The following is a 57,671-nucleotide window of genomic DNA, read 5'->3' as shown; positions in this document are numbered from 1 at the left end:
ATATAGAAAACCATTTAAATTGGTTAATAAGAAATTTCACTGATTTGTTGAATGACACTAACTTTCTTGTTCTTCAAGATAAACCGACAGAAGAAACTATTAAAAAAATAGAAAACTCTCCCGTAAAGAAAATAAGTCTGGGCAGTGTGCCTCTAACATCAAAACTTCCTGAAGTTCAAATTATAGTTGAAAATAAAACCGAATCGCCGGTGACAAGCCTAAAGAAAATTAAGAAATTGAAATTTATGCCAATTGGGAAAGGTGGCGATATCATAAAAGCTGCATTTGGTGAAGCTTGGTTTGATGATTTAAAACTTGAAGATGCTCTTGATGAAGCTAACTTACAAGTAAATATTGAAATTACTTATTTTAGAAAAACGACAAGGTCAGGACAGAAAGTATTAGATGCACTTGCAACATCGCTTAGGAATTTAGATGATGATGATATTAAAATTGAATTAAATGGATTAGGAACAATTACAGGCAAAGAATTACGGTTATCATCATCTCTAAATATACAATTCAACAATGGATTGATTGATGAAAATCATTTATACTTAGAAATGCACAAGTGGCTGATTTCTAAAATTCAGGCTGGAGAAATTGAAATCAAAAATTAATATAGTTAAGAGAGGGCTATAATGAAAACAATAACTCTTATTACAACTATTATTGTTGCTTTCTTCCTAGGGTTTTTGTTGATGTATTTTTTAACTAAAATGGCTAACTTAAATTCATCATCTACCCCCTGGATTTTAGTTACATTGTTATTATTTCCATCTAATTACTGCATTCAAGCCAGATGGAAAATAACCGAATCAAATGAGTACACTGCATTAACAAGAAATGAATTAAGAAGACTTGAACGTATAATAAATATGAAGAAACTTAGACTTACAACTTTAATAGGATTTTATATATTTTCAGCAACAGTAATAGTATTTATTTTTGTATTAATAGATAATTCACCAGAGCATTTCGAATACCTCATTTCTCTTTGTTGTGGATTGGTTTTTTCTTCATTATCATCGTTCATATATATAAAATCAGTAATGGATGAAACTCAAAGATTCAAAAGCATAATGTTACACAGAGCCGAAGAAGATAAAAAAACAAATGAACTATTAGAATCGTTAAAAAAAGATTAATTCTGTTCTGAGCCGTTCAGTTTAGGGATGTCCGTATCGATTGCAATCATGATGGCAATATAGGCTCGATAGGAATGGGTAGCATACGTTACTCCTTTAACTACCCAAGGAAATGGGTAAAGAAATATTTGCTTTGGTTTCAAAGAGCAATTCATTATTAAGAGTTATTCGCTTGTTATTAGGGAAAAATAAGTTTATTTTTTGCACATCGTTAAAGCAATATTACTTAAAGATAAGTAAATGTTAAATATGGAGAATAATAAAGTGAAAAAACTCATTCTTCTTGGCCTAGTGGCGGGCATGCATGAGAGTATGCCAAATGCCTCATCTGACGATCACGCCGCCAAACTGTTTATAATAATAACATCGAGCAGGACGGCCGGAATGCGCCGTCCTCTCATCACTCACCACACTAGTTTTAGAATATGTCAATTTAGTAAATTAGGATTGTGAAATACCCGTCGTTTTAAACTCGATAGTCGTTATATGTCCGGTAGCAGGAATTTTTTCATAACGCCATTTTCTCATCGCTTTTTTTACTTCACGTTCAAAGACATTTTTCGGATTAGCAGAAATAATTTCAATATTCTTAACTCGACCGTTTTCGTCAATATCAAATTTTACCTTTACCGTTCCCTCAGTCCCCAACTGTTGTGCTCTGGATGGGTAAGCGGGATCTGGCCTATTCAATGCCTTTGGTCCGCCTTGTAACCCAACTTTTTCACTAATAGTATGATGTTCAGGTTTTTGATCATCCAAATTTTTTGCCGTCTGAGGCTCCTGATCAGAAATAGGTTTCAGCGGTTGTTCTGAAGCTTTTTCTGTCTTCTTCTCTTTTGGCTTAACTTCTTTTTTGACAATTTTTCTCTTTTCAGGTTTAGGCTTAGGCAGAGCAATTTCTGCAATAGGTTCAGGCTCAGGAAGTGATTCAGGCACGGCAGGTTTAGAAACAGGTGCCTCTTCAGCAGCCAACTGGATCATGGCAACAGACATAAGTGTAACTTCTGCCTGTTTTCCTGGTTTAATGGCATGGAAGAGTGCCGCAGCAATAGAAATATGTAAACAAATGGAAAATAGTATCGGCCAATGTATCCAACGCATAAGAGAATTCTTGCTTAACAGCATGATAGTCAGTTTTCAGATAGGTATTAGTTTAAATGCAAATGACTATCATATTCAATAAAGATTCAAAAACATCTATCTTTAACTTGTATCTGTGGCCGCGGTGTTCGTTACAGCATATTTTGAACTACCATCCAAAACAGCGCTGTTACCAACCACTGTGAACGGGTTTGCCACGGATCTATCCATCAATTTAAGGGATTAAAATTAAATCCACTCTATGTTTTGGATAAATAGAATCGATCTGCGGCGCTTATAGGCATCTGCCTTACGCAATGCATATATTCGTAAATTACGACGTGACTGCCCTTCTAACCAACGACGGCGACGACAGATACTTTGGCGGAGCATTCTCCACCGCCCGACTTCTCTTCTACTGTGTTTCATAAATATTCCAGGATAGCTCTCTCATTAAATGAATAACCATTATTCTTAATCCTCACCATTCGCGATGTCAACCAATCACCAATCTACTTCATGGTTCTGGCATAATGGTAAATTGTTCTAAATAATCAGATTAATAACCATGATCAGCCATTCATAATTTATTCGTATCAAATTGCACATATTGCATGCATTTCATGAAGTCAAAGTAGTCGTTATAAGTAGCTAAATAGTAATGGTATTTATCTAATTATCGCTTTTTTGCTAAAATTGCTCTCTGTTCAATTAATGATATTATGTTGATGGTTTGCCCAAATTTCTAAAAACTTGCGGTAATGACCACATAAAATACCTAAATAAATAGGATTGATTGCCACGTATGACAACTTTCTACTCTGTACTGAGCTGGCTGGCGATTTTCTTCTACTGGCTGGTTATTGCCGGTATCACTATTCGAGTTTTGATGAAACGTCGTCCTGTGACATCAGCAATGACGTGGTTACTCATCATTTACATTCTTCCTTTAGTCGGCATCGTTGCTTATTTATCATTCGGTGAATTGCATCTTGGTAAACGCAGGGTTGAGCAAGCCAGACAAATGCGTTCCTCTGTCGCCAAATGGTTAGCCGAGTTAAGAAATTCCCCTCAAATTTTTGCCGATGAAAACAGTGAAGTTGCTACTCCGCTGTTTCAACTGTGTGAGCATAGACAAAAAATCAAAGGTGTCAAAGGCAATAAAATGCAACTCATGACATCTTATGATAACTCACTAAAAGCGATTGTTCAGGATATTGAAAACGCCAAATATAATATCGAAATGGTGTTCTATATATGGCAATCCGGAGGGCTCGTTGATCAGGTCACAGATGCCCTGATGCAAGCTGCCAAACGCGGTGTTAAATGTCGAATCATGGTGGATTCGGCAGGAAGCTGGCAATTTTTCCGCAGCCCTTATCCTGATATTATGCGAAAGGCTGGTATTGAATTTGTCGAATCGTTAAAAGTTAATATTTTCCGTTTATTCTTGCGTCGCATGGACTTACGCCAGCATAGAAAAATTATTCTGATCGATAATCATATTTCATACACCGGCAGCATGAATATGGTTGACCCTCGTTTTTTTAAACAAGATGCTGGAGTCGGTCAATGGGTCGATATCATGGTGAGAATGGAAGGCCCTGTTACGACAACACTGGGGATCATTTACGCTTTTGACTGGGAAATGGAAACAGGACAGCGCCATCTCCCTCCTCCGCCTGACGGTGTCACCATGCCTTTTGAACAAACCAGTGGTCATATAGCTCAAGTTATTGCTTCCGGGCCAGGATTCCCTGATGAATTGATCCAACAATCCTTGATGACTGCCATTTTTGCTACCCGCAAACAACTTATTCTTACTACCCCATATTTTGTTCCCAGCGATGATTTAATGCATGCGATTTGCACTGCGGCTATGCGTGGTGTTGATGTCAGCATCATCGTGCCAAGACAAAATAACTCATTTCTTGTTCGTTGGGCCAGCCGTGCGTTTTTTTCGGAATTGCTGGAAGCCGGTGTGAAAATTTATCAATTTGAAGATGGTTTGTTACACACCAAGAGTGTTTTAGTCGATGGGCAGCTCAGTATGGTTGGTTCGGTCAATTTAGATATGCGCAGTTTGTGGCTGAATTTTGAAATTACAGTGGTCATTGATGATGAACACTTTGGTAATGATTTAACACTGGTTCAACAAGACTATATTATGCGTTCAACATTGCTTGAAAACAATAAATGGGAAAAACGTCCTGTGTGGCATCGTATCCTTGAACGGGTCTGTTACTTTTTCAGCCCTCTTTTATAATTCAGGATAGGAAACAGAGTGACCAGTCATTTTCTCAATACGAATCGTTTCATCATGAATAAAAGTATTCATTCAATACAGAACATGTTTTAATTTCATCTTGTGATTAATCTCGGATCTTGCATCATGGAAAATCAACCAACACATTCTATGCAATTAGACTTAAATAACCGCATGAGTGAAGATGAAGCGCTTGAAAAAGCTTATGATATCTTTTTGGAACAAGCGCTTTCTAATCTCGATCCGGCTGACAGCCTATTGTTTAATTTGCAATTTGAAGAACGGGGCGGTGTTGAATTAGTAGAACCTTCAGGAGTCTGGCTTGAACATGTTGATTTTGATTTGGACCCAGACTTTTTTTCAGAAGTCATTATTGGCTTGGCTGAATCAGATGATGCCGAAATTGATGATATCTTTGCCCGCGTCTTGTTTTGCCGGGAAAAATCTCACCCCATCTGCCATATCCTGTGGAAGAAATAGCGCCCCTTTCCAATCTATCTCCCTGACCGATATAAAAATGCCCTTATTGTGAGGGCATTGAGTGTAAATATGTGACAGTGTCACATGGATGAACACCATTAATTAGAGTGGATCAACCTTGAGACATGACACCGCATGTTTAAAGCTACCCTCAAGCAACGGCCGAGTCTTAGCACATTCAGCATCGGCCATTGGGCAACGAGTACGAAATACACATCCAGACGGGGGATTAATCGGTGAAGGCAGTTCTCCCTCCAGCAACTCAATATGTTTATTACGCTCTTTATCGGGATCAGGGATCGGCACCGCCGACATAAGTGCCCTCGTATATGGATGCAATGGATTATGGTAAACCTCATCATAAGTGCCTAATTCTACTGCATTGCCTAAATACATCACCAATACGCGGTCTGATATATGTTTCACTATTGATAAGTCATGAGCAATAAATATCAGGGAAAGTCCCATCTCCCGCTGTAATTCCTGCAACAAGTTAACGACCTGAGCCTGAATGGAAACATCCAGTGCTGAAACCGGCTCATCACAAATAACTAATTTCGGTTCCAGAATCAAAGCACGGGCAATGCCAATACGCTGGCACTGGCCTCCAGAGAATTCGTGAGGATAACGGTTTATCAGGTTAGGCAATAACCCTACCCGCATCATCATCTTTTGCACTTTTTCTTTTACTTCCCCGTCTTTCATTTTGGGATGATACGTTCTCAATGGCTCCGCAATAATATCACCAATCGTCATACGCGGATTCAGCGATGCCAAAGGATCCTGGAAAATCATCTGGATATCATTGCGAATATCCCGCCACTGCCTGTCATTCATATCCAGCAAATTTTGACCAAGCCAGGTGACGGCACCGCCAGACGCTTTCACCAAGCCAATAACAGCTCTGGCAAGGGTTGATTTTCCGCAGCCAGATTCTCCCACCACGCCCAGTGTTTCGCCTTCATATAACCTTAAGGTCACACCATCAACCGCTTTTAAGGTTTTTGCCGGCTGCCAGAACCACTGTTTCCCATCTTTAATATCAAAATAAACTTTGAGATCGTCAACTTCCAATAAGACACGTTTTTCAGTTATGGCGCTCATACTAATTCCTCCTGGCGTTTAAAGCAGGCACGCAAGCGCCCAAAACCAAATTTCTCTAACTGTGGATCTTCACGAGCACAACGCTCAGAAGCAAATTGACAACGTGGCCGGAATGGGCATCCTTTTGGCAAACGCAATAAGTTAGGAGGATTACCTTGAATCGTTTCCAATGACTCCTCATCACCATCCAGACGGGGAACTGCATTCAATAACCCGATAGAATATGGGTGGGTAGGCTGATAAAATACGTCACGCGCCGTACCATATTCCATCGTTCTCCCTGCATACATCACTAATACTTTGTCACAAATGCCAGCAACCACGCCCAAATCATGGGTAATCATAATGATGGCAGTGTTAAACTCTTTTTTTAGTTCGTTAAGCAACGTCATGATCTGCGCCTGAACAGTGACGTCCAATGCCGTTGTCGGTTCATCGGCAATCAACAATTTAGGCTGACACAATAACGCCATCGCAATCATGACCCGTTGACGCATACCACCAGAAAATTCATGAGGGTACATTTTCATACGCTTACGAGCCTCTGGCATCTTGACGGCATCCAGCATACGAATGGATTCCTCAAAAGCCTCGCTTTTACTCATACGCTTGTGCAGCATTAATACTTCAGTTAATTGATCACCCACTCGCATATAAGGGTTAAGCGAAGTCATGGGATCTTGAAATATCATTGAGATCTCTTCTGCCCGCATCCGGTTTAGCTCTTTTTCTTTCAGGTTGAGGATCTCTCGCCCATTGAAATTAGCAGAACCACTGACAGAGCCATTGCTAGCCAATAACCCCATTAATGCAAATGCCGTCTGCGATTTGCCAGAGCCAGATTCTCCCACAATGCCCAGTGTTTCTCCGGCTTGTAAGTCAAAATTCAATTTATTTACGGCAGTCACATTGCCGTCAGGAGTGCTGAATACGACATTTAGGTCTCTTACCGATAAGAGTGATTCAGCATTTTTCGAAGTTTCTACGCTATTCATAGGCTCTCCTTAACGGTCTTTCGGGTCGAGGGCATCTCGCAGGCCGTCACCAATAAAGTTAAAACAAAACAGGGTCATTACCAGAAAGCCCGCCGGAAATAACAACAACCACGGAGCTACTTCCATTGAGTTAGCACCATCACTTAATAAAGCGCCCCAACTACTGAGAGGTTCCTGAGTTCCCAAACCAAGGAAGCTTAAGAAGGATTCAAACAAGATCATGCTAGGTACAAGTAATGAGGCATAAACCACCACAACACCCAATACGTTTGGTACGATATGGCGCAAAACGATATTACGGGTAGAAACCCCACAAACCAACGCTGCTTCGATGAATTCCTTGCGTTTTAAACTCAATGTCTGACCACGGACGATACGTGCCATGTCCAACCACGACACCATGCCAATTGCAACGAAAATCAACAGGATGTTTTGACCAAAGAAAGTAACCAGAAGGATAACGAAGAACATGAATGGGAAAGAGTTGAGAATTTCCAACAAACGCATCATAACCATGTCAGTTTTGCCACCAAGATAGCCTGACATCGCACCATACAAAGTACCAAATAACACGGCAATTAAAGCTGCGGCAATCCCAACCATCAATGAAATACGTCCTCCAATGGCAACACGTACCAGCAGGTCACGCCCTGATGAATCGGTGCCAAGATAGTGTTTGGATTCAAAATCAGGCGGCATTGTCATCATATTCCAATCTGTATCATCGTAAGCAAATTGGGACAACATCGGGGCTAAGATCACAAATAATGTGATCAGTAATAGAATACATAAACTCGTAATCGCCGCTTTATTATGCATAAAACGGCGACGTGCATCCTGCCACAAACTGCGGCCTTCAATTTCCAGTTGCTCAGAAAAGTTTTCCAGAGCTTCGCTATTTTTTTTATTCAGTAACATTGCGTGCTCCAGTTTTAATAACGAATTTTCGGATCGATGACGGCATACAGCACATCAACGATGGCATTAAACATAATGGTCAAACTCCCCACTAGAATGGTCAAACTGAGTACCAGTGAGTAATCACGGTTTAATGCGCCATTGACAAACAATTGTCCTAAGCCAGGTAAACCGAAAATAGTTTCGATAACCATTGAACCCGTAATGATGCCTACGAACGCAGGTCCTAGGTAAGAGATAACGGGTAATAAGGCAGGTTTTAACGCATGACGGAAAATAATCTTTCGCAATGGCAAACCCTTGGCTCGTGCCGTACGAATAAAATTGGAATGCAAGACTTCTATCATGGAACCGCGGGTAATACGGGATATACTGGCAATATAAGAGAGGGAAAGTGCAACCATTGGCAAGAGCATATATTTAGGTGCTCCACCATTCCAGCCTCCTCCCGGCAACCATTTTAATGTGATGGCAAATATCAACACTAATAAAGGAGCGACCACGAAACTGGGGATCACAACCCCTGTCATGGCAAACCCCATCACCGTATAATCCCATTTGGTATTCTGATTCAATGCTGCAATAACGCCTGCACTGACCCCAAATATGACTGCCATAATAAAAGCAGCAAAGCCCAATTTAGCAGAAACAGGTAGCGCTTCTGCAACCAGATCATTGACACTGTAGTCTTTATATTTGAATGAAGGACCAAAATCCCCTTTGGAAAGCTGGATTAAGTAATTGAAATATTGTTTATAGATAGGATCATTTAGATGATATTTCGCTTCAATATTTGCCATAACCTCTGGCGGTAGCTTCCTCTCCCCTGTAAATGGGCTACCCGGAGCAAGCCGCATCATAAAAAACGAAATAGTAATAAGTATAAAAAGAGTCGGGATCGCCTCTAAGCAGCGACGTAAAATAAATTTTAACATTGCCCGTTCCTACTGTTTAGCCAAACCGTGGCTTTTAATTATTTAACAAGCAGGTGACCCTACTAGATCACCTGCTAATTCCTAATGTTTTATTATGTACAGATCTTTAGTATGCAGGTTTTCCAATGGATCTTTACCGGTATAACCACCTACATAAGGTTTCACTAAACGGGTACTCGCATAGTAAAAAAGAGGAACTATCGCAGAGTCTTTGTCCAATACAGCATTTGCCTTGGCATAGACCTCCGCACGTTCTTCATCTGTTTTGACTTGCAGCGATTGTTTCATCAAGGCATCAAATTCTTTGCTCTTATAGTGAGCGGTGTTATTGCTGCTGTTAGATAACATAGAGTTCAGGAAAGAGGACGCTTCGTTGTAATCCGCACACCACCCTGCACGGGCAATGTCGTAATTACCCTGATGGCGGGAATCAAGAAAAGTTTTCCATTCTTGGTTTTCGAGGGAAACCTCAACACCAATATTCTTTTTCCAAATGGATGCCGCGGCAATGGCTAATTTTTTATGTAGATCAGAAGTGTTATACAAAAGATTAATTTTCAGAGGATGATCTTTGGTAAAACCAGCTTCTGCCAAGAGTTTTTTCGCTTTTTCATTACGCTGCTGCTGATTCAACTTAGCATACCAGTCTGGTTTCTCATCTTTGAAGTCAGCAATAAAGGGGGGAGTATAACCATAGGCAGGTGAGTCTCCCTGATTCTTGACCTTATAAGTTATGATATCGCGATCCATACCTAATTTCAGTGCAGTGCGCACACGGGGATCATCAAATGGTGGTTTCTGGTTATTTATTTCATAATAATAAGTACATAAATATGGGTTTACACGCAACTGTTCGGGAATTTCTTTTTTTAGTTTTTGAAATAGTTCGACTGGTAAGTTGGTATAAGTCATTTCAATTTCGCCAGCGCGATAGCGATTAACATCCGTAACTTCAGACGAAATAGGCAAGAAAGTCACTTGATTAATGACTGTGTTTTTATCGTCCCAATACGTTGGACTGCGTTCGAAAACAAGGCGTTCATTGATCACCCAGCTTTTCAGTTTATAAGCGCCATTACCAACAAAATTCTGTGGTTGTGTCCATCTTTCACCATATTTTTCAATTGTTACTCGATGGACGGGAGATGTTGTCGGGTGAACAAATAATCTGACTAGATAAGGAACTGCTTCACTAAGTGTTAATTGCAATGTATGGTCATCTAATGCCTTAACGCCCAGTGCTTCCGGTTTCTGTTTACCTTTGATGACATCGTCGACATTAAGAATATGGGCATATTGAAGAAAACTTGCATAGGGGGACGCGGTATTTGGATCTGATATACGGCGCCAGCTATAGACAAAATCCTGCGCAGTGACAGGGTCACCATTTGACCATTTTGCATCTTTACGCAGATGGAATGTCCAAACTTTGAAATCCTTATTTTCCCAACTTTCTGCAACTCCCGGTATAATTTTACCATCAGGATCATTGATCACCAGAGTTTCAAACAAATCACGGGCGATGTTAGATTCCGGTACGCCTTCGATTTTATGTGGATCCAATGATTGGGGTTCCGAGCCATTGTTGCGAACCAGCACCTGTTTTGCAGCATCTGCAAGTTGCACGCCAGCAGGCACTTGCGCTGCAAAGGCCTGCCCTCCGATTATCATGCCTAGTGCTACCGTAATGCCAGTAGCCAGTTTTTTCTTTGTTGTGTTTATCATCTTATTCTCTCCAATTGATATTATTTGACCCATTAAAGTCATGTCCACGCATTGGGATGGTTAATCCGCATCCAAAAGGAACTATTTTATTTACGGTAAGATAATATTTCGTGGAAATGATTAATCATTCACCTTTTTAATATATAAATTCTTTAGATCAACATAATCCATGGGATCTTTTCCTGTCACTCCCCCAACTGTCGGGCGAATAAGGCGCACACTGACGCGGTAATAAACGGGTATCAGACCTGAATCTTTATCAAGCTGAGCTTCAGCTCGCTGATAAAACGCCTTACGTGTAGCGTCATCTTTGGCTATCAGGGCATGGTTGAGATAGTTATCAAAAGTCTTACTGTGATAAAAAACGGTATTGTTACTGCTAGTTGACAGCAACATATTCAGGAAAGAAGAAGGTTCGTTATAATCGCCACACCATGTTGCCCTCGCGACATCATAATTCCCTTGATGGCGGTTCTGGAGCGAGGTTTTCCACTCCTGATTTTGCAACATAACTTTTGCGCCAATATTTTTCTGCCACATAGAAGCCGCAGCGATGGCTTGTTGTTTGTTTTGCTCGGATGTGTTGTACAACAAGGTAAACTTAAGAGGATTACTGGCATCAAAACCTGCCTCTTTCAACAATTCCCTTGCCCGTTGATTACGCTGTTCCTGGGTCCAGCTTGCCCATGCGGGATTAATGGACAAGCCGCCGCCAATATAAGTGGGAGTAAATCCATACGCCGGAATTTGTCCCTGCGCCATAATTTTTTCAGTAATGATATCTCGATCAAGACTCAGTTTTATGGCTTCACGCACCCGTTTATCTTTAAATAGTGGCTTCTGATTATTGATTTCGTAGTAAAACGTGCACAAATAAGGTGAAACTTGCAATTGTTCTGGGATATCCCGTTTCATTTTTTGGTATAAATCAGGAGGGATTGCATTGTCAGTGATATCAACTTCCCCGCTACGATAGCGATTAACATCACTAACGCCTGAGACAATGGGCAGGAAAGTGCCTTTTTCAATGATGGTTTCTTTATTGTTCCAATACTGGGGATTACGCGTTAAAACAATTCGCTCATTGACCACCCAATCCTTCAATGTATAAGCACCATTGCCAATATGGTGTTCTGGCAAGGTCCATTTATTCCCCCATTTTTCAATGATATCCTGTCTGACGGGTTTCATCGCTGTATGACTCAACATATCCACCAGATAAGGAACTGGCTGGCTGAGTGTTATCTGGAAACGGTGATCATCCAGCGCTTTAACGCCTAATTGTTCCGGTGATTTTATTCCTTTCAGAATATCGTCAACGTTTTGAATATAAGCATATTGCAAGTAACTGGTATAAGGTGACCCTGTGCTTGGATCAGCAAGCCGACGCCAACTGTAAACAAAATCCTGTGCAGTTACAGGCTTACCATCACTCCATTTGGCGTCGTTACGTAAATAGAATGTCCATACCTTATAACCTTCATTCTCCCATCTTTCTGCCACACCAGGTACGGTTTCACCATTTGGCCCAGTCGTTACCAATCCTTCCAGCAGATTACGGATAATGGCAGTTTCTGGAGCACCTTCAACTTTATGAGGATCCAATGAAGTGACTTCGACACCATTGTTAATGGTGATTTCTTGTTTTTCGGCTAGTGTAACTCCTGCCGGAACAATTGCAGCAATGCTCTGTGTTGCGGGAAAAGATAATAAAACGATACTTGAAATCAACTGACCTAACTTTGATGTTTTTTTTCTCATATTTCGCTCCAAGTTATAAACAGTAAATGAATCGTTTTTAATCTACTAACTCCAATAATTTACTTATTTCGTTAACAAATGGTAATTAACCTACTAAAAAACCATACCCACACAATAATTGTTATTTGATTTTTATAATAAATTTATTAAATCATTAATATTATTGGTTACCCCTGTATGCAATATATTCGCAAAACTAATGTAATGTAATGATAATAATAGATTTTGTTATTTTATCCTCCGGCAACATTCATAGAATATTATCAAAAGAGAAAATAAACATTATTTTAACAAAATGCAATCATCACAGAGTAAAAGTCCATCTTCATCACAAAACAACAATACAAGGCACTGGTTAGATAAGGTGATGAATCGTAAAACAGTGTAAAAAATCACAGTATTATTTTAAGAAAATCACTGATTAAAAAAGAATAAAATATGAACAATGGTTCAAGGAAAGTTTCAAGAAAATTACGCAGAAATGAGGTTATCGGCCGATTACACTTTAATGGGTTATTTATTAGTTAATTTCTCTCTGTTTGAGAATAAAATTTCATCTTTTTTCATTAAATTTTAAATAAATACATAAGTTATTCTTGTTATATCACAGTAACCCAAGAAACAAGGCTAAGCCCTAATCTCAGGAATATTAATAATCCTCCTAATTCGAGTAATCATATTAATACTCTCTCACCGCAAGGTTAATAAATTGTATTTGTGCAATTAAATAATCAACTGATACTTCTTTCTTCAAAAAGAATAGCTGAATTGAGTCAGCTTAATGTTTTCATGATCTAAATCACAATACGAATGCCTGTAAATGGTAAGCTGTATTCAATGTAGAATTTCAAGGAAAGTCACTATTCCTATATTAATCATTTTGTTAAGTAATTTCTTAAGGCAATTAGCGGTATATAAGATTAAACGCAGACGATTAATCTCATAACATTATTTAATAAGTTAATAATCTCGCAGCTAATTTCCCTAAAAAATTTAACATCTGTCAGGAGTAATTTTTATGGCTGTAACTCACGTCGCAGAACTTAATGAATTAGTTGCTCGCGTAAAAAAAGCCCAGCATGAATTTGCTAATTTTTCTCAGGAACAAGTTGACCGAATTTTTCGGGCTGCTGCCCTGGCCGCTGCTGATGCCCGTATTCCACTGGCAAAATTAGCCGTATCTGAATCAGGCATGGGAATTGTGGAAGATAAAGTGATCAAAAATCACTTCGCTTCAGAATATATTTATAACGCTTATAAAGATGATAAAACTTGCGGCATCTTATCTGAAGATAATACTTTCGGTACTATCACTATCGCTGAACCTATTGGCCTAATTTGTGGCATTATTCCAACAACAAACCCAACATCCACTGCCATTTTCAAAGCGCTTATCAGCCTGAAAACCCGTAATGGTGTTATTTTTTCCCCTCATCCACGAGCCAAAAAAGCGACCAACAGAGCAGCAGAAATTGTCTTAAAGGCAGCCGTTGAAGCAGGCGCACCAAAGGATATCATCGGCTGGATAGATGAGCCTTCCGTTGAACTTTCAAATGCCTTAATGCACCACCCTGATATTAATCTTATTTTGGCAACAGGCGGCCCCGGCATGGTGAAAGCAGCGTATAGTTCAGGTAAACCCGCTATTGGTGTCGGTGCTAGCAATACTCCTGTCGTGATTGATGAATCAGCCGATATCAAACGTGCCGTTGCATCAATCCTGATGTCTAAGACGTTTGATAACGGCGTGATTTGTGCTTCAGAACAGTCTGTCATCGTCGTTGATTCTGTTTACGAGCAAGTCCGTGAACGTTTCTCAACTCACGGTGGCTATCTTCTTCAGGGAAAAGAGTTAAATGCCGTTCAAAATATTATCTTGAAAAACGGCAGCTTAAATTCAGCGATTGTTGGTCAGCCAGCAACAAAAATTGCAGAAATGGCCGGTATCAATGTACCTGAAAGCACCAAAATTCTTATTGGTGAAGTTACTCTGGTAGGTGAAGCTGAGCCTTTTGCCCATGAAAAGCTATCACCTTTGCTTGCCATGTACCGTGGTAAAGACTTTGAAGATGCAGTTGAAAAAGCCGAGAAATTGGTTGAGATGGGGGGGATTGGACATACGTCATGCCTCTATACCGAACAAGATAATCAGGCGGAGCGTATTAAATACTTTGGCGACAAAATGAAAACCGCACGTATTTTGATCAACACGCCTGCGTCTCAAGGTGGTATCGGAGACTTGTACAACTTTAAGCTCTCCCCTTCGTTGACGCTGGGCTGTGGTTCATGGGGAGGCAATTCTATTTCTGAAAATGTTGGGCCAAAACACCTGATCAATACAAAAACCGTCGCCAAAAGAGCCGAAAACATGTTATGGCACAAACTTCCAAAATCAATCTATTTCCGCCGCGGCTCTCTGCCCATTGCATTGGAAGAAGTCGCTACCGATGGGACTAAACGTGCTTTTATTGTGACAGACCGTTTCTTATTCAATAACGGTTATGCCGATCAGGTTATTAATGTCCTGAAATCTTATGGTATTGAAACTGAAGTGTTCTTTGAAGTTGAAGCAGATCCAACGTTAAGCATCGTTCGCAAAGGCGCTGAGCAAATGCATCTGTTTAAACCTGATGTCATTATTGCCCTTGGCGGCGGCTCTCCGATGGATGCAGCTAAAATTATGTGGGTGATGTATGAGCATCCAGAAACACATTTTGAGGAACTGGCTTTGCGCTTTATGGATATCCGTAAACGGATCTATAAGTTCCCGAAAATGGGTGTAAAAGCGAAAATGGTGGCTATTACCACCACTTCAGGCACCGGTTCAGAAGTCACCCCTTTCGCGGTGGTTACCGACGATGTAACTGGACAGAAATATCCTTTGGCAGACTATGCGCTTACCCCCGACATGGCGATTGTCGACGCAAACCTAGTCATGGATATGCCGAAATCGCTATGTGCTTTTGGTGGCTTGGATGCAGTAACCCACGCACTGGAAGCCTACGTTTCCGTTTTAGCCAATGAATATTCTGATGGGCAAGCACTGCAAGCCCTAAAACTATTGAAAGATTACCTGCCCGTTAGTTACCATGAAGGGGCAAAAAACCCCGTTGCCCGCGAACGTGTCCATAATGCAGCCACTATAGCCGGTATTGCCTTTGCTAATGCATTTCTGGGAGTATGTCACTCTATGGCCCACAAACTTGGCTCTGAGTTTCATATCCCACATGGCTTAGCTAATGCACTGTTAATTTGTAATGTAATTCGCTACAACGCCAATGATAATCCAACCAAACAGACTGCCTTTAGCCAATATGACCGCCCACAAGCGCGACGTCGCTATGCGGAAATTGCAGATCATTTGGGGTTGACCACATCAGGTGATAGGACTGCTGCCAAAATTGAAAAACTCTTGGCTTGGCTGGAAGAAATGAAATCTCAGCTAGATATCCCTGCATCAATTCGCGAAATAGGTGTACAAGAAGCTGACTTCCTGGCAAAAATCGATAAGCTTGCAGAAGACGCATTTGATGACCAATGTACCGGCGCAAATCCGCGTTACCCATTAATTTCTGAATTGAAACAACTACTGCTGGATTCTTTTTATGGCCGTAAATTCACCGAAGAGAACAAACCACAGGAGGCAGTAAAATCAAATAGAAAAAATAATAAGAAAGAATAATAAATGATAGACTGATGGCTGTAACTTAAAAGGCGCCGGGACACAACTCAGCGCCTTTTTATTATTTTATTTTCTGGCCTACCTTAATCTATATAGCTTTATGTTTCTCAATTACCACTGGCAACGTATTAAACCTTTTTGGCCTTGGCTTCACGAATAACGTCAGTATAATGCCTGCGACACACAGAGACGTATTTTTCGTTACCACCAATATCAACCTGAGCACCATCGTACATAACGTTGCCATCGCTGCCAAAACGAAGTACACGGCTGGCTTTTCTCCCGCAATGACAAATTGTTTTCAACTCGACCAATTTATCTGACCACGCGAGGAGATATTCACTACCGCTGAATAACTCACCCTGAAAATCTGTCCTTAAACCATAACAAAGAACAGGGATATCATCATAATCTACAATTTCACAAAGTTGCGCGACATGTTCTTTCGTTAAGAATTGGCATTCATCAATCAAAACGCAATGGACTTTTTCTGCCTCATTTTCTTCTCTGATAAGCTCAGCAATATTTGTTTTTGGTGAAAACAACAACGCTTCGGCCGATAAGCCAATACGGGAACTGACCTTTCCTTTACCGAATCGAGTATCGATTTCTGCCGTAAAGATCAGCGTTCTCATTCCTCTTTCGTTATAGTTATAGGAAGACTGCAATAAGGAAGTTGATTTCCCTGCATTCATGGCAGAATAATAAAAATAAAGCTGAGCCATTGGCCTGTACGTCCTCTTTCTTGTCAAATTTAATCAGGCGATATAACAGCAGCAGTTTACCATAAACTCTGGTTGAGATTATCCTTGTTATTGCCAAATGCGAGGTAACAGAAACAAATTAAAATAAATAAGAGAAAATTATTTTCATGATAATCATCACATTTGCGCATATAAAATCAGCACCACAAGTACGTTCTGCATGCCAAATGAACAAAATTAACATAAAAAGAAAATAGTTATTTTTACCCTCATCCTTTGAATATTAATAATCATAGTGGTTTACTTTTGTTCAATTAACCCACTATGATCATAACTAATGGATTACCCATAAAAAACTTTCATCTCACACTTACTCTCAACTTATTTCCAGCAAAACAGTTAATGTTTCTTACGGATCGACTATAAATTAGTTTTTTACCCTATGTTTTATCCCTTACTAAACTTTACAGTAATCCCCTTCTTTCTTATTGAAAAATGGTAAATCCAATAGCAGGATTAAAACGCAATATATCGATTACTTCAAAAATTGCATTTTAAAATGCCATATTTTAGCCTGAGAAAGTAAATTCACTATTGCAGAAAATAAAATAGCATTCTATTATTATCTCTACATCAGCTATCATCATTATAATTTGAGACCAGGACAATGAGCGAGAATTTAAAATCCTTAAATAACATCCGTACCTTGCGCGCACAAGCAAGAGAATGTGAACTAACTACTTTAGAAGAAATGTTGGAAAAACTTACGACTGTTGTTGAAGAACGTCGTGATGAAGAAAACCAGGTTCGTGTACAATTAGAAGAGCGTACACGTAAACTTCAAGAATACCGTGAAATGTTGGAAAAAGACGGCATTGAATTAAGCGATTTAGTAGATGCTTTAAGTGGTAAATCTACAGGTAAATCTAAACGTGCTGCTCGCCCAGCAAAATATTCATACGTTGATGACGGTGAAATTAAAACCTGGACTGGCCAAGGCCGTACACCAGCCGTAATCAAAAAAGCAATTGAAGAAGATGGCAAAACACTGGAAGATTTCCTTATCTAATCAGTTGCTTTGTAAACTTGATAACAAAAATACCCTCTCACGGGTATTTTTGTTTTATGCTTAATATAAAACTAACCAGGTTAATTACGGGCTGATGTAGAAACACAGAGAGTTATATTAATAGCCAAGTCGCTTTCATATTCTCAATGTGATAAAAAACAACTTAACACTAATTTAGTTTTTTATTAACATAACGTTATAAAAAAGGAGCTAATCGCTCCTTTTCCTATTTCTACTGTCATAATTTTTGATAAAAGTCTAAATACCAATCAGTAAATCGTTTCACGCCTTCCTTTACCGGAGTGTTAGGTGAAAAACCAATCTTATTGTAAAGCGCGCTTGAGTCTGCACACGTTGACAATACATCGCCATCTTGAATTTCCATAAAGTTTCTCTTCGCCTCAATCCCTAATGAGGTTTCAATGGCTTCAATAAAATCACCCAGTTTTGTCGGTTGGCCATTACCAATATTGTAAACTCGATATGGCGCAGAGCTGGCAGATATTTTCCCATCTTCAACTGACCAGTCTTTATTGAAGGTAGGAATGATACCCTGCAACCTGATTATAGATTCAACAATGTCATCAATATATGTGAAATCTCTCACCATATTGCCATGATTATAAACATCAATCGGCTTACCTTCTAACATGGCTTTAGTGAATTTAAATAAAGCCATATCAGGACGCCCCCACGGTCCATATACGGTAAAAAACCTTAATCCTGTAGTGGGAAGTTGATAAAGATGTGAATAACTGTGAGACATTAACTCATCAGCTTTTTTCGTTGCTGCATATAAAGAAACCGGATGATCAACTGAGTCATCAGTAGAAAACGGTTGCTTTTTATTTAAGCCATATACTGAACTGGAAGATGCATATAATAGATGCTCTACAGAATGATGGCGGCAACCTTCAAGTATATTAATATGACCGATGATATTGGCATCTATATATGCCATAGGGTTTTGTATTGAATAACGCACACCCGGTTGAGCGCCTAAATGGATCACTCGCTGGAATTGATGTTTTGCGAACAATTCGGGTATTGCGACTCTGTCAGCCAGGTCTAATTTTTCAAATTTAAAATTTGAATAAGGGAGTAATAAATTTAATCTCGCCTGTTTCAAATTAACATCATAATAATCGTTGAGGTTATCAATACCAACAACCTCATATCCCATATTTAATAACCGCTGACTAACATGGAAACCGATAAAACCAGCAGAACCTGTAACTAAAAATTTCATAAATTAACTCAAATGACGGGTTTGATTGAGGCTCCGCGGCCAATACCGTAATAAGTAAAACCACGCGATTGCAGGCGTTCAGGATCATAAAGATTGCGTCCATCAAAAATCACAGGGGTTTTTAATGAATCTTTAATCACATCAAAATCAGGTGCTCTGAAGTTTTGCCATTCTGTACAGATAATCAAAGCATCAGCACCTTTTAATGCCGCTTCTTTTGTGCCCATTAAAGAGAGATCATCACGCTGGCCATAAATACGCTGGGCTTCCTGCATAGCCTCAGGATCATACGCCTGAACTTTAGCGCCATATTGCCATAACGTTTCTATCAGGACACGGCTCGATGCCTCACGCATGTCATCTGTATTAGGTTTAAATGACAACCCCCAAATAGCAAACGTCTTGCCCGATAAATCATCACCAAAATGCTGTCTGACAAACGCAGGCAATTTACTTTTTTGTTTTTCGTTAACTTGTTCCACTGCCTGAAGAATTTTGGGTGTATACCCAATTTGTTCAGAAGTTCGGATCAGCGCCTGAACATCTTTAGGGAAACATGAACCGCCATATCCACATCCAGGGTAAATAAAGTGGTATCCGATGCGTGAGTCGGAACCAATTCCCTGGCGCACATTTTCAATGTCAGCGCCCAGCATTTCAGCCAAGTTAGCAATTTCATTCATGAAACTGATTTTTGTCGCCAACATACAGTTAGCTGCATATTTGGTCAACTCAGCACTGCGGATATCCATGACGATCATACGATCATGATTACGATTAAACGGCTCATACAGCTCACGCATAACATCAACCACATCATCGTTATCACAGCCAATAATAATGCGTTCAGGTCGCATGCAATCAGCAACAGCGGCACCTTCTTTCAAAAACTCAGGATTGGAAACGACATCAAATGGAAGTTCCAGATTACGCTCTGCCAATGTAGCCTGCATCACTGCCCTGACTTTATCAGCCGTACCTACTGGTACAGTTGATTTGTCAACAACAACTTTGTAACCATCCATATTTTCCGCAATAGTTCTGGCTACCGCAGTAACATACTTAAGATCAGCAGAACCATCTTCATCAGGAGGTGTGCCTACTGCAATAAACTGTAATTTGCCATGAGCAATACCGGCTTTGGCATCCGTTGTAAAATTCAGCCGTCCTTCAGCATGATTTTTCTTTACCAATGACGTCAAGCCCGGCTCAAAAATAGGAATCTGACCATTTTTCAGGTTCTCAACTTTTTTTGCATCAACATCGACACAAAGTACATCATGCCCCACTTCAGCAAATACGGTTGCTTGTACTAAGCCTACGTAGCCAATACCAAATACAGTAACTTTCATATCACACCTTAAAGTACTAGTAGATTATTTTTCAATCTGATTTTGCAAGGTCATGATCCAATCCGTGAATGGCTTGCCCAATTCTTTATGTTTCATGCCATATTCAACAAATGCCTGCATATAACCCAATTTATTACCACAATCATGACTACGGCCTTGCAAGTGATAAGCCTCAACGGACTCTTTTTCCATCAGCATGGCAATCGCATCGGTCAGTTGTATTTCATCCCCTGCCCCTGGCGCAGTTTTAGCCAATAATGGCCAGATTTTTTCGGATAATACATAACGACCAACAATAGAAAGATTCGATGGTGCTTCTTCTGGTTTGGGTTTTTCAACAACACGGGCAATAGGTTTGCTATCCCCAGGCTGCAAAGTTTCACCCAGACAATCAACAATGCCATAATCCGAAACACTTTCTACAGGTACAGGTTCAACTAGGATTTGGCTTGCACCACGGCTGTTGAAGCGTGATAACATTTCGCTCAAATTATATTTTGACAGGTCGGTGCTGTACTCATCCAAAATAACATCAGGCAGAATAACAGCAAACGGTTCATCACCAATAAGTGGCTTGGCACATAACACCGCATGTCCCAATCCTTTTGCAATTCCCTGACGGGTTTGCATAATCGTCACATGATTTGGACAGATAGACTGTACCTCGTCCAATAATTGGCGCTTAACTCTTTTCTCCAGAATCGCTTCCAATTCAAAGCTAGTATCAAAATGATTTTCTATTGAGTTTTTGGATGAATGTGTGACCAGAATGATTTCAGTAATGCCTGCTTTGATACACTCATTGACCACATACTGAATAAGCGGTTTATCCACCAAGGGGAGCATTTCTTTCGGGATGGCTTTGGTGGCTGGTAACATCCTGGTTCCCAAACCAGCAACAGGTATAACAGCTTTTTTGACCTTTTTATTTATTACTGACATTACATCATCTCCTACTGCTATGTTTTCACCGAAAAACTCCTTTACAGCTTAAACAATAGCATTAACTCTCAAAAAAATTGTATGTGTGAAGAAAATTGCACTCGCAAAAAATAACGCGCCTGAGTATACACCAGTTAATTCGACCAGATATACAGTACGCTAGCTTTTAATCACATTTCAATGATGATGTTGGCTTGTCAAACATTGCGACCTTTGCCCATCTTCGAGTATCATCAATCGGTGTTATTAACAGCAACCACTTTAAATAACTGGAGTTATTTTGACAAAAATGTGCCCCTGCAGCAGTGGCTCATCTTTCGGCCTTTGCTGTAGCCCTTATCTTGAAAGCCATCACCCCGCCCCAAATGCTGAATCCCTGATGCGTTCCAGATATAGTGCTTATGTTACCCAAAATGCAGACTATCTTATCGCCACTTGGCACCCAGATTGCCAGGCTGAAAATTGGCGAACAGAAATAGAGCAAAGTTTTACGGGTGTACAATGGCAGGGATTAAATATCCTCGAAACTCATCAGGGGAAACATAATAACGAAGCTTATGTTGAATTTTCAGCTTGCTTTATTGAACAAGGAAAGCAAGATAAGCAATTGATTCATGAGCGCTCACGTTTTTTGCGCATCGAGCAACGTTGGTTTTATATAGATGGTATTCGCCCTGAAATAGGCCGAAATAGCCCTTGCCCCTGTAGTTCAGGCAAAAAATATAAGAAATGCTGTGGTTAAATCAGTATCTAAATATCAAACATAACAACTCACACCCAGTGAAGAATATTTGAGGTTCTTGTAATTCATGCAAAACGCAAACATACAAAAAAAAATCTTGCGTACGATTTGTCCTGATTCCAAAGGATTGATCGCAAAAATCACAAACATTTGTTACAAACATCAATTAAACATTGTTCAAAACAATGAGTTTGTTGATCATCGTACTGGACGATTTTTTATGCGTACCGAGCTGGAAGGTATTTTTAATGATGAAACTCTTCTGGCTGATTTGGATGACGCCCTACCTGCGGGTTCAAACCGTGAGTTAAATACGGCAGGCCGGCGTCGTATCGTTATCATGGTGACAAAAGAAGCGCATTGCATTGGCGATATTTTAGTCAAAAGCGTTTATGGTGGATTGGATGTCGAAATTGCTGCTGTCATCGGTAACCATACTACTTTGCAAAAATTGGTTGAACAATTTGATATCCCATTCCATTACATCAGTCATGAGGGGTTAACCCGCGAACAACATGACAACGCATTAATGGGGCAGATTGATCAATATAAGCCGGATTATGTCGTGCTTGCCAAATATATGCGAGTCTTAACACCGGCATTTGTTCAGCATTACCCAAATCAAATAATCAACATTCACCATTCATTCTTACCCGCATTTATCGGTGCTCGCCCCTATCATCAAGCTTATGAACGTGGCGTGAAAATTATTGGCGCAACAGCTCATTATGTAAATGACAATTTGGATGAAGGGCCGATTATCACCCAAGATGTGATAAATGTGGATCATACCTATACAGCAGAGGAGATGATGCGGGCAGGACGGGATGTTGAAAAAAATGTATTAAGCCAAGCATTACACTGGGTATTTTCCCAACGCGTTTTTGTTTATGGTAACCGTACCGTTATTCTTTAATAAACAATATTATTTTTTGATAAACAATAAAGTATTGTACCTATAGCTGTTTGGGGAAAAAGTAAGCGTACGATACTTTATTTTCAATTATCTACTTTACAGCGGCGGTTTATCTGATATTATGCCGTTCGCTGCTAACGACAGCATACAATTCAAAAACTTGGTGGGGTTCCCGAGCGGCCAAAGGGAGCAGACTGTAAATCTGCCGTCACAGACTTCGAAGGTTCGAATCCTTCCCCCACCACCATCAAGATCTCATTTTTCATCACATAAAAGTCAAAAAACATAACCACTATCAAAAATCTGTTAAAAAACTAGGTCGCAGTAAAACGAATCAACAGAGCACATTAGATTGACGACCAAAACAACATGTTCAAAATTAATGCATTTAGGCAAACACCCATAGCGGAGCTGAGAAATCTGATAGTTCGCTCCGCTCATGCAGTCAGTTACTCCATATCACTGACGGAGTCGATAAAACGATTTAACACGCTTGAATGAGATTTTGATTTGTAGACATAACACTGATTAACTGCATCAGGCCGTGATATAGGAATGAAGCCAAGGCTTTCTCCCTCTTCCAATGCACCGGAATGGGAATCTGTAATAAAAATATAATCGGTTGACTGAATAAAATTGAGACAGCATTCTATATTATCCATCTGTCTAATATTAACTTTTTCTCCATTTTTTATCATTTCCTCTTCCAAATTCTTTATCAAATTACCTTTATAGAGCACTGGATCACATAACCACGTTCTCTTTTTCAGCAATTGAGTAAAGTCCCCATTTACTTCATCTAATAACTCTTTACGGCAGCAGATCCCCAAATTTGGTCCATCAATTTTCCGTACCAGGCTAAATCGATCACTAAGTATTTTTTCTGAACTTAAAATTATTGTATTGCCCTCATAGTCGACTATTTCATCAATGTTATCATAACTGAAGCGTAATATATTAACTTGAGCATTATTTCTGTCCGCTGCTTTATAAAGCGAAATCAGATGTTTTTTCTTACCCCAATCATGGTATATATTGACAACATTACAAATACTCCCGCTAATGTGTTTCTTTGTAATTTCTTTCTCTTTCAAATAAAGTTCTTTTAAGTCATTATATAGCTCCACTCCGTCTTTGGTCAGAATCATCCCAAACTTCTCCCTTTTGAATAAGCGCTTTCCTAACGTCGCTTCAAAGTCTTTAATTGATTTAGCGACTGGGGGAGTCGTACGGTTCATCACTCTTGCCGCCTTGCTTAAAGAACCCATTTCCACCACCGCCATGAATGCTTCTAATTTACGAGAAAAAAACATAATTCACCGTTCCTATGTAACTTGTGGCTAAAATAATTTCCTTGAAATGGCCTTCTCATCAGGTAACCGCTAAATCAAACTTGATATTATGAAGGTATAATTTTGTACAATAAAAATAAATATTTTTCAAATGGCATTTATATAAAATGCCAGTCCCTGATGCAATAATGCGGTTTAGATGGACTATATTATCCATCTATATCATGATGAATATTCCACCGTGATTGTAAGCCATTAATAAATATAACCATGGCCTACAAGTTCAAATTTCTATCAGAGATTGATTAACTCTTCTACTTTTTCATTAATTAATTTTTGTAACACACAACATAAAATAAATTTCAAGAATAAAAACCCTCACTACAATATATAATATCGGCCATTAAATATAACATATAACAATTAATGAATTATTATATATCCATTGATTTATTATTTATTGATTTGATGTCTTTTTGTTATTTAAAAATCGATTCGACACTTTAAATTCCAGGTAATGAGAACATTATATTCAGTATAACATTACATTTATGAGTAAAATAGCGAATTATCAAGGTAGTTAGGTCAAATTTATTATTTAATATATGGTTACATACTTATTTGTATCTGTTAATATTAAAAATAGGCATATTCTATAGGTGATTATAACAACATGAAATTTATATCATTCAATATTAATGGGTTAAGAGCACGCCATCATCAACTCTCTGCCATTGTTGAACAACATCAACCTGATGTTATCGGATTACAAGAAATAAAAGTCCATGATGAAATGTTTCCTCTAGAAGAAGTAGGTAAGCTGGGTTATCACGTCTTTTATCATGGTCAAAAATCACACTATGGTGTCGCCCTGCTGACTCGCCAACAACCCGTGAATATCCGTAAAGGCTTTCCTAATGATGGTGATGATGCACAGCGCCGCATTATTATGGCCGATATCGAGACACCTCTTGGTTTATTAACTGTAATCAATGGCTATTTTCCTCAAGGAGAGAGCCGTGATCATCCGATTAAATTTCCTGCAAAAGAAAAATTTTATCAGGATCTGCTGTCTTATCTGGAAACTCACCATTCGCCGCAATCACACATTCTGATTATGGGAGACATGAATATCAGTCCAACAGATTTCGATATTGGCATCGGAGAAAACAACCAGAAACGCTGGTTAAAAACAGGAAAATGTTCTTTCTTACCAGAAGAGCGAGAGTGGATGGCACGCTTGAAAAATTGGGGATTCATCGATACATTTCGGGCACAACATCCTGAAGTTAATGACCAATTTTCTTGGTTCGACTACCGTTCAAAAGGCTTTGATGATAATCGTGGGCTGCGCATTGATTTGCTGCTTGCCAGCCATCCGTTGGCAGAAAGGTGTATCTCTTCTGGTATTGATTACGCTATTCGCAGCATGGAAAAACCATCCGATCATGCCCCTGTTTGGACAGAGTTTAAAATATAAACAGCGCTCATGAAACACAGCACCACCCATTACGGTGCTGTGTCATCACTACGGATTATCCCTGATTCGCTTGGTCTTTCTTTGCCCTGCTCTTACTCGATTTTGCCTGCTTTCTTTCCCCTTTTTTGCTATTAACAGGAACAGGAGGCAAGTCTCTGAAAGCCTTCAAATTACGGTGCTGTTTTGCCTGCCAGATCAGTTGCTGCAATGTTTCCTGAAGGGGTAACATAAAATCCTGATAACGAAATTGCTTTTCGCTGATTTGTGTCAGACAAGATTCCCAATGTGCAGTCATATCCGGCAATACCGCCATATCCGGCAATACATGAATTAAAGCCCTGCCAGCCGGAGTCGCGTGAATATAGCGCCCTTTTTTGTACAGGAAATCCCGTTTGAATAGCAGCTCAATGATCCCCGCTCTGGTCGCTTCCGTACCCAAGCCATCAGTTGCACGGAGCACTTTTTTCAACGCCTTATCCTGCACAAATCGAGCTATACCCGTCATTGCAGACAATAATGTTGCATCAGTAAAAGATCGCGGAGGTTGTGTCTGCCTTTCCACCACCTCACCTTTCTCACACAATAACTTATCTCCTTTAGCAACAACAGGTAATGGCGTGCCTTCATTCTCTTCATCCCGTTCCTTGTTGCCAAGCAGAGTCCGCCAACCCGCTTCTGCCAGAAAACGCGCCTTAGCGATAAATTTCCCACCTGCGATATCAAGTTCAATCGTACATTTTCGAAATACCGCATCAGGAAAAAATTGCATCAGGTATTGTCGGGCAATCAAGCTATAAATATGGCTTTCATTTTCGGTTAAATGGATCTGGCTACTACGTGCAGTAGGAATAATGGCATGGTGAGCATCAACCTTCTTATCATCCCAACAACGGTTTTTTTGCTCTATATCTAAAGCATCTTGCGGAAGCAAATGGGCGGCATGAACCGAAATGGCATTCAGAACCGCATGACGCCCAACAAAATGTTCTTCCGGCAGGTAACGGCAGTCAGAGCGTGGATAAGTGATCAATTTATGGGTTTCATAAAGCCGCTGACAAATATCAAGTACATCCTGAGCGCTTAAGCCAAAACGCTTGGCCGCTTCAATCTGCAAAGATGAAAGGGAAAAAGGCAATGGTGCTGTTTCTGATTCACGCTTATCCTGATAGGCAGTGACATAAGCGGGTTGTCCAGTAATACGCGCAACAACATGCTCAGCTAACGGCCGATGGATAATTCTCCCTTCTTCATCCTGAAAATCAATGCAAGATTCACTTGGTTGCCATAAAGCCGTAAACCGCTCTTCATTGGGGGTAACAACATGTGCTTTGACTTCAAAGAAGTCTTTCGGCACAAAATTTTCTATCTCCTCATCGCGGCGTACAACCAAACCTAAAAGAGGAGTTTGGACACGCCCAACCGATAAGACTCCCTGATAACCTGCATTTTTGCCCAATAAGGTATAAGCACGGGTCATATTGATACCATAAAGCCAGTCCGCTCTGGCTCTGGCGAGCGCAGAAACACACAAGGGAATAAACTCCCGATTGTTCCTTAGCCGTTCGATCGCTTTTGCGACCGCCTGGGGATTTAGGTCATTGATTAGGCATCGCTGGACATTATGTTTTTTATCCGTATCCAGATCTAAAAAATCCAGCACTTCATCCACTAGCAACTGACCTTCACGATCAGGGTCACCTGCATGAACTATTTCGTTCGCTCTTTCCAACAGGGATTTAATTATATTGAGCTGTTTGGCCACGGCTGTCCGTGGCTTTAACTGCCATTTTTCAGGAATGATCGGTAAATCGGCCAAGACCCAACGCGCGTAACGACTATCGTAGGCATCGGGTTCAGCCTGTTCCAATAGATGACCAACACACCAAGTCACAAACTGGTTATTACCGCATTCAATAAACCCATCCCCACGTCGATGGGGCTTCGGTAAAACATCTGCGATAGCTCTCGCTAGGCTGGGTTTTTCTGCAATAAAAAGACGCATGGAATTATTCAAAAACTTCAATTAGTGCTCTGTCTGAGCTTGGCTCAGTCAGTTCACCAATAGCAAAAAAATCAATGTCGTGGCTTCGTGCGACGGCTTTCGCCTCTTCCACCGCATCTGGCAAAATCGCCAGCAATAAACCACCCGAAGTTTGTGGGTCACACAGAAGATGGCATTGATGAGGCGCCATCTTTCCAACTAAGTGCCCATAGCTGTCAAAGTTGCGTCCTGTGTCTCCAGGTACGCAACCTTTTTCGATATCAACATCTGGCAATCTCGGAATTTGTGAAAATTTGACCTTCGCCTGAACGCCAGAACCTTCACAAATTTCACTCAAATGCCCTAACAAATCGAAGCCTGTTACATCCGTCATCGCGGTAACACCATCAATTTCTGCAAAACCTGTCCCCGCTTTATTTAACTGGCACATAGTTTCTTTCGCAATACCTTGGTGTCCAGATTGGAGACTTTAGGCAAAATTTTGCAGTCACATCCGGCACCATGGCTGTATTGAATCAGACGGATTTCAGTTGACATTAGTCTCTCCAATTAAGAAGTTACTGACAAATTAAAAGTAACTGACAAAATTCGTTAAATCTGGTGTTGCAACTTTTGCAGGAGCCCTGAGTTCAGGGGTTCCTAAGTAAAGGAATCCAACAATCTTGTCATTTTCTTCACATCCCAAACCCGCCCTGACAATGGGATCTTCTGTCCATGAGCCTGAACGCCATATACCGCCAAAACCTTGTGCGACTGCGGCCATCTGCATCGCGTGAACAGCACATCCCGCAGCAACGACTTGTTCCCATGCCGGAACTTTTGCATGTTCAACTACCTTGGCGATAACGGTAATAATCATTGGTGCTCGGTAAGGAGCATTTCTTGCTTTCTCCTCAACTTCCTTTCCCAGCCCACCCTCAATTGCTGCTTTTTTAAGCAGGTTACTAAATTTATTCATGCCTTCTCCCTGCATCACAATAAAATGCCAAGGACGCAAAGCCCCATGGTCAGGCGCTCTCATCCCTGCGGCTAAAATATGTTGTAATTTATTTTCTTCTGGGGCTGGGGTTGTTAAACGTGAAACTGAACGACGATTTAACAAAAGTTCCAAAGCATTCATTACTTTCTCCTAAATAAGATAATCTGCCACAAACCAACATTCTCTGTTTATTCATGAATGAATGAAAGTACATAAACTGTTTTTTCAGTCAATAACATGATTTTCAGCTGACATTTCCCCACAGGCTGATTAGGATAACTCCATTTGATACCATCACCGGAGACAATATGCGCAAATTATGGCATTTCACAGCAGCATTATTTAAATGGAGTTGGAAGCTCCTAAATTTTGCTCGCCAATTTATTTTCAATCTTATTTTTATTCTGTTGATTGTTGTTGTCGTTGCTGGCGTCATCGTTTACCAACAACAATCCAAACTTAACGATAATTTTCACGGAGCATTGTATGTCAACCTATCTGGTATTGTTCTTGATCGCGTAACCGATCGCAGTCCACTTGAACAATTCGCAAAAGATCTTTTGGGGCCATCCAATAGCAATAACAAAGAAACCTCCGTATTTGACGTTGTTGACAACATTCGCCGCGCAAAAAACGATCCCAAAATTACAGGCATGGTATTAAAGCTAAACGATTTCATCGGCGCCGACCAGACTTCTATGAGGTATATTGGCAAGGCTATCAACGAATTTAAAGCAACAGGCAAACCTGTTTTTGCGATTGGTGACTCTTACAGCCAATCACAATATCTTTTAGCCAGCTATGCCGATAAAATCTATTTATCTCCACTCGGCTCGGTTGATATCCATGGTTTATCCACTAACCATTTATACTACAAATCATTGTTAGATACGTTGAAAATATCTACCCATATTTTCCGTGTAGGGACTTATAAATCAGCCGTTGAACCCATGTTACGTAATGATATGTCAAAAGAGGCTCGTGAAGCTGACAGTCTCTGGCTCAACGAATTGTGGGACGATTATTTAAATACCATTGCAGTTAACCGCCATATCCCTGCCGATCAGATCTCCCCTGGCGAAGCAAATTTCATTGAGAAATTCCGTAAAGCTGGCGGAGACGCTTCGCTGTATGCATACCAAAACAAATTGGTGGACTATATCGAGCCACGCAGTGCCGTTGAAAAGAAAATGCAGGAGAAATTCGGTTGGAATAAAGAACAAAAACATTTCAACTACATCAGTATCTATGACTACATCGGTCAAAAACCAATACAAGATACGAATAATAAAGGTAACATTGCTGTCATTGTTGCTGAAGGGGCAATCTTAGAAGGCAAACAATCATCTGGTATTGCTGGAAGTGACACCATTGTTGAGCAACTACGTGCGGCACATCATAATTCCAACATAAAAGCGATCGTTTTACGAGTAAATAGCCCAGGTGGCAGTATCAGTGCGTCTGAAATTATTCGCAATGAGTTGGTCGCTATCCGAGATGATAAAACAGGAAATGCGAAACCCATCGTAGTTTCAATGAGTGGATTGACCGCTTCAGGAGGTTACTGGATATCCACCCCAGCTAACTACATTATTGCTGATCCTAGTACATTAACAGGCTCGATTGGTGTTTTTGGTGTCATTAATACTTTTGAAAAGAGCCTCAATTATGTTGGCATAAACACCGACGGTATTTCAACAACCCCATTAGCCGATATTTCTGCCACCAAAGGCATCAACCCGACATTCTCAGATGTAGCACAGTTAGCTATTGAGAGTGGCTATAATAAGTTTATCAAGCTGGTTGCAGTTACCCGTAACAAATCGTTGGATGAAGTCGATAATATCGCTCAGGGGCGTGTTTGGAGTGGCATTGATGCCAAAAAACATGGTCTAGTCGACCAATTGGGTGATTTTGATGATGCCGTTAAAAAAGCCGCTGAACTGGCAAAGGTCAAAAATATCTCATTGGATTGGATGCAACCTGAACTTTCATTCTCAGAAAAATTCATGTCGGGACTGACCTCATCAGCACAAGCACTACTGCCAAATACTTTGCAGTCAATGTTGCCGGCTCCACTTGCTGAAGTCGCTCAAGATATGAAAAAACAAGCTGCATTTTATAACAATATGAAAGATCCGCAGAATATCTACACATACTGCTTGAATTGTGTCGATATTCGTTAAAATAACTGATTAAGTTTACAACAAATTTAAAGCCTGATTTCACCATCAGGCTTTTTTTATTCTTGATACTCCCTATAATCCGGCTAAATATTTTTATTGAGGCGTTACCATGCAGAAGAAATCGATCTACGTTGTTTACACTGGCGGGACTATAGGGATGCAACATTCTCCCAATGGATACATTCCCGTTTCCGGTCATTTACAACAACAACTCGCCAAAATGCCAGAATTTCACCGTCCAGAAATGCCGACATTCACAATCCGCGAACACCAACCCCTGATTGATTCTTCTGATATGAGTCCTGACGACTGGAGCATTATCGCAAATGATATCTATCAGAATTATCATGACTATGATGGTTTTGTGATTCTGCACGGTACAGATACCATGGCTTTCACTGCGTCAGCACTCGCCTTCATGTTCGAAAACCTTAATAAACCGATTATTGTGACAGGGTCACAAATTCCTCTGGAAGCATTGCGTTCCGATGGACAAACCAATCTCCTTAATGCGTTGTATCTCGCAGCGAATTACCCTATTAATGAAGTCAGCTTGTTTTTTAACAATAAGTTATTTCGTGGCAATAGAACAATTAAAGCTCATGCAGATGGCTTTGATGCTTTTTCATCCCCTAATTGCCCGCCACTGATGGAAGCCGGAATAAATATTCGTACCTTCAAAACAACCCCCATACCTGTTAGTCACGGCGAATTTGCTGTGAACTCAATCACATCACAACCAATTGGTGTTGTGACTATTTATCCGGGATTATCCGATCAGGTGGTAGAAAATATCCTGATGCAACCCGTCAAGGCGTTAATTTTGCGCTCATATGGTGTTGGTAATGCTCCGCAACGTGCGGATTTGTTACAAACGTTAAAAAAAGCAACTGAGCGAGGTATTATTGTGATCAATTTAACACAATGTATTTCTGGCCGAGTCAATATGGAAGGCTATGCGACTGGTCATTCTCTGGCGGCATCAGGTGTTATCAGTGGTTATGACATGACTTTCGAAGCAACTTTAACGAAATTGCACTATTTATTGAGCCAATCATATACACCAGAAGAGATCCGCTACCTGATGCAACAAAATCTACGGGGAGAATTGAGCTATTCCGATGAATAATAAATAGGTGAGTCGAGAATATGATGAAAACAGCATTATTACTTATTGATCTACAAAATGACTTTTGTACTGGGGGAGCACTGGCTGTCAAAGAGAGTGATGCAGTGATTGAGGTAGCAAATAACGTTATTGCACGATGTCAGGAAAACAATATCACGGTTATCGCCACTCAGGATTGGCATCCAGCCAACCATATGAGCTTTGCAGAAAACTCAGGACAAAAAGTAGGTGAATTAGGAGAACTCAATGGCATTCCTCAAGTGTGGTGGCCGAACCATTGTATACAAGGGGAGTTTGGTGCAGAGTTTCATCCTTTGTTAAATCAATCTGCCATTCAAGAAATTTTTCGAAAAGGTGAAAATCCTCAAATAGATAGCTATAGCGCATTCTTTGATAATGACCATAAAAGTAAAACTCGCCTGGATGCATGGTTAACAGAGCAGAATATACAACGCCTGTTTGTCATGGGCATCGCCACGGATTATTGCGTAAAATTTACTGTACTTGATGCCCTGGCGTTAGGTTATGAAACCTATGTCATTATTGATGGCTGCCGCGGTGTTAATATCCAGAACGATGATAGCCAACAAGCACTTGAAGAAATGGCCAGAAAAGGTGCTAAGTTAATCTCACAAAGTGAAATAATATCCATTTGATGACCCGATCCAAATTATCAATGCAATAGTCCTAACCATTTATAAAATTAATTGGCAGATCAAATTAATGTAATTAAAGATAGCCTCGTCCTTCAGAAATAGGACGAGGTTACCAATTCATGCCATTTCAATCTTCCGATTGGGGTCTTAATTTTGCGACCATTTTGGACTGGAATATCGCCTTTAACTCTTGTTTACTTTTTATCGCAATTTGGCCGTCGGTGCCAATCGTCATATGTTCAGGGTTATGATTATATTTCGCTTGCCAGAGCATCACTGCCTGTAAACTGTATTCTTTCTGTTCTGGCGTAAGTGGCACGCCATCCTGCCATTTTCCCAGTTCAACAGCCTGAACTAATCGCTGATAAATTTCAGGAGTCATGGCGGAAAGTAAATCATCCAACTTCATCGCAATTTCCTTAATAACAGTTAAGAATACTCAGTCAAAAAATAAGCTGAATCGTTTCTTTATTCAACTCATCAAAATAGCATTTCATTTAAATTCAGAGTATTCAGACATAACCTTAACCTTCTGTTTCTTCGTCTGTTTCTTTATCAACAAAACGTAGCGCTGCTGAGTTAATACAAAAACGCTCTCCTGTTGGTTGAGGGCCATCAGGAAAGACATGCCCCAAATGTGCCTGACATTGGCTACAACGCACCTCTATTCGATGCATATTATAAGAATGATCATCAAGATATGTGATGGAACTATCATTAATCGGCTGGTAGAAACTCGGCCATCCACATCCCGAATCAAATTTCGTCTCAGAAACAAATAGTGGCTGGCGGCAACATAAGCAATAATAAATGCCATTTTTTTTGTTATGCAATAGTTTTCCTGAAAATGGCGGCTCAGTCCCTGCTTCTTGCGTAACATAGCGCTGTGTTTCACTAAGCTGTTCTATAAAAAAGGAAATATTCTGACTTTTAGTCATAATGACCACCTTTTAAGGTCAATATTTTCAATAAAAAACCATCGGAAACAACCCAAAATTAACAACAAAACGTCAAAACGCATTCTAACCCATCTAACATAGCAATTTACTTTACTAATTGTGATAAGTCTCACATAACTAACCAATGGTAACTTTAAATATCTTCTTATACCCCGATAATGGTGTGCGTAGAGCTTGTTCCAGCTGTATAACAATCTCTGGATAATGGTTATTAAATTGATATTTTTCAATTGTTGACACGATTCCGCTTGACGGCTGGCAAGATTTTGGTAACTTTAGAAACAACTTTTAATTCACTAAAAAATAGCTGGTGGAATACTATGACTATCAAAGTAGGTATTAACGGTTTTGGTCGTATTGGCCGTATTGTTTTCCGTGCTGCTCAGGAACGCTCAGACATTGAAATCGTTGCTATCAATGATCTGTTAGATGCAGAATACATGGCGTACATGCTGAAATACGATTCAACCCACGGCCGCTTCAATGGCACTGTTGAAGTTAAAGACGGTCAGTTGGTTGTTAACGGCAAAACCATCCGTGTAACATCAGAAAGAGCCCCAGCTAACCTGAAATGGAACGAAGTGGGTGTTGATGTTGTTGCAGAAGCAACAGGTATTTTCCTGACCGACGAAACTGCACGTAAGCACATCGCTGCTGGCGCGAAAAAAGTTGTTCTGACTGGTCCATCCAAAGACGATACGCCAATGTTCGTGATGGGTGTCAACCACAATGCCTATGCAGGCCAGGATATCGTTTCCAACGCATCCTGTACCACTAACTGTCTGGCTCCACTGGCTAAAGTTATCAATGATAAATTCGGTATCATTGAAGGTCTGATGACTACCGTTCACGCAACAACCGCTACTCAGAAAACTGTTGATGGTCCTTCTGCCAAAGACTGGCGTGGTGGCCGTGGTGCAGCACAGAACATCATCCCATCTTCCACTGGTGCAGCAAAAGCAGTAGGCAAAGTTATCCCAGAACTGAACGGCAAACTGACTGGTATGTCTTTCCGTGTGCCTACTCCTAACGTATCTGTTGTTGATTTGACTGCGCGTCTGGCTAAACCAGCAACTTATGCAGAAATTTGTGATGCAATTAAAGCAGCAGCAGAAGGCGAGCTGAAAGGCATTCTGGGCTACACCGAAGATGACGTGGTTTCCACTGATTTCAACGGCGAAAAACTGACTTCTGTATTTGATGCAAAAGCAGGTATTGCGCTGAACGACAACTTTGTAAAACTGGTTTCCTGGTATGACAACGAAACGGGTTATTCCAATAAAGTCCTGGATCTGATTGCTCATATTTCCAAATAATCGAGCTTTTTTATCCACTTTTAAAAGCCATCTGTTTACAGGTGGCTTTTATATTTATATAACTAAAATATTGAGATATTCTTGTCCCTTGGTTCAGCGACTAATTTGAGTTTACATAAGGTCATGACAGATGCTTGATAAAATTTTTTCATTACCGATTGTAGAACAGCTCTCCCCTTATATCAGCCAGCGAAACATTGATGGTTTTCCGTTAATTGTTGTTTCCCATCCTAAAGCTTGCGGAGTGATCAGTATTCAAGGCGCACACCTGATTACCTGGCAACCCAATAACGAAAAACCCGTATTATGGGTAAGTGATAACACTCTTTTCAGTGCAGGCACTGCTATTCGTGGTGGTATTCCCATCTGTTGGCCTTGGTTTGGTTCGTTTGCAACTCCCAGCCATGGATTTGCACGGATACTCCCCTGGGAACTCAAAGCTCATGATGAGAATGAAAATGGCGTTATTTTGACATTCACATTACAGGATAACGCATATACCCGTAAGTTATGGCCACATGAATTCACACTGATTGCCCGCTTTAAATTAGGGGAAACTTGCGAAATAGAGTTAGAATCCCACGGTGAATATCAAGCCACTTGCGCCCTTCACTCTTACTTCAATGTTAGTGACATCAATCAAATTCGGGTTAGTGGGCTAGGTTCTCATTTTATTGATACCCTCACCGATAGCGAACAGTCTATTGATGAAGATTTGGTCTTCCACGGGAGAACTGACCGCATTTATACAGAGCCAGACGATTTTAGCCTGCTCAGAGATCCACTATGGAAACGAACAATTGAAATACATCATTATCATCATAGCGATGTAGTATGTTGGAACCCTGGTGCGGCACTTTCCAGTAGTATGAAAGATATGAGTAAAGAAGGTTATAAGAATATGGCTTGTATCGAAACTGCACGTATCAATAATCCATTGCGGCCTAAGAATGGCAACCCTGACAGACTTTCTATTACTATCCGTTGTCGTAAGTTCTCAGAGAACAATTAACCAAGTGGAACATAGAACAGGCATTTATTCCAAAACCAAGGAGAGAAATGCCTGAATTCTTAACGATAGAAAGGATTAAACCACCATGACAGGAACACGCTTCGCTAAAGCACACAAAAGCTCGTAACCAATGGTTCCTGCCGATTTTGCGACTTCATCTACGGGTAGATTTTCTCCCCACAATTCGGCAATACTGCCTATATTTGCCTGAGGGCACGGAGTCAAATCAACGGTCATCATGTCCATGGATATAGAACCCAATAACTGGGTGCGAACACCATCGACCATAACAGGAGTCCCCGTTGGAGCATGCCGCGGATATCCATCCGCATAACCACAAGCAACTGTACCGACACGCATGGGTTTCTGGGTTGTATAGCGGCTGCTATAGCCAATTTTTGCCCCCTTGGGAAGTTCATGTACTGCAATAATTTCACTTTGTAGCGTCATGGCGGGTTTCAACCCAATATCCGCAATATCCTGCCACTTCCCACTCGGAGACGCGCCATAAAGAATAATACCAGGCCGTACCCAATCTTTATGTGTTTTCGGATGCCACAACACGGCACCAGAATTCGCCAGGCACTGAGAAAGTGAATTCATTTGTAAACGTTCAACCACCGCGAATTGTTCATCAATACCAATTTCATTATCCGAATTAGCAAAATGGGTCATCAAAGTTACTGACTTAATATTTTTAACTCTGCTCACTATTGAAACTATCTGTGGATACTCTTTTGGGGTGAATCCCAATCGATTCATACCACTATTAAGTTTCAAATAAATATCAATGGGAGTATCTAATTTGGTTTTTTCTATCTCATCAAGCTGCCAATAACTATGTACAACGGTTGTCAGACGATATTTATTGATAATCTGTAAATCCACAGGCTTGAAAAAACCTTCCAATAGCAAGATTGGCCCTTGCCATCCCTGCTCCCTTAAATAAATAGCTTCATTCATGTCAAGCAGGGCAAATCCATCTGTCTGCATGAGTGATTGCCATATTCTGTCCAATCCATGCCCATACGCATTCGCTTTTACTACCGACCAAATTTTACTGTTACCCACTACTTGACGAATAACCGACAGATTATGGCGAAATGCATCGAGATGGATCGTTGCCAAAATAGGACGTGGCATGACGACTCCTTCTTATTTGTTTATTGTTTATTGTTTATGCCGTATGTAAATGAGGCTTTATTGGAAACACTTTTAGATTAAAACCATCGATGTATCTAAATACAGAGAGATCATCTGCCGCAATATCAGGCTCTTTACCAGAAATTAAATCAGCCAATAATTTCCCTGAACCACAGGCCATCGTCCAACCTAGTGTTCCATGTCCAGTATTCAAATAAAGATTGGTATATTTGGTTGCCCCCACGATAGGAGTACCATCCGGAGTCATAGGACGCAAACCTGTCCAGAATGAAGCCTCCGCGATATTGCCACCATTGTGATATAGATCCTGTACAACCATTTTTAACGTTTCACAACGATTCTGAAGCACATTCAAATTAAATCCGACTACTTCCGCCATTCCACCAACGCGAATACGATTATCAAAACGCGTAATAGCAATCTTATAGGTTTCATCCAGCACCGTTGAGACAGGTGCTTTTGATTCATCCACAATCGGCATCGTCAATGAATAGCCTTTCATTGGATAAACCGGAATTTTAACCCGTTCTTTTAAGATTTCAGTGGAATAAGACCCCATCGCTACCACATAGTGATCCGCCGTCATGATGCCATCATCACATTGAATACCCGTGACTCTATTACCATCCACCAAGATCCGTTTGACATGCTTATTGAATACAAACTGCACACCAATCTCTTCTGCCATTTTAGCCAGAGCTTTGGTAAAAAGCTGACAATCACCTGTTTCATCATTCGGTAATTGCAATCCGCCTGTCAGTTTATGAGAAATATTAGCAAGCGCTGGCTCTACAGCGGCCAATTGCTCAGCAGTCAATAACCGATAAGATACCCCTTCTTGTTCTAACACTTCGATATCATTAGCAGCATTATCAAATTGCTTGGTGGTTCTGAACAATTGCAGGGTTCCCCCCTGACGCCCTTCATATTGGATACCCGTATCGGCTCTTAATTGTTTAATACAGTCCCGACTATATTCTGCCAAACGCACCATTCTGCTTTTATTCATCGCGTAATGACTGGCATCACAATTACGCAGCATCTGCCACATCCAGCGTAACTGAAACAAAGAGCCATCAGGGCGAATAGCTAAAGGTGCGTGACGTTGAAACATCCACTTTATTGCTTTTAGTGGGATCCCTGGGGCTCCCCAAGGGGTTGCATACCCTGGTGAGATTTGACCGGCATTAGCGGCACTAGTTTCTTCCGCAACACTATTCTGGCGATCAATTACGGTAACTTCATGGCCTGCTTGTGCAAGATACCATGCGCTGGTTACGCCAATAACACCGCTGCCCAAAATAAGTACCTTCATTTTACCCCCTACTGGCAAGTGATATTTGCAAGCATAATATGCTAAATACAAAAAGCCAATACAGAATAATAGACTATAAAACAATTAATTAACTTTTAGGATTCAAGTCACATTTTCATTACAAAATAGAAAAAACCACGCCTTCAAAAAACATAGAGATTAAAAATAAATGAATTTAAATCAAATGGTTAATTAAGATAAAAATACTGTTTTCTTCTCTAATTTCTACTTATTAAAGTGATTTTTATGGCAAAAAAGAAACACTACATTCACAATGGTAATTTTTAAAAAATGCTATACAAATGTAAATTTTAAGAATTTTATATAATCTCATTATTGATTAAGTAGAATAATAAGTTAAAAAATTGCACTACACAGTTGGGCGTGTTTTTAAATAGCGTACATGTGTTAAGTGATGACCAGAGAAATGCCCCAGAAACATAGGTCATTCGGCATCATACAATTGCGCATTATATGACCTATGATATAACTACATCACTGGGGTAAATAAATGTAACCAATAGAGAGGCAAACAAAAAACGAAGAATTTAACCAACTTAAGATGTGCTTCTATTAATGCGTTGATCTTTCCGTCAATTCATTGATCATAATACTCTGCATACTATGCCAGATAACACCACTCTCTTTACCATAATTACGCACACAATCCATGATCTTGTCGTAGGCTTTTTCCCGACATAGTGAACTTAATTGCTGGTAGAAATTCAACGCCAAATTACGTGCTTCAGGACTGGAAAAATAATAACGACCAACACGGGTATACAACCCTTTCAGTCCATTAATAATCAAACCATAAATTGGGTTTCCTGATGCAAAAGCCAGACCACGAAAAATATCATAATCCACAGAGCTGAAAGCTTCAGCGGTATCTTCCACGCTTTCTTTTTCCGCCAAAACTTCCAATGATTTTTCAGGATTGTTCCTAAATGCAGTACGGATAAAAATGGCGGCAATATTGGTTCTCACTGCCAATAAGTTATCAATCAACTGGGGAACACGGTCATGATCAAGACGCGCCAAAGTTTCCAGAATATTAAGACCGGATGTTTCCCAAAAATTATTAACCTTAGTTGGTTTTCCATGCTGAATAGTCAACCAACCATCACGGGCAAGGCGCTGCAACACTTCACGCAAGGTTGTGCGGGTGACACCGATCAATTCAGATAATTCACGTTCTGCTGGCAGTATGGAACCGGGTGGGAAGCGATTATTCCAAATACTTTCAATGATATACTCTTCCGCGAAACTCGCAGGACTTTGAGCCTTAATTACCATAATTTTAATTATTCCAAAGCAGTTTTCTTGGCTAATAATAGCGGTTGATCATACCAGAATGTGCTTGATCGACATAGTTACCTGGTAAAGAAACAGTGAAAGAGTGAAAGGGTTCATAAAAAATGCAATCATTCATGGATTAATTATGTGGAAATGCCCTTAAATTGCTATCGCATTGGGCATACTATACCGATTCGATATGTTTCTATCGTGGTCGTTTGATTTATAGCCACTTAGATTTTTCCACGTATCCACAAAAGAGGAATGTTAATAATAATGGAAATCAGTATCCAACGTGCAGTGGTGAAAAACTTTCTCGGCAATTCGCCGGATTGGTACAAACTAGTTATCATTGTTTTTCTGGTTATCAACCCACTGGTCTATTTCTTTATCAGCCCCTTTGTTGCTGGCTGGATGCTCGTTGCTGAGTTTATCTTCACGCTGGCAATGGCATTAAAATGTTATCCCCTGCAACCAGGAGGATTACTCACCATTGAAGCCATCATCATTGGGATGACTTCACCAAAACAAATAGGTCATGAGATAGCCAACAATCTGGAAGTCATTTTATTGCTGATTTTCATGGTTGCGGGCATTTATTTCATGAAACAATTGCTACTGTTTGTTTTCACAAAGTTGCTGTTAAGTATCCGCTCCAAGAAAATGCTGGCACTGGCATTCTGTCTGGCGAGTGCTTTCTTATCCGCTTTCCTTGATGCCCTGACCGTCATTGCCGTTGTCATCAGTGTTTCAATCGGGTTTTACGCCATCTATCACCAATTCCTTTCCCATAGTGGCAATTCAGAACTCAGTGATGATAAATACATTGACAATGAGGATAAAAGACAGACGTTGGAACAGTTCCGGGCATTTCTGCGCAGTCTGGTGATGCATGCAGGAATTGGTACGGCACTGGGCGGTGTGATGACTATGGTCGGTGAACCCCAAAACCTGATTATTGCCAAACATGTTGGTTGGGATTTTGCCACATTCTTTATTCGTATGTCGCCAGTCACCATTCCTGTGTTTATTTGTGGTTTGTTGATCTGCTTACTGGTTGAACATTTTAAATTGTTCGGTTACGGAGCAGAGCTGCCAGAGCGTGTCCGCTCTGTCCTGGAAGATTATGACCAAAAAAACAGTGAAAAGCGCACCCGCCAAGAAAAAGCCCAGCTTGTTGTTCAGGCATTGATCGGCATCTGGCTGATTGTAGCATTGGCTTTTCATTTGGCAGAAGTCGGTTTGATTGGCCTATCCGTCATTATCTTAACGACTGCATTCTGTGGTATTACCGAAGAACACGCGTTAGGTAAAGCCTTTGAGGAAGCCTTACCATTTACTGCCCTGTTAACCGTATTCTTCTCTGTGGTTGCCGTTATTGTTGACCAACAACTGTTTACGCCATTTATTCAATTTGTTTTGCAGTCTTCACCGGCTTCACAGCTTTCCTTATTCTATTTGTTTAACGGATTACTCTCCACGGTTTCTGATAACGTTTTCGTCGGCACAGTTTACATTAATGAAGCACTGATCGCCCTGAAGAGCGGCCTGATTTCACAACAACAATATGAGTATCTGGCCGTTGCCATCAATACCGGAACTAACTTACCATCCGTAGCAACTCCCAATGGTCAAGCCGCTTTTCTGTTCCTGCTGACTTCGGCCTTGTCTCCGTTAATCCGTCTCTCTTATGGTCGCATGGTAATAATGGCCTTGCCTTATACCATTGTGATGACGCTAGTAGGTCTGTTGTGTGTTGAATTCTGGTTAGTGCCTGCCACTGAATATCTCCTCAAACTTGGTTTGATCACTCCACTATAATTGGAGACCGAATTTATCGTTATATCCTGCCGGAAAGTGTGATTTTGCACACTCTCCGGTTTTTTTGTTAATCACTTGCCTGAAAAACTGGCTCAGTTGATTTTAATTTTATTTTTTTATGGCTGATGAAACGGCACAATAGCCTAATTATTTATATTGAAAAGGTGGGAAGAAAAGAAAATGTTTCAATTTTTAAAACAGAGTTCCCAAGGGCGAGGTGCATGGTTATTGATGGCGTTAACCGCTCTTATCCTGGAAGCCGTAGCACTCTATTTTCAACATGTGATGCAGTTACAGCCCTGCGTAATGTGCATTTATGAGCGTGTTGCGTTGCTTGGTATTTTAGGGGCGGCGCTGCTTGGTGCAATCGCACCTAAAACGCCTTTGCGCTGGTTAGCTATATTGCTGTGGATTTATAGCGCATGGCAAGGATTACAACTGGCATGGGATCACACCATGATGCAGTTATACCCTTCTCCATTTAATACTTGTGAATTTTTTGTTCAATTTCCTGCTTGGTTACCATTGAATGATTGGTTACCTTCGGTATTTCAAGCGCTTGGAGATTGTTCAATGAAACAGTGGGAATTTTTAACCCTGGATATGCCGCAATGGCTGATTGGTATTTTTGCCGCTTATCTGTTGGTGAGTATATTGGTACTTGTGAGTCAGTTTTTTCGGACTCAGGGTAGATTTTAAGAGTAAACAATTGATCCAAAGGGGTCTTGTTAAGGAGATCCCAGCACTTTAGCTGGGATCTTTTCAACATTATGACAACATCAAACTTTTTCTAAAATCTTTTATGTTGAAGATAATTTATCAAACAAATAACACTACTTAGGAATTACAAACCATCCTTGAAGGTTATTTACTGTCCAGGTCTTTTGACCTATGAAATATGATCAAGAGACAGGCCAAGGCGAGGTTTATAGTTAATTTCTCTTATGTTCTTATGATAATATAATACCAATCGTCAAGGTTACGGTAACCCAAACCCCTACAAACGTTACATAGCTCATCAATCTGTTCTTCATTTTACTTTCCTTCATTACCAAACAAACATCCATAGCTGCACGGTAGTGGCTCTGACTGTCCTGACATAAAAAAATATAAACAGCATTTAATATATATTTGGTATGCAGCATAAGTTCCATTCTAATATTTATTACAATGGGTATTAAATTAGACAGATTGTTATAGTAATAAGACAATGCTTAGGTAATAAAACTGACCAGAATAAGAGAGTTAACTTATAAAAAATCACAACGCGAGATTTCTTAATAAATTATTCACCTGAACCGGATTCAGTATGTGGTTTTTCGGGATATAACGATGCACTCCAGTTACTGTAAGTACAAACAAATATCGAAGGATCTTTGTTTGAAAATGGCGTAGCCATAGATTTGATTTTTTCCGCCAACTGCATGGACTCCATCGTCGAATTACCAATATAAGTTCCACCAGGCAAGCGATGCCATTTTCCATTAGGAAAACGGATAGATTGGCTGAATTGATTCGCCGTCATCCTTTTATGTAATTTTTCATAACCCTCAATACCCGTGCCATAAAGCTCTACACGAATCAAATAACTTGCCATTTCTCTTTCCTTGTTTTTAACTTTTGACCAAACAAGTTATCAGTTTTTCTTTACTGTTTAAAGCCGGAAAAACGGGAGAAAAATCCGATATTAATGCCAATTCCGGTACTTACATTATATGTATTTGATATAAAATCCCTTGTTTGTGATTAAGGATGAGCGTTGTTATCAAATTTCCAGATAACTTACGGGTGCATCATGCCGAAACAGTGATGAGTTGGTTAGAAAAAGCATCAGATCCGGATTGTGGTGTTTTAGGAAGCGCCAGAGAAGAAAGGCGCATGTTACCCATTTTTTCCACCATCCTAAAATTCGTTATGCGGCATGATAAAAATATAGATATTTAAACACTGGATTAATAAGCCCATTGCTCTGCGTGAGTTTGAAACATTTTACTGTACCTCAATGAAATCGTTATGCCACATACGAAATTTCTACTGACTTTCTGCGGTGATATTTTCTTTCAGTAATATGTGATTCACGGCATATTTTGCCTGCCATGCTTTAGGGTTGATTAAATAGTGTTGCCGGAAACGTTTCGAAAAATGGCTTGGGCTGGAATAACCCACTGCGGTAGCAACCTCAATAACACTCATCCCTTTCTTCAATAAGTCTTCCGCTGTGGTCATACGCACATTTTCCAGATATTGATGGAAAGTACGGAAAACAACCGCACGGAATCCTTCTTTTAATTTCCGCTCATTCAACCCCACTGCTCTTGATAACGATTTTATTGTCCAGGGGTAATGATAATCGTTATTAATTATTTTTATCGCATTGTAAACAGCACGACGTTGCAATCCGCTAATAACATTATATTGGCAATCATAAATTTGAGCGGTCACACAAGCGAGTATTTCTAACGCCTTGGCCTTTAAATAGACCTTTCTGACACTACCATGTAATTGACATTCTTCTATTTGATTTACTATCTGCATAAAAGGTGGATAGATAGGGCAAGCCATCATCAAGGCATCACTATAACTCGCATTTTTTTCAAAACCAGCCGTTAACCTGGTAAAAGATGGCAACTCCTGAGCTTCAATTTCGTTCAAAGAAAAACGGATATCGAGAATACGCCAGGTTCCGCAACCAAAGAAATTCATACCCCGCGTTATCGTAGGCGAATAGAAAAATACCATCGTCCCCGGATTAATATCTAAAATCTCGCCATTTTCAATTGCCATTTTCCCCTTCCCGCTGAGAACAAAGGCTATTGACACTGTTGGTGGCCCTTCACAATATTCGGTAACATCTTGACTTAACTCAAGATGGATACGGTTGATGTGAATTCCATCAGATAGCTCCTCTGTTAGCAATGAAGGCGTTATATTCTTTTCCTCTACTGATGAATGCATGTTATTGCAATGGCTTGCAGCGAAAATCCCCAATGTCTCGCTATAGATCGTCTTCATGAAATCCCCTGTAAAATTAGCATCAGACACCAACCATTTCAAAAAAACGCTTTCCACAATAAAAACAGCATGTTGTGCGCACCTAAGATATTATTCTTTTATTTTATATATTTATATACAAATGTGAATATCACGCAATTTATCATTAATGATAATCATTATCAATAGTACGTATCGCGCTACTTTTGTCCCTATCCCGTTAGCTCTTCTTTTTTATTCCAGTTAATTTCACCAAATATGTTTTCGGGTTTACCACGCTTGCTTGGTTTACCACATTTGATCTTTTTAAAACATGATTTGAAAAGGCATAAAGAGCACTTATGAAAAAAAAATATGCTAAAGCGTCTGTCTTATGTTGTCTGATTTCACCTGTTGTGGCTTGGGCGGAGCATTCACCTGAAACCACAGAAGATGTTTTGATTGTGACAGCTAACAAACGGGCAGAAGCATTAAATAAAGTTAATGGCAGCATTTTAGTTAAAACTGGCGAGGAACTTGAGCAAGCGGGTATCACTCAGGTACAGGATCTTGAGCGTGCTTTCCCTGGTTTACAAATCCGCTCCCGCGGTAACCGAACCTACTCGGCAACCACCATTCGGGGGATCAGTTCACCCGATTACTATTCACCTTCCATTCGCATTTATGTTGATGGTGTTCCTCAGGATCACCAGTTTTTAACACAAGAGTTAATCAATGTAGAACGCGTAGAATTATTACGCGGTCCCCAAGGCACTTTATATGGCGGGAACGCCCAAGCGGGTGTTATCAATATTATTACCCGTTCGCCAAAAGAAGGCCCTTGGCTTAACCTTTCTGGCAATTATTCTAAGTTGAAACAAGGGGGTTCCTTCAGTGGATCAATGCCGCTTATTGAAGACATGCTTTATGGCAGCATGAGCCTGCGCTGGGTAAAAGAGCCTGGGCAAATTGATGCGCCAAATCGTGGTGATCAAAATATTGACTCCAGCAAAACCTGGCTCGGTAAAGGAAAACTGGTGTTTGCACCAGAAAACTCCCCTTTCAGCGCTGAACTTAGCTTTGCTCATGAAGATCTCAATTCACATGAAGAGCTGTATTTAACCGATGAACAGTTCCGCCGGAAAGAATATGATGGCCCTATTCCGGATTTAACACGACGCGTCAACAGCTATGCACTCAAAGCGGAATATGATTTTGGCAATCACATATTAACCAGTGTCACCGCCTATCAGGATCGCGCTATTTCCCGTGATTTTATCGGGGGTAAATGGAAAGAAAAACACCACGCCACAACCCAAGAGTTACGTTTAAATTCCAGCTACTCAAATGGGATTAGCAGTGTTCTCGGTGGCTGGTTCTCAGATGAAACTAGCAGACATTATACTAGCTATAATGATGCACATAACAAAATCAAAGGAAAATCGCTAGCCCTGTTCGGCGAGGTTAAATTACCCATTGCGTCTCAATGGGATCTTACCCTTGGCGGTCGTCTGTCACATGAAAAATCTCAGATCAATTATTCAGGATCTGACATCATGAAGATTGACGCTTTTGATAACCAGGTTTCCAACAATGAGTTTATACCTAAGGCAGCTCTGGGCTGGCAATTGACGCCGGATACCCGTTTCTATCTCTCTGCCACCAAAGGATACAAACCGGGCGGATTCAATAACATTGTTTCCTCCGCCAATGATAAAAAACCTTACGATACCGAAACCTCAGACAATTATGAGTTTGGTTGGCATACCGCATTCTTTGATGACGCAATGACATTAAACAGCGCAGTTTATTACATTCGTTCCAAAGATAAACAGATCTATGTCGGACCTATGGGTGGGCAATTTATTCGTAACGCCGGAAAAGCAGAAAGTAAAGGTATCGAGCTGAGCAGCCAGATTAAACCAATGCAAGGGCTTAGACTTTCTCTTGGTGGTAGCGTAGGTAAGTCAAATTTCACTGATACAACAAGTGGCGTAAATTATAAAGGCAAACGCCTGCCTTATGCACCCGATGTCATGCTTAATGCAAGTTTCGACTATCTGATTGATCAAACATTGTTACCCGGTAACCTCTATTTCAATGCCGGTACTCGCTACTATTCAAAAAGCTACTTTGATGAAGCGAATACCCTTGAACAAGGGGGTTATACGCTTTATGACGCATCATTCAGTTTAGAAATGGATCATGGCATCAATGTCAAACTTTATGGCGAAAATTTAGGTAACAAACAGTACCGTGTTTCTAGTTTCCAGATGGGAAATACGTACAGCATGATAAGTAAGGGCCTGAATGTTGGGCTGGATGTGAGCGTTGCACTATGACGCACAATACTGTGATGCACAATAATACCTCACATCGCCGTCACATCTCGTTGCTACTTTTGACTTTGGCGGGTGTTTACACCATCCAAAGTACCATTGGTATGTTAACGTTACAAAGCATGCCGGCATTTCTACGCAACCACGGCGTTACTCCAGATAAGATAGGTTTACTCTATCTATTAATGTTACCCTGGGCATTAAAATTTCTCTGGGCTCCCGTTGTAGAACGCTATCGCAAATCAGGTTCGGGGGATACTACCCCCCGCCGCATCATGCTCTGCGGCAATCTGTTAATTGCGCTGCTTTTTGGTTTAATTTCCTTAGCAAAACCTGCCGAACATATGCCGCTTATCATAGCGGCTCTGTTTCTTATTACGCTTTGTCTGACCGTGGTAGATACCACCACAGACGGCCATGCTATCGATCGGTTATCACCACAGCATCGCCCCTGGAGCAATGTCATGCAAGTTGGAGGCAGTTATCTGGGAGCCATTATTGGCAGCGGCCTGTTTTTATATCTTATTTCACTGTATGGCTGGCACATTGGTGCCGGCATGTTAGTTATAGTGATCCTATTCATGTCGCTGCCTATTTTGTTCATTCAGAAAACACAGGAACAATCGAATGCGTCAAAAACATCGGGTACACCTTCTCCAAGACCCTCCCTAAAGAGTGCATTACGCCGTACTCCGGTTAAACAGGCACTGATTTTAATACTGCTATGTATGATTGGCACACGTCTGTCACTCGGTATGCTCTCCCCATTTTTAGTCGATCGCGGCGTAGACTTAACCCAATTAGGCATTATTGCCGCCAGTGGTGGTGCCTTGGCCGGATTATCTGGCGTTCTGTTTGGCGGCATCGTTGTACGTAAGTTAGGTGCCGTCCAGACATTATTAGGGATAATGCTGCTTGAATGTCTGGTATTAGTGAGTATTTTCTGGCTTGCCCGACAACCGGAAACGCCATTATCCCTGCTTTCAGCGGCATACGTCTTTATTACGTTAATCACCGCAGCCAAATTTGTTGCCCTGTATACCCAAATGATGTCTTTGGCGGCTGGCATACAATCTGGTGTGGATTTTGCGTTAATGCAATCCGCAGATATGAGCATTGCGATCATCTGTTCAATGCTGGGTGGATTGATTGTAACCCAAGCAAGCTACGCATCCCTTTTCGCTCTTGCATCACTCTTCACCCTCGCTGGCTTGTTCTGGACATTACGTATGCACCACAATTCCCAAAAGGAAAACACCTATGCCCAGTCATGATCCTTCTGTTCAGAATTCTCCCGAACAACGTGCTGCTGACGCCGGTGTCCTTAAGACACTGTGGAATATGATGCGTCCATACCGCACGCTGAGTTACGTTGCCATTGCACTTGCTATTGTTTCTGCCGGCTTGCAAATACTGCCGGCCGCGATTGCGGGTCTTATTACCCAATCTCTCTATGACGGGCAATATGACACCTTGCTGAATTACGGCATCATGTTATTAAGCTTTACCTTTGCCGCTATGTTGACTTTCAGTGGTTCAACGTTTGTTGCTCATTTGATCGCAGCCGATGTTCAGGCTGATGTTCGTCGTCATATCAGCAATAAGCTGAAATCTGTTCCCTTAGGCTTCTTTATGCAGACTGACAGCACCGAAATCAAGAAGATGATGTTAGATGACGTCGAACAGCTTGAGGATGGTATTGCCCACATTATTCCAGAGATGTCAGCAACCTTATTTGGTCCATTGATCGCATTAAGTGTGATGTTAGCCATTGACTGGCGATTAGCATTGGCAGCTTTTGCCCCAACTTTGGGTGCCTGTTTATTATTCATCTATATTCAGATGAAAGTTCAAACCACGACTCAACGTTTTTACGCCGCCCAAAATCGTATTGCTTCAACAATGGGTGAAGTTATCAACGCCATTCCTGTAGTAAAAACCTATTCAGGTGGCAAGATTGCCCTACAGCGAGCGGAAGAAGCATTTACCGCCCTGACACGTGTTATCGATGTTTGGGTTGAGAAAGTGCAGGTTAAATCCAGCCGATTTTTCGTGCTATCCAGCGCTAATCTGCTGTTTGTCCTCCCTTTGGCGGTCTGGTTATTCAACCGACAAGAGATCACTTTATTTGAATTTACTTTCTTTATTCTGGCTGCGATGGCATTCGGCAATATTGCTTCATCTATGTTCTCTGTGATGACACGCTTGCAGCAGCAAGAGGCGTTAGTCACTCGTTATCGTTGGCTAATGAACCAGCCTGAATTAGCGCCGTGTACCCAAAGTCAGGTTCCTATCGAACACACGGTGACTTTGCATAATGTCAGCTTTTCTTATCAAGATAAACAGGATCAAAATAAGCAAAATAATGTCTTAAATAACATCTCGTTTTCCGTCCCTGCCGGCAGTTCACTCGCGCTGGTCGGAGCCAGCGGCTCTGGTAAATCCACGATAGCCAGCCTGATCGCACGTCTTTGGGATCCTCAACAAGGCAAAATTACGGTTGGTGATGTGGATATCCGCGACATGGATGAACCTACTCTGCGTAATAACATCTCTTTTGTATTCCAGCGAGTATTTCTGTTCAACGATACGATAGCCAATAATATCCGCTTGGCTCGCCCTGATGCTTCACAAGCTGAAGTTGAAGCAGCGGCCATCGCAGCACAAGCCCACCAATTTATTCAACAGTTACCCCAAGGCTATAACACCGTAATTAACAACGGTATCAGCTTGTCTGTAGGCGAAAAGCAGCGTATCGCCGTTGCCGCCGCCATTCTGAAAAACGCCCCCATTCTTGTATTGGATGAAGCCACGGCCTATGCCGATCCAGAATGTGAAAAAGAGATGCAACAAGCACTCAATGCACTATGCCGCACCAAGACAGGCCGTAATAAGACCGTGATTGTTATCGCCCATCGCCTGCCAACTATCCGTCACCTTGATCAAATACTGGTTTTAGATAAAGGACAAGTCATTGAGCAAGGAACCCATGATGAACTGGTCGCGCAGCAAGGTGCGTATGCCAGACAGTGGGCAGCCTGGCGGGGAGAAAATACCGGAACAGGAGTAAATTAATCATGGGATTATTTAATCGTCTCCAACAACATCTGTCTGCAAAATTACAGCGGGTTTGGTTTGCGGGGTTGTTATATAAGCAACTTGATACCATTGCAATTATTGCTCAACTGGCTATCGCCGCTTGGGCTATCACTCATCTGGAAGACGCTCATCTGAAAGAAAACGGCAACAATATGCTGCCGCTTATTACTCTGACATTATTGGTTATTTTATTGTTGCTGCGGTTCGCTTTTATGTCTCGCGCACTGCGTAAACTCACCATTGCTGCTTATGACTTAGGGATAGAAATCCGTCGCGCTTTGCTACAACGGCTTGTCAGTATGTCCATAGCAACAATTCGCGGATTAAGTGCCGGAAAAATAGCCCTGACGTTATCCGAAGATGTGCAATGGCAGGAAAACCAATCGGCCTATACCACTCCACAAATCACCTGTCAGATTATGATGCTGTCGCTTATCTATCTGGCTTTATTCTGGTTCGATTGGGTTGTTGCTGGCTGTGCCCTATTGGTATTGATGGTTGGCTTGCTCATTCTGGGTGGTATCCGGCAAAAGCTTAATGAAATATTGCGTCGTCGGGCAGCGATGATGGCTGATGTATCCGAAGCAATCGTAGAGTATGCCCAAGGCATGGCTTTTATTCGCGCAGCGGCTGCTACCACAACGGTAGAACAACGTTTTGACCAGGAAATTGAACAATTACGGGTTGCATTCCGCCGTGGCGTATTCAAAAGCATACCGTTGTTGAGTCTGTTCTATATCATCATTGATACCAGCGTAGTGGTTGGCATTCTGGCCGCTGCCCTACGCTTTAATGCTGCTGTACCGGCAGCATTTACCCTCCCAGAGATGCTGATCACTATTCTGCTGTTGTTTGCCACTATTACCCCTTTGCGCGGGATCATTCCCCTGCTCAATGTGACTGCATTAACACAAGTCGGCGAAACACATATTGCAGAGATAGAAGCAATTGCCACCCAGGTTTCCGGATCATTAGCAGCACCCGATAAATATGATGTTGAGGTTAACAACATCTCATTTAGCTACCCAGGTACGCGCCAGCCCGCTATCCAAAATGTTTCATTTTCTGCGCCACAAGGCAGTATGACCGCCATTGTGGGGCCAAGTGGCAGTGGTAAATCCACGCTGGCTTACTTATTACTCTCTTTCTATCAACTGGATAAAGGTGAAATCCGTCTGGGTGGAAACCCTATTCATCATTACCAGACTCAGGCACTGTACGACACCGTCACAATGGTGTTCCAGGAAACCGCACTATTTCAGGATACCGTCGCCAATAATCTCCGTTTGGGTGATCCGAATGCAACCCAGTCAGAGCTGGAACAGGCAGCCCATCTCGCCAACATTCACGATACGATTATGGCACTACCGCAAGGGTACGATACACCTTTAGGTGTGGATGGCGGTACGTTGTCTGGCGGGGAGCGCCAACGGCTTGCCATTGCTCGCGCTATTCTCAAACAGTCGCCAATTTTATTCCTGGACGAAGCAACGGCGTCGCTGGATCCCGAAAATGAGCAATTGATACAAGAAGCATTTGATTCTCTCACTCAGGATAAAACCGTTTTTGTGATTGCTCATCGGCTAAGTACGATAACCCGTGCTGATCAAATATTGGTAATGGATCATGGAACCCTTTGCGATAGCGGTACACATGATGAATTACTGAAGCGTTGCCCGCTTTACCAATCCCTTTGGAAAAATCACCTTGGCTCAGAAGCGCATTGGCACTTAGATCCCAATATTCCCTTAAGTATTCATTCAAATAAGGTGTAACCCGCCATTATCTGATTTGTTAGGACTGCCATTTTATAGGATTTATTCATGCACACGGACCTTCTCTCTCCTGATTCACTGCGCCAGCTTATTGCTGGCCTGTTTAATCAAAAAAATATTTTGGTGGGCGATCATGACGATTTAATTCGCTATGGGCTGGATTCAATGCAAATTATGGCATTGCTGAACCAGTTTAGACGTCAGGGACATCGTGTCACTCTGCGCGAACTTTACCAAAAACCAACGCTGCATGCCTGGAGCCAGCTTCTGCAACGCCATATGCCTGTCGCTCATCCCGCCGTATCCAAAGATATAACGCCACAGCCACGGATTGCAGATGCTCGTCCATTCCCATTGACGGCAGTACAACATGCTTATTTTGTTGGACGTTCACCGGAACAAACGTTGGGGGGAGTCGGTTGCCATCTGTACCAGGAGTTTGATGGTATTGGGCTGGATCCAGAACGATTAGAAACCGCTATTCATACCCTGATCCAGCGCCATCCGATGTTGCGTGTCCGTTTTTTGCCGGATGGTCGTCAGCAAGGCATGCCCAACGCTTACTGGAAAAAATTGACAGTTCACGATCTCCGTCATCAGGCAGTGGATGAACAGCACCAAGCGCTGAATAACATCCGTGAACAATTAAGCCATCGCGTATTACGGGTTGAAGAAGGAGAAACGTTTGATATTCAACTTAGCCTGTTTGGCGATAATCAACATCGGCTACATGCCAATATCGACCTGCTGATCATGGATGCCGCCAGTTTTAGCCTGTTCTTTACCGAACTGGCGGCATTAATTGCCAAACGCAGCCTGCCTGCTCTTGCTTCTGACTATGATTTTTGCAGTTATCTCACACAATATCAGGCTCAATTTAAGCAATCCCGACAAGAAGCCGAGGTATTCTGGCGTAACCGCTTAGATACTTTGCCCCCTGCCCCCCAGCTTCCTTTGGCCAGAGAGCCTTCGCTGATAAAAAATGTCCGCATCCAGCGCAGAGATTTTCGCTTATCGCCTGAACATTGGGAACGTTTTAAGCAACTCGCGCAGCAAAATGGCGTTACGCCAACAATGGCATTAGCGACAGCGTTTGCCGCTTTATTGTGTCGCTGGAGCAATTCAGCACGCTTGCTGTTCAACCTGACACTATTTGACAGAGCGCCGCTGCACAACGCAATTGACAATATTCTGGCTGATTTTACCAATATTCTGCTGTTAGATATTCCTGGTGATAATTTACCGTTCTGCCAACTGGCGCAGGATGCACAAGCAACATTTACTGAAGCCTACGAACATCGCCATTGGTCTGGTGTCGAACTGCTACGTGAACTCAGAAAACGGGGCAACCACCCACATGGCGCGCCAATTGTGTTTACCAGCAATCTAGGCCGGCCTTTATATGGTGAGAATACCCGTGATGTTCTGGGAAAACCCAGTTGGGGCATATCACAAACTCCTCAGGTATGGCTGGATTTTGTTGCTTTTGAACATGAAAATGCCCTGAATATTCAGTGGGACAGCAACGATGAACTTTTCCCTGACGGTTTGATGGATACTCTATTCACTACCTATCAGAAACTGATTAAGAACCTGACGGAAAACGCGACACAATGGTGCGAAAAGTTACCAGACCTGATGCCTGAGTCGCAATACCATCTGCGACATCAAATTAATAACACGGTCGAACCATTGCCCAATGCTTTGTTACATGAAGCCGTGTTTACACAAGCAGAACGTACCCCAAATGCCGTCGCTTTAATTACTCCTGATGAAGAAATAAGTTATGGCGAACTCAGTCTGGCAGCCCGTCGATTAGCCGCTGTCCTGCAAAAAATGGCGGTTATACCGGAAGATCGCGTTGCCATCAGCATGGAAAAAGGTATCGGACAAATTGTTGCTGTCTTAGCGGTGCTTTATGCTGGCGGTGTTTATGTTCCGATTCCCGCAGATCAGCCACTCAACCGACGTCGGGCTATCTGTGAAAGTGCTGGAATCAATATCGTGATCATTGATCTTAAGCAGCAGAATACTTGGTCACAGGATATACATTGCATTTCCTGGCATCAGGATGAGCAGTTACTGCCCTTAACGGACATGGCTAAACGTACGGTGACTGATCCGGCTTATATCATCTATACCTCTGGTTCAACCGGTACGCCAAAAGGTGTGGTGATTAGCCACCAGAGCGCACTGAATACCTGTCTGGATATCAATCGCCGTCATCAAGTTCAAAGCAGTGACCGGTTGTTGGCACTCTCTGCCCTGCATTTCGACCTCTCCGTTTATGATATTTTTGGCATCCTCAGTGCAGGAGGCGCGCTGGTGCTTGTTGGCGAAGCACAACGCCGCGATCCTTCAATCTGGGAAATGCTGATCGAACGCCATCACGTTACGATGTGGAACAGCGTACCGGCACTGTTCGATATGTTACTGACCTATTGCGAAGGCATGGAAGTTGATGCGCCGAGAACGCTGCGTACCGTGATGCTGTCCGGGGATTGGATCGGTTTGTCGCTGCCTGAACGTTATCGTGCGTTCAATCCTGATGGTGTACTCAGTGCAATGGGAGGTGCTACGGAAGCGGCTATCTGGTCAAATGAATATATCGTTAAGGAAGTTGACGCGCAGTGGCGCTCTATCCCTTATGGTTATCCTCTCGCGAACCAGCGTTACCGGGTAGTCGGTGAAGATGGTCGTGATTGCCCAGATTGGGTTGTCGGTGAACTTTGGATTGGTGGTGTCGGTGTAGCGCTGGGGTATTTCAATGATGAAGCGCGTACAGCAGCCCAATTTGTCATTGATCAAGGGGAACGTTGGTATCGTACCGGTGATCTGGGTTGTTATCACCCTGGAGGCTGGCTCGAATTTATGGGGCGCCGTGATAGTCAGGTAAAAATTGGGGGCTACCGAATTGAATTAGGGGAAATTGATGCTGCCCTCAATCAAGTCACCGGTATCCGTAAAGGCGTTGCCTTAACCCGTGGTGAAAAAGAGAAATCCCTGGTGGCATTCCTTGAATTGGAAGACGATACGTTGTGCCGACGCATCAATCGTGCACCACAATTACCAGCAAACTACCATGATCTGTTTCCTGCCATGCCGACCAGCACTCATGATGGCAGTGAACCTCAAGTTGCGCTGTTCCTGCTAGAACATCTGTCTCGTCACGGTATTGCATTTGCTTCACCGCAATCGCTCACCGATTGCCTGAAACATTATCAACCCCAGCCGGAATACCATCACTGGTTTGTCCGCATGCTGGCGTATCTTTGCCAAAGCAATGTACTGACTGAACCTGCGCATCATGTCTATCAGGCTGTATTGCCATCCACCACATACAAAAACGAAGCAAAATGTATTCCCGCACGCTGGCATTCTACGCTGCGTAATATTCTTACCGGACAACAGGCAGCCGTCACATTACTTGATGATCCGCAATTTGCACCGGAGCAACAGCTCTTTGTCCAACCAGAAACCCAACAATGGTTGGCAGGACTGAAACAGGTTATCGTTGCCCTTTCCCAGCGGTTACAACGCCCTGTGACTTTGATGGAATTCGATGCCCGCAGTGGTCTCTGTGCTCAATGGCTGACAGAACATATTACTGACCAACATTTGTCTTATGTCGGCTTTGAGCGTTCTCAGGCTCTGCTTAACCAGATGCAAGCTCGGTTAAATAGCCACAATCATGCGTCAGTAAAACGCTGGTCTGAGCAAGTTCCTGAATCATTACAGTATCAGGCCGATATCATCCTGCTAAACAATGTATTACACCGCGAGGAAGACCCAACAAATTGCATTAACGTATTGCTTCCACTGGCACAACCGGGCGCTTTAGTATTGGCAATGGAGCTGCAACAAGCATCCTCTATCTCCCTGATTACGACTGAGCTGCTCTCACCTCAAGGTATTCAGCTACGTTCTGCGTCAGAGTGGTTATCTCTTCTTCCATTGCAAGCGGAAACACCGGTTACCATCGGCAATCTGAATGTGTTGTTGATGCAAACAAGTGACAACGTCACCATACCTGATCGGGAAAAAATCAAATCCGCTCTGGCACAACACTTGCCAGGGTATATGATCCCACAGCGCTTGCATGTTATTCCTCACTTGCCCCTGACACCAAACGGTAAAATTGACCGCAAGGCGCTGTCACAATCTCTTCAGTCCGCCGCAATATCCGCCACAAAAACAGACACAGCAACACCTCAGCCTGAAATGACCTTGTCAAATACGGTGGAACAAACCGTTGCCGATATTTGGCAACGCCTGCTCAATACCGAGCAATTGGGGCGTGACAGCGACTTCTTCCAGCTTGGTGGTGACAGTCTTTTAGCTACCCGTTTGATTGGTGAACTCACACAACAAGGCTTCAAAGGCGAACTGGGGCACCTGTTCCGTAACCCGCAATTGGCGGCATTTGCTTCAACATTGACGTCTTTGTCTGCAACTTCATCAGAAGCCTATTCCATACCGGAAGAGCAAGATGAATATCAGCCTTTCCCATTAACCGAAGTTCAGCAAGCTTATCTGGTCGGACGCCATACTGGTTTCGCATTGAGTGGCATTGGTGCCCATTTCTTTATTGAATACCGGATAGAACAGTTAGATGTTCAGCGCCTAAATCGAGTGTTAAATCGCCTGATCCAACGTCATCCTATGTTGAGGACGGTTGTGATTAATGGACAACAACAGATATTGCAAGATGTTCCAGTCTTCTCCGTTAAACAACACCAATTTACTGATATTACTGAGGCAGATACCTTACGCGAACGTCTGTCACACCAAGTATTAGATGTCAGTCGCTGGCCGGTGTTCGATTTCCAACTTGCACAAGACAACAGCCTTGTCTCCCGACTATTTGTTAGCCTGGATAACCTGCTATTAGACGGGTTAAGTATGCAGATATTGCTGGCTGAGTTAGAGCAGCTATATCTCAACGAACAGCACGCATTACCGCCACTCAATGTTACATTCCGCGATTGTGTGTTACGCCAGCAACACATGCCGGTACACCAGAAGTCATTACAATACTGGCAAGAGCAAGTGAAAACATTGCCACAGGCTCCGCAATTACCATTGCGTATTGCACCAGAAAGTGTTCAATCCCCGCATTTTGTGCGCTATAGCGATCGGTTATCTGCACAGGAATGGGCGCAGTTAAAACAACAGGCAGCTTCCCAGCAAATCACGCCTTCTGCGCTCTTGCTTGCCGCTTATGCCGCCGTTCTGTCCGCATTCAGTACCAGACCGGAGTTAACCCTTAATCTTACTCTGTTCGACCGCCCACACGGGCATGAGGACATTAAACATATTCTGGGTGATTTCACTTCACTGTCACTGCTGGCCTGGCATCCGGAGAAAAATTGGTTATCAAGTGCACGTCGGCTGCAACAACAGCTATGGCAAGATCTGGATCACCGTCATATTTCAGCGATCAGAGTGATGCGTGAACTGGCGCAGCACCGTGGCCCTGATGCTGCCGTTATGCCAGTCGTTTTCACCAGTGCGTTGGGAACCCATGAGGGGCAGTTCCTTTCACATTCATCATGGATGAAACCGGTTTGGGGTATCTCGCAAACCCCACAAATCTGGCTGGATCATCAGGTTTACGAATCAGACAATGAGCTTTGCCTGAATTGGGACGCAGTCGAAGAATTATTTGCGCCACACCAGGGTCTGTTGATGTTTTAAGGTCATAATTCATTCAACCCACATGGGCAACCAGACAATGATAAACGCCAGAGCCAACATACTGGCGTAATTCCGTTCAAGCTTATCGTATCTTGTTGCTATTGCACGAAAATGTT

44 protein-coding genes, 1 tRNA gene and 2 pseudogenes (1 of these 47 running past the window's edge) are annotated in these 57,671 nt (G+C 41.7%); 23 read left to right on the top strand and 24 right to left on the bottom strand.

Annotation, left to right across the window (positions count from 1 at the left end; genetic code table 11):
• Positions 1 to 620: the 3' portion of a hypothetical protein gene (locus Xedl_RS09210; protein ID WP_074023517.1), read on the top strand. The gene continues 451 nt to the left of window position 1, outside the view; 620 of the gene's 1,071 nt are visible here — the last part of the coding sequence; its start codon lies beyond the left edge, outside the window; the stop codon is at positions 618 to 620.
• 21 nt (positions 621 to 641) lie between these two features.
• Positions 642 to 1,148 (top strand): hypothetical protein, encoded by a 507-nt coding sequence (locus Xedl_RS09205; RefSeq protein ID WP_074023516.1) that lies wholly within the window; start codon positions 642 to 644, stop codon positions 1,146 to 1,148.
• Between the two features lie 441 nt (positions 1,149 to 1,589).
• On the opposite strand, the gene tonB is transcribed toward Xedl_RS09205, so the two are convergent.
• Together tonB and Xedl_RS09190 are read right to left on the bottom strand one after the other, a co-directional pair.
• Positions 1,590 to 2,273 carry a TonB system transport protein TonB gene (gene tonB, locus Xedl_RS09195; RefSeq protein WP_074023514.1) on the bottom strand — a complete coding sequence of 228 codons (684 nt, stop codon included), beginning with the start codon at positions 2,271 to 2,273 and terminating at the stop codon, positions 1,590 to 1,592.
• 204 nt (positions 2,274 to 2,477) lie between these two features.
• On the bottom strand, positions 2,478 to 2,657 hold the full coding sequence (locus Xedl_RS09190) for a YciY family protein (RefSeq protein ID WP_074023513.1): 180 nt from the start codon (positions 2,655 to 2,657) through the stop codon (positions 2,478 to 2,480).
• A gap of 376 nt (positions 2,658 to 3,033) precedes the next feature.
• Here Xedl_RS09190 and cls point away from each other — a divergent pair, with 376 nt between their 5' ends.
• Together cls and Xedl_RS09180 are read left to right on the top strand one after the other, a co-directional pair.
• A complete protein-coding gene (cls, locus tag Xedl_RS09185; protein WP_074023512.1) occupies positions 3,034 to 4,494 on the top strand; it encodes a cardiolipin synthase in 1,461 nt (486 codons plus the stop codon).
• 150 nt (positions 4,495 to 4,644) lie between these two features.
• Positions 4,645 to 4,974, top strand: a complete 330-nt coding sequence (locus tag Xedl_RS09180; RefSeq protein ID WP_074023576.1) for an HI1450 family dsDNA-mimic protein — start codon at positions 4,645 to 4,647, stop codon at positions 4,972 to 4,974.
• 102 nt (positions 4,975 to 5,076) lie between these two features.
• Here Xedl_RS09180 and oppF read toward each other — a convergent pair whose 3' ends face one another.
• From oppF to Xedl_RS09150, 6 genes are all read right to left on the bottom strand, one after another.
• Entirely contained in the window at positions 5,077 to 6,078 is a 1,002-nt protein-coding gene (gene oppF, locus Xedl_RS09175) for a murein tripeptide/oligopeptide ABC transporter ATP binding protein OppF (RefSeq protein ID WP_074023511.1), read from the bottom strand.
• Positions 6,075 to 7,073, bottom strand: coding sequence for an ABC transporter ATP-binding protein (oppD, locus tag Xedl_RS09170; protein WP_074023510.1), 999 nt, complete (start codon positions 7,071 to 7,073; stop codon positions 6,075 to 6,077). The genes oppF and oppD overlap by 4 nt, the downstream gene beginning before the upstream one ends.
• 9 nt (positions 7,074 to 7,082) lie before the next feature.
• Positions 7,083 to 7,991, bottom strand: a complete 909-nt coding sequence (gene oppC / locus Xedl_RS09165) for an oligopeptide ABC transporter permease OppC (RefSeq protein ID WP_074023509.1) — start codon at positions 7,989 to 7,991, stop codon at positions 7,083 to 7,085.
• Positions 7,992 to 8,005: 14 nt separating this feature from the next.
• Positions 8,006 to 8,926 carry an oligopeptide ABC transporter permease OppB gene (oppB, locus tag Xedl_RS09160; RefSeq protein ID WP_074023508.1) on the bottom strand — a complete coding sequence of 307 codons (921 nt, stop codon included), beginning with the start codon at positions 8,924 to 8,926 and terminating at the stop codon, positions 8,006 to 8,008.
• 81 nt (positions 8,927 to 9,007) lie between these two features.
• Positions 9,008 to 10,651 carry an oligopeptide ABC transporter substrate-binding protein OppA gene (gene oppA / locus Xedl_RS09155; RefSeq protein WP_074023507.1) on the bottom strand — a complete coding sequence of 548 codons (1,644 nt, stop codon included), beginning with the start codon at positions 10,649 to 10,651 and terminating at the stop codon, positions 9,008 to 9,010.
• A gap of 120 nt (positions 10,652 to 10,771) precedes the next feature.
• A complete protein-coding gene (locus Xedl_RS09150) occupies positions 10,772 to 12,412 on the bottom strand; it encodes an ABC transporter substrate-binding protein (protein ID WP_074023506.1) in 1,641 nt (546 codons plus the stop codon).
• A gap of 1,018 nt (positions 12,413 to 13,430) precedes the next feature.
• Between Xedl_RS09150 and adhE the strand changes: the two genes are divergently transcribed.
• Positions 13,431 to 16,094 (top strand): bifunctional acetaldehyde-CoA/alcohol dehydrogenase, encoded by a 2,664-nt coding sequence (gene adhE / locus Xedl_RS09145; RefSeq protein ID WP_074023505.1) that lies wholly within the window; start codon positions 13,431 to 13,433, stop codon positions 16,092 to 16,094.
• 128 nt (positions 16,095 to 16,222) lie between these two features.
• On the opposite strand, the gene Xedl_RS09140 is transcribed toward adhE, so the two are convergent.
• A complete protein-coding gene (locus Xedl_RS09140; protein WP_074023504.1) occupies positions 16,223 to 16,819 on the bottom strand; it encodes a thymidine kinase in 597 nt (198 codons plus the stop codon).
• Between the two features lie 646 nt (positions 16,820 to 17,465).
• On the opposite strand from Xedl_RS09140, the gene Xedl_RS09135 reads away from it, so the two are divergent.
• Positions 17,466 to 17,867 (top strand): H-NS family histone-like protein, encoded by a 402-nt coding sequence (locus tag Xedl_RS09135; RefSeq protein WP_074023503.1) that lies wholly within the window; start codon positions 17,466 to 17,468, stop codon positions 17,865 to 17,867.
• A gap of 238 nt (positions 17,868 to 18,105) precedes the next feature.
• On the opposite strand, the gene Xedl_RS09130 is transcribed toward Xedl_RS09135, so the two are convergent.
• Genes Xedl_RS09130 through galU form a run of 3 tightly spaced genes read right to left on the bottom strand, consistent with a single transcriptional unit; the run spans position 18,106 to position 21,410 of the window.
• Complete coding sequence (locus tag Xedl_RS09130; RefSeq protein WP_074023502.1) at positions 18,106 to 19,116, bottom strand: NAD-dependent epimerase; 1,011 nt, start codon at positions 19,114 to 19,116, stop codon at positions 18,106 to 18,108.
• Positions 19,117 to 19,124: 8 nt separating this feature from the next.
• Positions 19,125 to 20,468 (bottom strand): UDP-glucose dehydrogenase family protein, encoded by a 1,344-nt coding sequence (locus Xedl_RS09125; protein ID WP_074023501.1) that lies wholly within the window; start codon positions 20,466 to 20,468, stop codon positions 19,125 to 19,127.
• Between the two features lie 24 nt (positions 20,469 to 20,492).
• Positions 20,493 to 21,410 carry a UTP--glucose-1-phosphate uridylyltransferase GalU gene (gene galU / locus Xedl_RS09120; RefSeq protein WP_074023500.1) on the bottom strand — a complete coding sequence of 306 codons (918 nt, stop codon included), beginning with the start codon at positions 21,408 to 21,410 and terminating at the stop codon, positions 20,493 to 20,495.
• 280 nt (positions 21,411 to 21,690) lie between these two features.
• Here galU and Xedl_RS09115 point away from each other — a divergent pair, with 280 nt between their 5' ends.
• From Xedl_RS09115 to Xedl_RS09105, 3 genes are all read left to right on the top strand, one after another.
• Entirely contained in the window at positions 21,691 to 22,152 is a 462-nt protein-coding gene (locus Xedl_RS09115; protein ID WP_143187413.1) for a YchJ family protein, read from the top strand.
• 67 nt (positions 22,153 to 22,219) lie between these two features.
• On the top strand, positions 22,220 to 23,068 hold the full coding sequence (purU, locus tag Xedl_RS09110) for a formyltetrahydrofolate deformylase (protein ID WP_074023498.1): 849 nt from the start codon (positions 22,220 to 22,222) through the stop codon (positions 23,066 to 23,068).
• Positions 23,069 to 23,230: 162 nt separating this feature from the next.
• Positions 23,231 to 23,315, top strand: a tRNA-Tyr gene (locus Xedl_RS09105).
• 202 nt (positions 23,316 to 23,517) lie between these two features.
• Here the strand turns inward: Xedl_RS09105 and Xedl_RS09100 are convergent.
• A complete protein-coding gene (locus tag Xedl_RS09100) occupies positions 23,518 to 24,381 on the bottom strand; it encodes a helix-turn-helix domain-containing protein (RefSeq protein WP_074023497.1) in 864 nt (287 codons plus the stop codon).
• A 652-nt stretch (positions 24,382 to 25,033) separates the two neighbouring features.
• Between Xedl_RS09100 and xthA the strand changes: the two genes are divergently transcribed.
• Entirely contained in the window at positions 25,034 to 25,840 is an 807-nt protein-coding gene (xthA, locus tag Xedl_RS09095) for an exodeoxyribonuclease III (RefSeq protein ID WP_074023496.1), read from the top strand.
• A 55-nt stretch (positions 25,841 to 25,895) separates the two neighbouring features.
• Here xthA and Xedl_RS09090 read toward each other — a convergent pair whose 3' ends face one another.
• The 3 genes and pseudogenes from Xedl_RS09090 to Xedl_RS09080 form a co-directional block, all read right to left on the bottom strand.
• Complete coding sequence (locus Xedl_RS09090; RefSeq protein WP_074023495.1) at positions 25,896 to 27,842, bottom strand: DNA topoisomerase III; 1,947 nt, start codon at positions 27,840 to 27,842, stop codon at positions 25,896 to 25,898.
• A 4-nt stretch (positions 27,843 to 27,846) separates the two neighbouring features.
• Positions 27,847 to 28,308 (bottom strand): annotated as a pseudogene (locus tag Xedl_RS09085) (AIR synthase-related protein); the annotation flags it as partial.
• Positions 28,309 to 28,410: 102 nt separating this feature from the next.
• Positions 28,411 to 28,962 carry an NAD(P)H nitroreductase gene (locus Xedl_RS09080; protein ID WP_074023494.1) on the bottom strand — a complete coding sequence of 184 codons (552 nt, stop codon included), beginning with the start codon at positions 28,960 to 28,962 and terminating at the stop codon, positions 28,411 to 28,413.
• Positions 28,963 to 29,129: 167 nt separating this feature from the next.
• On the opposite strand from Xedl_RS09080, the gene sppA reads away from it, so the two are divergent.
• The 3 genes from sppA (at position 29,130) to pncA (ending at position 32,792) form a co-directional block, all read left to right on the top strand.
• Positions 29,130 to 31,007, top strand: coding sequence for a signal peptide peptidase SppA (gene sppA, locus Xedl_RS09075; protein ID WP_074023493.1), 1,878 nt, complete (start codon positions 29,130 to 29,132; stop codon positions 31,005 to 31,007).
• 109 nt (positions 31,008 to 31,116) lie between these two features.
• Positions 31,117 to 32,136, top strand: a complete 1,020-nt coding sequence (gene ansA, locus Xedl_RS09070; protein ID WP_074023492.1) for an asparaginase — start codon at positions 31,117 to 31,119, stop codon at positions 32,134 to 32,136.
• A gap of 23 nt (positions 32,137 to 32,159) precedes the next feature.
• On the top strand, positions 32,160 to 32,792 hold the full coding sequence (pncA, locus tag Xedl_RS09065; RefSeq protein ID WP_074023575.1) for a bifunctional nicotinamidase/pyrazinamidase: 633 nt from the start codon (positions 32,160 to 32,162) through the stop codon (positions 32,790 to 32,792).
• A gap of 127 nt (positions 32,793 to 32,919) precedes the next feature.
• Here the strand turns inward: pncA and Xedl_RS09060 are convergent, their stop codons facing one another.
• Positions 32,920 to 33,201 (bottom strand): YeaC family protein, encoded by a 282-nt coding sequence (locus Xedl_RS09060; RefSeq protein ID WP_074023491.1) that lies wholly within the window; start codon positions 33,199 to 33,201, stop codon positions 32,920 to 32,922.
• A 115-nt stretch (positions 33,202 to 33,316) separates the two neighbouring features.
• Complete coding sequence (gene msrB / locus Xedl_RS09055) at positions 33,317 to 33,730, bottom strand: peptide-methionine (R)-S-oxide reductase MsrB (RefSeq protein WP_074023490.1); 414 nt, start codon at positions 33,728 to 33,730, stop codon at positions 33,317 to 33,319.
• A gap of 341 nt (positions 33,731 to 34,071) precedes the next feature.
• Between msrB and gapA the strand changes: the two genes are divergently transcribed.
• Both gapA and Xedl_RS09045 read left to right on the top strand, forming a co-directional pair.
• Positions 34,072 to 35,067, top strand: a complete 996-nt coding sequence (gene gapA / locus Xedl_RS09050; RefSeq protein WP_074023489.1) for a glyceraldehyde-3-phosphate dehydrogenase — start codon at positions 34,072 to 34,074, stop codon at positions 35,065 to 35,067.
• 130 nt (positions 35,068 to 35,197) lie between these two features.
• Positions 35,198 to 36,079, top strand: a complete 882-nt coding sequence (locus Xedl_RS09045; protein WP_074023488.1) for a D-hexose-6-phosphate mutarotase — start codon at positions 35,198 to 35,200, stop codon at positions 36,077 to 36,079.
• A gap of 75 nt (positions 36,080 to 36,154) precedes the next feature.
• Here the strand turns inward: Xedl_RS09045 and dadX are convergent, their stop codons facing one another.
• From dadX to fadR, 3 genes are all read right to left on the bottom strand, one after another.
• Positions 36,155 to 37,222: a catabolic alanine racemase DadX gene (gene dadX / locus Xedl_RS09040; protein ID WP_074023487.1), complete on the bottom strand. Its 1,068-nt coding sequence runs from the start codon at positions 37,220 to 37,222 to the stop codon at positions 36,155 to 36,157.
• Between the two features lie 34 nt (positions 37,223 to 37,256).
• The gene (locus Xedl_RS09035) at positions 37,257 to 38,558 is read right to left on the bottom strand and encodes a D-amino acid dehydrogenase (RefSeq protein WP_074023486.1); all 1,302 of its coding nucleotides are present in this window, start codon (positions 38,556 to 38,558) and stop codon (positions 37,257 to 37,259) included.
• Positions 38,559 to 39,131: 573 nt separating this feature from the next.
• On the bottom strand, positions 39,132 to 39,854 hold the full coding sequence (gene fadR / locus Xedl_RS09030; RefSeq protein ID WP_074023485.1) for a fatty acid metabolism transcriptional regulator FadR: 723 nt from the start codon (positions 39,852 to 39,854) through the stop codon (positions 39,132 to 39,134).
• A gap of 276 nt (positions 39,855 to 40,130) precedes the next feature.
• On the opposite strand from fadR, the gene nhaB reads away from it, so the two are divergent.
• Positions 40,131 to 41,675, top strand: coding sequence for a sodium/proton antiporter NhaB (gene nhaB / locus Xedl_RS09025; RefSeq protein WP_074023484.1), 1,545 nt, complete (start codon positions 40,131 to 40,133; stop codon positions 41,673 to 41,675).
• 180 nt (positions 41,676 to 41,855) lie between these two features.
• Positions 41,856 to 42,374: a disulfide bond formation protein DsbB gene (dsbB, locus tag Xedl_RS09020; RefSeq protein WP_074023483.1), complete on the top strand. Its 519-nt coding sequence runs from the start codon at positions 41,856 to 41,858 to the stop codon at positions 42,372 to 42,374.
• 586 nt (positions 42,375 to 42,960) lie between these two features.
• Here dsbB and Xedl_RS09015 read toward each other — a convergent pair.
• Positions 42,961 to 43,272 (bottom strand): type V toxin-antitoxin system endoribonuclease antitoxin GhoS, encoded by a 312-nt coding sequence (locus Xedl_RS09015; protein ID WP_074023482.1) that lies wholly within the window; start codon positions 43,270 to 43,272, stop codon positions 42,961 to 42,963.
• 155 nt (positions 43,273 to 43,427) lie between these two features.
• Between Xedl_RS09015 and Xedl_RS09010 the strand changes: the two genes are divergently transcribed.
• The gene (locus Xedl_RS09010) at positions 43,428 to 43,619 is read left to right on the top strand and encodes a hypothetical protein (protein WP_074023481.1); all 192 of its coding nucleotides are present in this window, start codon (positions 43,428 to 43,430) and stop codon (positions 43,617 to 43,619) included.
• 87 nt (positions 43,620 to 43,706) lie between these two features.
• Here Xedl_RS09010 and Xedl_RS09005 read toward each other — a convergent pair whose 3' ends face one another.
• Complete coding sequence (locus tag Xedl_RS09005) at positions 43,707 to 44,687, bottom strand: helix-turn-helix domain-containing protein (RefSeq protein ID WP_074023480.1); 981 nt, start codon at positions 44,685 to 44,687, stop codon at positions 43,707 to 43,709.
• A gap of 320 nt (positions 44,688 to 45,007) precedes the next feature.
• On the opposite strand from Xedl_RS09005, the gene Xedl_RS09000 reads away from it, so the two are divergent.
• The 5 genes from Xedl_RS09000 to Xedl_RS08980 are packed head-to-tail and all read left to right on the top strand — an operon-like array spanning position 45,008 to position 57,555.
• Positions 45,008 to 46,987 (top strand): TonB-dependent receptor, encoded by a 1,980-nt coding sequence (locus Xedl_RS09000; protein WP_083600301.1) that lies wholly within the window; start codon positions 45,008 to 45,010, stop codon positions 46,985 to 46,987.
• The gene (locus Xedl_RS08995) at positions 46,984 to 48,258 is read left to right on the top strand and encodes an MFS transporter (RefSeq protein ID WP_244149688.1); all 1,275 of its coding nucleotides are present in this window, start codon (positions 46,984 to 46,986) and stop codon (positions 48,256 to 48,258) included. Before Xedl_RS09000 ends, Xedl_RS08995 begins: the two co-directional genes overlap by 4 nt.
• Positions 48,245 to 50,059, top strand: coding sequence for an ABC transporter ATP-binding protein (locus tag Xedl_RS08990; RefSeq protein WP_074023479.1), 1,815 nt, complete (start codon positions 48,245 to 48,247; stop codon positions 50,057 to 50,059). The genes Xedl_RS08995 and Xedl_RS08990 overlap by 14 nt, the downstream gene beginning before the upstream one ends.
• A gap of 2 nt (positions 50,060 to 50,061) precedes the next feature.
• Positions 50,062 to 51,858 carry an ABC transporter ATP-binding protein gene (locus Xedl_RS08985; protein WP_074023478.1) on the top strand — a complete coding sequence of 599 codons (1,797 nt, stop codon included), beginning with the start codon at positions 50,062 to 50,064 and terminating at the stop codon, positions 51,856 to 51,858.
• A gap of 48 nt (positions 51,859 to 51,906) precedes the next feature.
• The gene (locus tag Xedl_RS08980; protein ID WP_244149687.1) at positions 51,907 to 57,555 is read left to right on the top strand and encodes a non-ribosomal peptide synthetase; all 5,649 of its coding nucleotides are present in this window, start codon (positions 51,907 to 51,909) and stop codon (positions 57,553 to 57,555) included.
• A gap of 9 nt (positions 57,556 to 57,564) precedes the next feature.
• Here Xedl_RS08980 and Xedl_RS25685 read toward each other — a convergent pair.
• A pseudogene (locus Xedl_RS25685) lies at positions 57,565 to 57,671 on the bottom strand (IS5/IS1182 family transposase); the annotation flags it as partial.

It is taken from the genome of Xenorhabdus eapokensis, from assembly GCF_001908105.1.
This window is presented reverse-complemented; position numbering and strand designations above follow the sequence as displayed.

Excerpts from the sequence above, each read along its gene's own strand:
- xthA (WP_074023496.1), top strand. The coding sequence starts at position 25,034 with ATGAAATTTATATCATTCAATATTAATGGGTTAAGAGCACGCCATCAT.
- Xedl_RS09135 (WP_074023503.1), top strand. The coding sequence starts at position 17,466 with ATGAGCGAGAATTTAAAATCCTTAAATAACATCCGTACCTTGCGCGCA.
- cls (WP_074023512.1), top strand. The coding sequence starts at position 3,034 with ATGACAACTTTCTACTCTGTACTGAGCTGGCTGGCGATTTTCTTCTAC.
- pncA (WP_074023575.1), top strand. The coding sequence starts at position 32,160 with ATGAAAACAGCATTATTACTTATTGATCTACAAAATGACTTTTGTACT.
- Xedl_RS09015 (WP_074023482.1), bottom strand. The coding sequence starts at position 43,272 with ATGGCAAGTTATTTGATTCGTGTAGAGCTTTATGGCACGGGTATTGAG.
- dsbB (WP_074023483.1), top strand. The coding sequence starts at position 41,856 with ATGTTTCAATTTTTAAAACAGAGTTCCCAAGGGCGAGGTGCATGGTTA.
- gapA (WP_074023489.1), top strand. The coding sequence starts at position 34,072 with ATGACTATCAAAGTAGGTATTAACGGTTTTGGTCGTATTGGCCGTATT.
- Xedl_RS09045 (WP_074023488.1), top strand. The coding sequence starts at position 35,198 with ATGCTTGATAAAATTTTTTCATTACCGATTGTAGAACAGCTCTCCCCT.
- ansA (WP_074023492.1), top strand. The coding sequence starts at position 31,117 with ATGCAGAAGAAATCGATCTACGTTGTTTACACTGGCGGGACTATAGGG.
- Xedl_RS09100 (WP_074023497.1), bottom strand. The coding sequence starts at position 24,381 with ATGTTTTTTTCTCGTAAATTAGAAGCATTCATGGCGGTGGTGGAAATG.
- adhE (WP_074023505.1), top strand. The coding sequence starts at position 13,431 with ATGGCTGTAACTCACGTCGCAGAACTTAATGAATTAGTTGCTCGCGTA.
- Xedl_RS09060 (WP_074023491.1), bottom strand. The coding sequence starts at position 33,201 with ATGAAGTTGGATGATTTACTTTCCGCCATGACTCCTGAAATTTATCAG.
- Xedl_RS09150 (WP_074023506.1), bottom strand. The coding sequence starts at position 12,412 with ATGAGAAAAAAAACATCAAAGTTAGGTCAGTTGATTTCAAGTATCGTT.
- Xedl_RS09130 (WP_074023502.1), bottom strand. The coding sequence starts at position 19,116 with ATGAAATTTTTAGTTACAGGTTCTGCTGGTTTTATCGGTTTCCATGTT.
- Xedl_RS09080 (WP_074023494.1), bottom strand. The coding sequence starts at position 28,962 with ATGAATGCTTTGGAACTTTTGTTAAATCGTCGTTCAGTTTCACGTTTA.
- oppD (WP_074023510.1), bottom strand. The coding sequence starts at position 7,073 with ATGAATAGCGTAGAAACTTCGAAAAATGCTGAATCACTCTTATCGGTA.
- oppA (WP_074023507.1), bottom strand. The coding sequence starts at position 10,651 with ATGATAAACACAACAAAGAAAAAACTGGCTACTGGCATTACGGTAGCA.
- Xedl_RS08985 (WP_074023478.1), top strand. The coding sequence starts at position 50,062 with ATGGGATTATTTAATCGTCTCCAACAACATCTGTCTGCAAAATTACAG.
- msrB (WP_074023490.1), bottom strand. The coding sequence starts at position 33,730 with ATGACTAAAAGTCAGAATATTTCCTTTTTTATAGAACAGCTTAGTGAA.
- galU (WP_074023500.1), bottom strand. The coding sequence starts at position 21,410 with ATGTCAGTAATAAATAAAAAGGTCAAAAAAGCTGTTATACCTGTTGCT.
- fadR (WP_074023485.1), bottom strand. The coding sequence starts at position 39,854 with ATGGTAATTAAGGCTCAAAGTCCTGCGAGTTTCGCGGAAGAGTATATC.
- Xedl_RS09180 (WP_074023576.1), top strand. The coding sequence starts at position 4,645 with ATGCAATTAGACTTAAATAACCGCATGAGTGAAGATGAAGCGCTTGAA.
- oppF (WP_074023511.1), bottom strand. The coding sequence starts at position 6,078 with ATGAGCGCCATAACTGAAAAACGTGTCTTATTGGAAGTTGACGATCTC.
- oppB (WP_074023508.1), bottom strand. The coding sequence starts at position 8,926 with ATGTTAAAATTTATTTTACGTCGCTGCTTAGAGGCGATCCCGACTCTT.
- Xedl_RS09005 (WP_074023480.1), bottom strand. The coding sequence starts at position 44,687 with ATGAAGACGATCTATAGCGAGACATTGGGGATTTTCGCTGCAAGCCAT.
- Xedl_RS09090 (WP_074023495.1), bottom strand. The coding sequence starts at position 27,842 with ATGCGTCTTTTTATTGCAGAAAAACCCAGCCTAGCGAGAGCTATCGCA.
- Xedl_RS08995 (WP_244149688.1), top strand. The coding sequence starts at position 46,984 with ATGACGCACAATACTGTGATGCACAATAATACCTCACATCGCCGTCAC.
- Xedl_RS09205 (WP_074023516.1), top strand. The coding sequence starts at position 642 with ATGAAAACAATAACTCTTATTACAACTATTATTGTTGCTTTCTTCCTA.
- Xedl_RS09125 (WP_074023501.1), bottom strand. The coding sequence starts at position 20,468 with ATGAAAGTTACTGTATTTGGTATTGGCTACGTAGGCTTAGTACAAGCA.
- tonB (WP_074023514.1), bottom strand. The coding sequence starts at position 2,273 with ATGCTGTTAAGCAAGAATTCTCTTATGCGTTGGATACATTGGCCGATA.
- Xedl_RS09140 (WP_074023504.1), bottom strand. The coding sequence starts at position 16,819 with ATGGCTCAGCTTTATTTTTATTATTCTGCCATGAATGCAGGGAAATCA.
- Xedl_RS09190 (WP_074023513.1), bottom strand. The coding sequence starts at position 2,657 with ATGAAACACAGTAGAAGAGAAGTCGGGCGGTGGAGAATGCTCCGCCAA.
- Xedl_RS09035 (WP_074023486.1), bottom strand. The coding sequence starts at position 38,558 with ATGAAGGTACTTATTTTGGGCAGCGGTGTTATTGGCGTAACCAGCGCA.
- Xedl_RS08990 (WP_074023479.1), top strand. The coding sequence starts at position 48,245 with ATGCCCAGTCATGATCCTTCTGTTCAGAATTCTCCCGAACAACGTGCT.
- dadX (WP_074023487.1), bottom strand. The coding sequence starts at position 37,222 with ATGCCACGTCCTATTTTGGCAACGATCCATCTCGATGCATTTCGCCAT.
- Xedl_RS09000 (WP_083600301.1), top strand. The coding sequence starts at position 45,008 with ATGAAAAAAAAATATGCTAAAGCGTCTGTCTTATGTTGTCTGATTTCA.
- Xedl_RS08980 (WP_244149687.1), top strand. The coding sequence starts at position 51,907 with ATGCACACGGACCTTCTCTCTCCTGATTCACTGCGCCAGCTTATTGCT.
- sppA (WP_074023493.1), top strand. The coding sequence starts at position 29,130 with ATGCGCAAATTATGGCATTTCACAGCAGCATTATTTAAATGGAGTTGG.
- oppC (WP_074023509.1), bottom strand. The coding sequence starts at position 7,991 with ATGTTACTGAATAAAAAAAATAGCGAAGCTCTGGAAAACTTTTCTGAG.
- nhaB (WP_074023484.1), top strand. The coding sequence starts at position 40,131 with ATGGAAATCAGTATCCAACGTGCAGTGGTGAAAAACTTTCTCGGCAAT.
- Xedl_RS09010 (WP_074023481.1), top strand. The coding sequence starts at position 43,428 with ATGAGCGTTGTTATCAAATTTCCAGATAACTTACGGGTGCATCATGCC.
- purU (WP_074023498.1), top strand. The coding sequence starts at position 22,220 with ATGCAAAACGCAAACATACAAAAAAAAATCTTGCGTACGATTTGTCCT.